The organism is Pseudomonas sp. 28 E 9, assembly GCF_900004785.1.
In the GTDB taxonomy this organism is placed as follows: Bacteria; Pseudomonadota; Gammaproteobacteria; order Pseudomonadales; family Pseudomonadaceae; genus Aquipseudomonas; species Aquipseudomonas orientalis_A.
In genome coordinates, this window is sequence record NZ_CVTK01000040.1 from 395 (window position 1) to 58,065 (window position 57,671).

Annotated in this window: 45 protein-coding genes and 1 pseudogene (1 of these 46 cut by a window edge); 31 read left to right on the forward strand and 15 right to left on the reverse strand. The window is 60.1% G+C overall.

Annotated elements, in window-relative coordinates:
• Positions 1–205: 205 nt before the first annotated feature.
• From BFQ00_RS07785 to BFQ00_RS07800, 4 genes are all read right to left on the reverse strand, one after another.
• Positions 206–2,557 carry a TonB-dependent receptor gene (locus tag BFQ00_RS07785; RefSeq protein WP_065933090.1) on the reverse strand — a complete coding sequence of 784 codons (2,352 nt, stop codon included), beginning with the start codon at positions 2,555–2,557 and terminating at the stop codon, positions 206–208.
• A gap of 1 nt (position 2,558) precedes the next feature.
• Positions 2,559–4,961, reverse strand: coding sequence for a hybrid sensor histidine kinase/response regulator (locus BFQ00_RS07790; protein ID WP_083227321.1), 2,403 nt, complete (start codon positions 4,959–4,961; stop codon positions 2,559–2,561).
• Positions 4,961–5,764, reverse strand: coding sequence for a response regulator transcription factor (locus BFQ00_RS07795; RefSeq protein WP_065933091.1), 804 nt, complete (start codon positions 5,762–5,764; stop codon positions 4,961–4,963). The genes BFQ00_RS07790 and BFQ00_RS07795 overlap by 1 nt, the downstream gene beginning before the upstream one ends.
• Positions 5,765–5,908: 144 nt before the next feature.
• Positions 5,909–6,847: a LysR family transcriptional regulator gene (locus tag BFQ00_RS07800; RefSeq protein ID WP_065933092.1), complete on the reverse strand. Its 939-nt coding sequence runs from the start codon at positions 6,845–6,847 to the stop codon at positions 5,909–5,911.
• A gap of 150 nt (positions 6,848–6,997) precedes the next feature.
• On the opposite strand from BFQ00_RS07800, the gene BFQ00_RS07805 reads away from it, so the two are divergent.
• A complete protein-coding gene (locus tag BFQ00_RS07805) occupies positions 6,998–7,843 on the forward strand; it encodes an SDR family NAD(P)-dependent oxidoreductase (protein WP_065933093.1) in 846 nt (281 codons plus the stop codon).
• A 227-nt stretch (positions 7,844–8,070) separates the two neighbouring features.
• Positions 8,071–9,693: a methyl-accepting chemotaxis protein gene (locus BFQ00_RS07810; RefSeq protein ID WP_065933094.1), complete on the forward strand. Its 1,623-nt coding sequence runs from the start codon at positions 8,071–8,073 to the stop codon at positions 9,691–9,693.
• A gap of 3 nt (positions 9,694–9,696) precedes the next feature.
• Here the strand turns inward: BFQ00_RS07810 and BFQ00_RS27820 are convergent.
• Together BFQ00_RS27820 and BFQ00_RS07820 are read right to left on the reverse strand one after the other, a co-directional pair.
• Positions 9,697–9,888, reverse strand: a pseudogene (locus BFQ00_RS27820) (LysR family transcriptional regulator); the annotation flags it as partial.
• 252 nt (positions 9,889–10,140) lie between these two features.
• Entirely contained in the window at positions 10,141–11,895 is a 1,755-nt protein-coding gene (locus BFQ00_RS07820; protein WP_065933096.1) for a sigma-54-dependent Fis family transcriptional regulator, read from the reverse strand.
• Positions 11,896–12,165: 270 nt separating this feature from the next.
• Here BFQ00_RS07820 and BFQ00_RS07825 point away from each other — a divergent pair, with 270 nt between their 5' ends.
• The 3 genes from BFQ00_RS07825 (at position 12,166) to BFQ00_RS07835 (ending at position 15,511) form a co-directional block, all read left to right on the forward strand.
• Positions 12,166–13,641 (forward strand): benzaldehyde dehydrogenase, encoded by a 1,476-nt coding sequence (locus tag BFQ00_RS07825; protein ID WP_065933097.1) that lies wholly within the window; start codon positions 12,166–12,168, stop codon positions 13,639–13,641.
• 73 nt (positions 13,642–13,714) lie between these two features.
• Entirely contained in the window at positions 13,715–14,482 is a 768-nt protein-coding gene (locus BFQ00_RS07830) for a coniferyl-alcohol dehydrogenase (RefSeq protein WP_065933098.1), read from the forward strand.
• 81 nt (positions 14,483–14,563) lie between these two features.
• Positions 14,564–15,511 (forward strand): SphA family protein, encoded by a 948-nt coding sequence (locus BFQ00_RS07835; RefSeq protein WP_065933099.1) that lies wholly within the window; start codon positions 14,564–14,566, stop codon positions 15,509–15,511.
• On the opposite strand, the gene mhpT is transcribed toward BFQ00_RS07835, so the two are convergent.
• Entirely contained in the window at positions 15,489–16,697 is a 1,209-nt protein-coding gene (mhpT, locus tag BFQ00_RS07840) for a 3-(3-hydroxy-phenyl)propionate transporter MhpT (RefSeq protein ID WP_065933100.1), read from the reverse strand. The genes BFQ00_RS07835 and mhpT overlap by 23 nt on opposite strands.
• 309 nt (positions 16,698–17,006) lie before the next feature.
• Here mhpT and BFQ00_RS07845 point away from each other — a divergent pair, with 309 nt between their 5' ends.
• Entirely contained in the window at positions 17,007–18,332 is a 1,326-nt protein-coding gene (locus BFQ00_RS07845; protein ID WP_065933101.1) for an OprD family porin, read from the forward strand.
• A gap of 5 nt (positions 18,333–18,337) precedes the next feature.
• Here the strand turns inward: BFQ00_RS07845 and BFQ00_RS07850 are convergent, their stop codons facing one another.
• A complete protein-coding gene (locus BFQ00_RS07850; protein ID WP_056858004.1) occupies positions 18,338–18,826 on the reverse strand; it encodes a MarR family winged helix-turn-helix transcriptional regulator in 489 nt (162 codons plus the stop codon).
• Positions 18,827–19,039: 213 nt separating this feature from the next.
• Between BFQ00_RS07850 and BFQ00_RS07855 the strand changes: the two genes are divergently transcribed.
• The 5 genes from BFQ00_RS07855 to BFQ00_RS07875 all read left to right on the forward strand — a co-directional run bounded on the left by BFQ00_RS07855 (position 19,040) and on the right by BFQ00_RS07875 (position 25,563).
• Positions 19,040–19,870: a p-hydroxycinnamoyl CoA hydratase/lyase gene (locus tag BFQ00_RS07855; RefSeq protein WP_010567568.1), complete on the forward strand. Its 831-nt coding sequence runs from the start codon at positions 19,040–19,042 to the stop codon at positions 19,868–19,870.
• A gap of 76 nt (positions 19,871–19,946) precedes the next feature.
• Entirely contained in the window at positions 19,947–21,395 is a 1,449-nt protein-coding gene (locus BFQ00_RS07860; protein ID WP_065933102.1) for an aldehyde dehydrogenase, read from the forward strand.
• A 62-nt stretch (positions 21,396–21,457) separates the two neighbouring features.
• Positions 21,458–23,332, forward strand: a complete 1,875-nt coding sequence (locus BFQ00_RS07865) for a feruloyl-CoA synthase (RefSeq protein WP_065933103.1) — start codon at positions 21,458–21,460, stop codon at positions 23,330–23,332.
• A complete protein-coding gene (locus tag BFQ00_RS07870; RefSeq protein ID WP_065933104.1) occupies positions 23,329–24,564 on the forward strand; it encodes a thiolase family protein in 1,236 nt (411 codons plus the stop codon). Before BFQ00_RS07865 ends, BFQ00_RS07870 begins: the two co-directional genes overlap by 4 nt.
• 285 nt (positions 24,565–24,849) lie before the next feature.
• Entirely contained in the window at positions 24,850–25,563 is a 714-nt protein-coding gene (locus BFQ00_RS07875; RefSeq protein ID WP_065888092.1) for a GntR family transcriptional regulator, read from the forward strand.
• A 6-nt stretch (positions 25,564–25,569) separates the two neighbouring features.
• On the opposite strand, the gene BFQ00_RS07880 is transcribed toward BFQ00_RS07875, so the two are convergent.
• Positions 25,570–26,520 carry a PDR/VanB family oxidoreductase gene (locus tag BFQ00_RS07880; RefSeq protein WP_065933105.1) on the reverse strand — a complete coding sequence of 317 codons (951 nt, stop codon included), beginning with the start codon at positions 26,518–26,520 and terminating at the stop codon, positions 25,570–25,572.
• 29 nt (positions 26,521–26,549) lie between these two features.
• Positions 26,550–27,611: an aromatic ring-hydroxylating oxygenase subunit alpha gene (locus BFQ00_RS07885; protein WP_065933106.1), complete on the reverse strand. Its 1,062-nt coding sequence runs from the start codon at positions 27,609–27,611 to the stop codon at positions 26,550–26,552.
• A gap of 432 nt (positions 27,612–28,043) precedes the next feature.
• Between BFQ00_RS07885 and BFQ00_RS07890 the strand changes: the two genes are divergently transcribed.
• From BFQ00_RS07890 to BFQ00_RS07915, 6 genes are all read left to right on the forward strand, one after another.
• Positions 28,044–28,712, forward strand: a complete 669-nt coding sequence (locus BFQ00_RS07890) for a GntR family transcriptional regulator (protein WP_065933107.1) — start codon at positions 28,044–28,046, stop codon at positions 28,710–28,712.
• 76 nt (positions 28,713–28,788) lie between these two features.
• Complete coding sequence (locus tag BFQ00_RS07895; protein WP_065888096.1) at positions 28,789–29,598, forward strand: ABC transporter substrate-binding protein; 810 nt, start codon at positions 28,789–28,791, stop codon at positions 29,596–29,598.
• Between the two features lie 12 nt (positions 29,599–29,610).
• Positions 29,611–30,387, forward strand: coding sequence for an amino acid ABC transporter permease (locus tag BFQ00_RS07900; RefSeq protein ID WP_003236553.1), 777 nt, complete (start codon positions 29,611–29,613; stop codon positions 30,385–30,387).
• Between the two features lie 2 nt (positions 30,388–30,389).
• The gene (locus BFQ00_RS07905; RefSeq protein WP_065888097.1) at positions 30,390–31,169 is read left to right on the forward strand and encodes an amino acid ABC transporter ATP-binding protein; all 780 of its coding nucleotides are present in this window, start codon (positions 30,390–30,392) and stop codon (positions 31,167–31,169) included.
• Between the two features lie 22 nt (positions 31,170–31,191).
• A complete protein-coding gene (locus tag BFQ00_RS07910) occupies positions 31,192–32,802 on the forward strand; it encodes a gamma-glutamyltransferase family protein (RefSeq protein ID WP_065933108.1) in 1,611 nt (536 codons plus the stop codon).
• A gap of 315 nt (positions 32,803–33,117) precedes the next feature.
• Positions 33,118–33,876, forward strand: a complete 759-nt coding sequence (locus tag BFQ00_RS07915) for an SDR family NAD(P)-dependent oxidoreductase (protein ID WP_065888099.1) — start codon at positions 33,118–33,120, stop codon at positions 33,874–33,876.
• A 130-nt stretch (positions 33,877–34,006) separates the two neighbouring features.
• Here BFQ00_RS07915 and BFQ00_RS07920 read toward each other — a convergent pair whose 3' ends face one another.
• Positions 34,007–34,912 carry a LysR family transcriptional regulator gene (locus tag BFQ00_RS07920; RefSeq protein WP_065933109.1) on the reverse strand — a complete coding sequence of 302 codons (906 nt, stop codon included), beginning with the start codon at positions 34,910–34,912 and terminating at the stop codon, positions 34,007–34,009.
• A 96-nt stretch (positions 34,913–35,008) separates the two neighbouring features.
• Between BFQ00_RS07920 and BFQ00_RS07925 the strand changes: the two genes are divergently transcribed.
• The 10 genes from BFQ00_RS07925 to BFQ00_RS07970 all read left to right on the forward strand — a co-directional run bounded on the left by BFQ00_RS07925 (position 35,009) and on the right by BFQ00_RS07970 (position 47,873).
• On the forward strand, positions 35,009–35,800 hold the full coding sequence (locus tag BFQ00_RS07925) for an SDR family NAD(P)-dependent oxidoreductase (protein WP_065933110.1): 792 nt from the start codon (positions 35,009–35,011) through the stop codon (positions 35,798–35,800).
• Between the two features lie 86 nt (positions 35,801–35,886).
• On the forward strand, positions 35,887–37,287 hold the full coding sequence (locus BFQ00_RS07930) for an aspartate aminotransferase family protein (protein ID WP_065933111.1): 1,401 nt from the start codon (positions 35,887–35,889) through the stop codon (positions 37,285–37,287).
• A 69-nt stretch (positions 37,288–37,356) separates the two neighbouring features.
• Positions 37,357–38,724: a glutamine synthetase family protein gene (locus tag BFQ00_RS07935; RefSeq protein ID WP_065933112.1), complete on the forward strand. Its 1,368-nt coding sequence runs from the start codon at positions 37,357–37,359 to the stop codon at positions 38,722–38,724.
• 433 nt (positions 38,725–39,157) lie between these two features.
• The gene (locus tag BFQ00_RS07940; protein ID WP_057008794.1) at positions 39,158–39,475 is read left to right on the forward strand and encodes a helix-turn-helix domain-containing protein; all 318 of its coding nucleotides are present in this window, start codon (positions 39,158–39,160) and stop codon (positions 39,473–39,475) included.
• On the forward strand, positions 39,468–40,754 hold the full coding sequence (locus BFQ00_RS07945) for a type II toxin-antitoxin system HipA family toxin (RefSeq protein WP_065933113.1): 1,287 nt from the start codon (positions 39,468–39,470) through the stop codon (positions 40,752–40,754). The genes BFQ00_RS07940 and BFQ00_RS07945 overlap by 8 nt, the downstream gene beginning before the upstream one ends.
• A 540-nt stretch (positions 40,755–41,294) precedes the next feature.
• Complete coding sequence (locus BFQ00_RS07950; RefSeq protein ID WP_065933114.1) at positions 41,295–42,740, forward strand: hypothetical protein; 1,446 nt, start codon at positions 41,295–41,297, stop codon at positions 42,738–42,740.
• The gene (locus tag BFQ00_RS07955) at positions 42,740–43,546 is read left to right on the forward strand and encodes a hypothetical protein (protein WP_065933115.1); all 807 of its coding nucleotides are present in this window, start codon (positions 42,740–42,742) and stop codon (positions 43,544–43,546) included. The genes BFQ00_RS07950 and BFQ00_RS07955 overlap by 1 nt, the downstream gene beginning before the upstream one ends.
• The gene (locus BFQ00_RS07960; protein WP_065933116.1) at positions 43,547–45,037 is read left to right on the forward strand and encodes a hypothetical protein; all 1,491 of its coding nucleotides are present in this window, start codon (positions 43,547–43,549) and stop codon (positions 45,035–45,037) included.
• Entirely contained in the window at positions 45,037–46,089 is a 1,053-nt protein-coding gene (locus BFQ00_RS07965) for a hypothetical protein (RefSeq protein ID WP_065933117.1), read from the forward strand. The genes BFQ00_RS07960 and BFQ00_RS07965 overlap by 1 nt, the downstream gene beginning before the upstream one ends.
• 401 nt (positions 46,090–46,490) lie before the next feature.
• Positions 46,491–47,873, forward strand: coding sequence for a hypothetical protein (locus BFQ00_RS07970; RefSeq protein ID WP_065933118.1), 1,383 nt, complete (start codon positions 46,491–46,493; stop codon positions 47,871–47,873).
• 198 nt (positions 47,874–48,071) lie between these two features.
• Here the strand turns inward: BFQ00_RS07970 and BFQ00_RS07975 are convergent, their stop codons facing one another.
• The 4 genes from BFQ00_RS07975 to BFQ00_RS07990 all read right to left on the reverse strand — a co-directional run bounded on the left by BFQ00_RS07975 (position 48,072) and on the right by BFQ00_RS07990 (position 51,358).
• A complete protein-coding gene (locus tag BFQ00_RS07975; protein ID WP_065933119.1) occupies positions 48,072–49,598 on the reverse strand; it encodes an IS66 family transposase in 1,527 nt (508 codons plus the stop codon).
• Between the two features lie 49 nt (positions 49,599–49,647).
• Complete coding sequence (gene tnpB / locus BFQ00_RS07980) at positions 49,648–49,983, reverse strand: IS66 family insertion sequence element accessory protein TnpB (RefSeq protein ID WP_065933120.1); 336 nt, start codon at positions 49,981–49,983, stop codon at positions 49,648–49,650.
• A complete protein-coding gene (locus tag BFQ00_RS07985; RefSeq protein WP_065933121.1) occupies positions 49,980–50,297 on the reverse strand; it encodes an IS66-like element accessory protein TnpA in 318 nt (105 codons plus the stop codon). Before BFQ00_RS07985 ends, tnpB begins: the two co-directional genes overlap by 4 nt.
• 146 nt (positions 50,298–50,443) lie before the next feature.
• The gene (locus BFQ00_RS07990) at positions 50,444–51,358 is read right to left on the reverse strand and encodes a LysR family transcriptional regulator (RefSeq protein WP_065888105.1); all 915 of its coding nucleotides are present in this window, start codon (positions 51,356–51,358) and stop codon (positions 50,444–50,446) included.
• A 269-nt stretch (positions 51,359–51,627) separates the two neighbouring features.
• Between BFQ00_RS07990 and BFQ00_RS07995 the strand changes: the two genes are divergently transcribed.
• The 4 genes from BFQ00_RS07995 to pgm all read left to right on the forward strand — a co-directional run.
• Positions 51,628–52,650 carry a zinc-dependent alcohol dehydrogenase family protein gene (locus tag BFQ00_RS07995; RefSeq protein WP_065888106.1) on the forward strand — a complete coding sequence of 341 codons (1,023 nt, stop codon included), beginning with the start codon at positions 51,628–51,630 and terminating at the stop codon, positions 52,648–52,650.
• Positions 52,651–53,351: 701 nt separating this feature from the next.
• Positions 53,352–54,776 carry a hypothetical protein gene (locus BFQ00_RS08000; protein ID WP_083227322.1) on the forward strand — a complete coding sequence of 475 codons (1,425 nt, stop codon included), beginning with the start codon at positions 53,352–53,354 and terminating at the stop codon, positions 54,774–54,776.
• Positions 54,777–54,810: 34 nt separating this feature from the next.
• The gene (locus BFQ00_RS08005) at positions 54,811–56,214 is read left to right on the forward strand and encodes an aminotransferase-like domain-containing protein (protein ID WP_065933122.1); all 1,404 of its coding nucleotides are present in this window, start codon (positions 54,811–54,813) and stop codon (positions 56,212–56,214) included.
• A gap of 106 nt (positions 56,215–56,320) precedes the next feature.
• A protein-coding gene (pgm, locus tag BFQ00_RS08010) for a phosphoglucomutase (alpha-D-glucose-1,6-bisphosphate-dependent) (RefSeq protein WP_065888108.1) crosses the window boundary here: on the forward strand, positions 56,321–57,671 show its 5' portion. The gene runs 293 nt beyond the window's last position; 1,351 of the gene's 1,644 nt are visible here — the first part of the coding sequence; its start codon is at positions 56,321–56,323; the stop codon falls past the right edge of the window.

Below are 57,671 nucleotides of genomic sequence, written 5' to 3' on the forward strand. Positions count from 1 at the left end.
CCGGGATTTTTTGTCGATCCCGGTGCAAATGTGGGAGGGGGCTTGCCCCCGATGGCGGCCTCTGGGCTGGCCAGGATGCCGGGGGCATATCCGCTCCTGCGTTCAGCCAGCATGGTTTGACGGGGCGCCTGAGATCAAGATCAAGAGCGCCTCGCTTCGCATCGTGGTTACGTTTGGCGCTGCAGCGTTGTGTAGATGCCTATGGTCAGTAGCGAAGCCTGACGGTGGTGCCAAGCGTGCGTTCGCTGCCGGTCATGACGCCGTAGTCACCGGCGCCGAGCAATGAGTACACGGCGCTGATGTACTGGCGGTCGAAGACGTTGCGCACCCAGCCTTCCACTTCCCAGGCACGGTCCTGGCTGCGTAACCCAAGGCGCAGGTTGGTCAGGCCGTAGCCGGGTTGATAGCTGCCTTCGCCGCCTTCGAGGGTGCCGTAGTAGCCGGTCCTGAAGCTGTAGTCGATAGCGCTGTAGGCTTGCAGTCCATACGCAAGCGGGTGGACGTGGTCGAGGCCGGCGCTGAAGCTCCATTGCGGCGCGTTGTAGAGACGATCGCCGCTGAGGTCGCAGTTCCACTGGCCCGAGGCCGGGGGGCAGGGGGCGTTGGGGAAGCTGCGGTAGCGCGCATCGCTCCAGGCCAGGCCCAGGCGGACGGTGAGCGGGGCGGCGAGTTGCCAGGAGGAATCCAGTTCGATGCCGCGCAGGCGGACTTTGCCGACGTTGATCAGGTTGTCGCGCAGCGGTGGCGCGAACGGCGAGGTCGGCGGGCTGTAGGTGAGCGCCTGGTAGTTGTCGACGTCGGTCTGGTAGACGGCAAGGTCGAGCATGGCGCGCTCTTCCCAGAAGCGCGTCTTCACGCCCAGTTCCAGTGACGTGGCGCGCTCCGGTTCGAACGTGGGGGCGGCGAATGGGCCGACCACGTCGAAGTTGATCCCGCCGGCCTTGTAGCCCCGCGACGCACTGACATAGCCCATCACCGCATCGTTGAAGCGGTAGCTGGCGCTGAGCAGGCTGGAGAGGCTGTGTTCTTCAATCGAATCTTCGCGGTAATAACCACCGCCGAGTGCGATGCCACGCAGCAATTGCCCGCCCGCCTGGAAAGCCGGAGGCAATCCATTCAGCGGAGCGAGGTGGCTGACGTCGCGCAAGATCCAGCCGTCCTTGCGTTCCTGGCTGTAGCGCAGGCCGCCGGTGAGTTCCAGCCGATCTATCGGACGCCAGGACACCTGACCGAAAACGGCGCGGCTGTCGCCTTTCTGTTCGCCATCGGAGCGTTGCCGGGCGCCCTCCAGCAGCATGGCCGGCACCTGGTCTGGCGCGGTGAAGGTGATGCCATAGTTTTTTTTCAACGACGCCAGTTGGTCGCCGACGAACCATGGCGCGGCGTCCTTGCCGAATTCGACGTCGATCCTGCGGTCGAGCTGCTGACGCAGGTAATAGAGCCCGGCCACATAATCGATGGACGGGCCCGCCGTGCCGGACACACGCCATTCCTGGCTGAACTGCCGGTGACCCAGCGCGGTTTCGGACTCGGCGACCGACAGCGCAGTGCTGTCGCCGTCGCGGGTCGCGCGGTAATCCCAGTCGCGGTAGGCGGTGATGCTGGTAAAACGCGTGGCCGCGTCCAGGTCCTGGTTCAACTCCAATGACACGCCGTTCTGCACGGTCTGCGGACGGCCCGGTGCGTCGACGCGTGTCTCGCGTTGGTAAGGGGAGGGTCCTGCCAGCGCATAGCCAAGGAACCTGGCGCGCTGGCGCGTCTGGGCGCTGTAGTGGCTGGCCAACAGCACATTGCCGGCCTCGTTTTGCTCGGCATGGTCGGCGATCAGGCGCGCGCTGAAGTCCGGGTTCGGCGTCCACAGCAATTGCCCGCGCAGGCCCTGGCTGTCGGTGTCGCCGAGGCGCGTGCCATCCTGCAGGTTGCGCACGGAGCCATCAGCCGAACGGTTGAACACGTTGAGGCGCCCGGCCAGAACGTCATCCTGCAGCGGCCCGGAAACCACGCCGCGATATTCGCGCAAACCGTGCTCGCCCTGGCTGGCTTCAAGGCTGGCTTCAGGTTCAAAGGTGGGTGGGCGGGTGATGATGCTCAGCGCGCCGGCGCTGGTGTTCTTGCCGAACAAGGTACCTTGCGGCCCGCGCAGGACTTCGATGCGTTCGATGTCCATCAACTCGGTGAAGGCCATGCCCTGGCGCGCCTGGTAAACGCCATCGACGTAGGTGCCGACGCTGCCTTCCAGGCCATCGTTGTAGGGGGTGGCGCCCAAGCCGCGCAGTCCGAACCCGGCGAAGCGGGCGTCATGACCGGACACCACCAGGCCGGGTACCCGCTGCTGGATGTCCTGAAGCCGATGCAGGCCGGCCTCGTCCAGTTGATCACCATAGAGGACGCTGATTGGCATCGGTACGTTTTGCACCGCTTCCTCGCGGCGCCTGGCGGTGACGGTTGATTCATCCAGCGTGAGCAGGCCGGGGGCTTCCGGTCCGGCATTTGCCGGCGCCCAGGGCAGTGCCACGACACAGCCGAGCCAGAGCAGCGGATAACCTGGACCCGGCATGCTAAACCTCCCTGGCCATCTCGCGACGCACCGTGTCCGGGCAGGCCAGCGCCTTGACCCTGGCCAGCAATTCTCGGCTGTCGGCGGGCTTGAGCAGTACCGCGTCGAACGCCAGGGCATCCGGATAATCCTGCGGCCTGCGTGGCGGGATCGCCGAATACAGCATCACGGGCAGAGGCCCGCAGTGATTGCGCACTTGCCGCAGCAGCTCCCAGCCGTCCATGCCGGGCATCATCTGGTCGCTGATCAGCAGATCGACCGTTTGTGCGGCCAGGCAGGCCAGGGCGGCTTCGCCGTCCGCCGCCAGGCTCACGTCAAACCCATAGCCGGCCAGCAGGTCGTACAGCCATTCGCTGTTCTGCAAGGCGTCATCCACCAGCAGAATATGTTTGCCCCGGCCGTCGAGCGGCGCGGCGTTGTTGTCGACGATGCCCAATTCCAGATCCTGTTCCCCGGCGCAGTTGAGTCGCAGGCGAAAACTGAAGTGGCTGCCGCCCTGTTCACTGGCCTGTGGTTCGAGCCGGCTGTCCATGCGCGCCAGCAACTGCGTGACAATCGACAAGCCCAGCCCGCTGCCGTCATAGCGCTGCGCATTGCGGCCGCGGCGGAACGGTTGCAGCAGGTGTTCGAACTCGTGTGGGTCGATGCCGATGCCGGTGTCGATCACGCTGAAGCGCAGCGCCACGCTCTCGGCCGTCGCGCCCGGGTCAGCGCTGACTTCGAACCGGATCTGGCCGTCGCGGGTGAACTTTGCCGCGTTCGCCAGCAGGTTCATGAGGATTTGCCGAAGACGTGTGAAGTCAGCCTCGACCAGTGGCGGCAGGTCATCGGCCAGCCGCGCTTCGAAGGTGTTGCCCTGGCGCGCGGCGAGAAAGCCGGCCTCATCAATGATCTCCTTGAGGAAACCGTACAGGTAACCTGGTGCGAGGGTCAGTTGCATGTGCTCCAGTTCGCCACGGGAAAATTCGAGCATTTCATCGATCAGTTCCAGTTGCTGGCGCGCATTGCGTTCGATCGTGGCCGGATAATCGCGTTTCGGCCCGGCGTGCAGCAGGCGCGCATAGTCGATGATGCGTACCAGCGGCGAGCGCAGGTCGTGACTGATCCGCGCCATCAGGGCGCTGCGCGCCGCCAGGGATTCGCGCAACTGCGCGGTGCGCAGCGCCACCGTGCTTTCCAGGCGTTCGTGTTCGGCCTGGCGTTGTTGTTCAAGGCTGGACAGCGCGTGCCTTTCACGGTCGCGGCTGCGCACGACTTCCATGATCAGGGTGCACACCAGCAACGCCACGCCCGCCAACGTGGACGATAAGCTGTATTTGCTGGCCGGCGACTGCCAGGGCAACTGTTCCTGCGGGAAGAACATCCGCATCAGCAATTGGCCCAGCAAGAGTCCCGGCACCAGCCAGGCCATCCAGCTGTAACCCAGGCGGTGGCGCCAGGCCATGCATAACGTGGCGAGCAGCACTGCGTAGAAGCTCATCAGCGACCATTGGACTATTTGCGCGCCCTGAACTGCATCGACGTTCAGCCACCAGAGCCGGCCCACAAGGCAGCTCGACAGGGGCACCCAATAGCTCCAGCCAATGGCTTTGGGCAGGCGCGATACCTGCAACAACACACGCATGTAGGCCAGGAACAGGACGAACGAGACTACGCTGGCGCAGGTCAGCCACTCGCGCGTCCAGCCCAGCGCAGCGGGCCAGTAGACCAGGTAGCCGTTGAGGATGCCGGTCAGCAGGATGTAGCTGAGCACCGCACCCGCATTCACGGTCAGCAACCGGGAGCGCAGGATCCAGCCGACGATCAGGCCGAATGGCACGACCAGCACGACGATGCCAAGGGTGAGTCCGTCGCTCAGGTAGGTCTGTTGCTGACTGCGCAACAGCGCCGGTTCCGACCACAGTTGCGGCTCCAGCAGCAGTTGGAAATAGCCGGTCACGCGGATGAGCACCGTGACGTGTTCCCCGGCGGCCAGCGAGATCGGGAACGCGGGCTGACGCGAGGGGGGCTGGGGCCATTCGATCAAGGGATGGGCGCTGCCGGCACGTGCATCGCTCCAGTGTCCATCGGCGCGCTGGTAGACGCGAATGTCCTCCAGGCGCGGCGCCCCGACCACCAGCAGGCGCGAACACGCCACGTCGCTCGCGTTGGTGAGCTGCACGCGCAACCAGAACGCCGAGCGGCTATAGCCTTGGGTCGGCCAACCTGGGCGTGGGGTGGCGAAACGCGCTTCGGGCAGTCGAGCAATATCGTCAACGCTCAAACGGGCCTGGGTATCCTCGAACACATGCAGCGTGGGCATCAGGTCCAGGTGCTCGGCCCGGCACATATCCACGGGGGCGGCGCGCAGCAGGCCTGCGAATAGCAATGCCATTGTCAGCAACAGGCACTGTTGAAATCGCATCAGGCCTGCTCGTTGCCCAGGGAGTGCTGGCGGAACTGGCTGGGCGTCATGCCGATGCGCTGGCGGAATGCGGTGGTGAAGTTGCACGCATTGCGAAAGCCCACCAGTTCGGCGACGTCCTGCACGCTCATGGCGCTTTCGCAGAGCAGTGCCTGGCCCCGACGCAGCCTTGCATCGCGAATGTAGGCGAACACGGTCAGCCCCAGGTGCTCACGGAAAATCGCCGAGAGGCGTTTTTCATGGGTGCCGACTTTTTGTGCCAGGCAGGGCAGGGAGGGTATGTCGTCCAATTGATGTTCAATCACGCGCATGGCCGCCCTCAACACGATTTCATCGCCTTGCGGTGCTGGCTCGGCCAGGCTGGCCTGAACGGGCGGCGGCGCTCGCCAGGTCAATTGCAGATGAATCCGGATGCGCGCCAGCACTTCCTCGGGAGCGTAGGATTTGGGGATGTAGTCCACCGCGCCCACGGCCAGCCCTTCGAGGCGTTCCAGTGAAGTATTTGCCGATGACAGGAACAGGATCGGCGTATGCCGGGTGGCCGGCGCCTCGCGTAACAGCCTGCACAGGCTGAAGCCGTCCATGTGTGGCATGTGAACATCCAGCACGATCAGGTCCGGACGCATGGCGAGTGCCCGTTGATAGCCCTGATGGGCATCGCTGGCAACCGAGACGCGCCAGGACTGGGTCTTGAGCAGAATGAGCGTGGCACGGATATCTTCAGGGGCGTCGTCGATCAGCAGAATATGCGGCACCGCGTCCTGCGCAGTCGCTGCCTGCCTTTCGTGGTGGCCATTGTTCATTCGCCAGGTTCTCTTATCTGTTTTGTTGCCGCGACATCGTCAGCGAACCCGGGGGGATTCGTCGGCAGGCCTTCGCTCGAGCGTTGTCTGCCTGCCGGATTGCCGCACTTTAGAGCGTTTTGCAACGATAAGTCACGTCACGCCTTAGCTGACCTGGGCGGCCAGCGTCCTTTCAACCCGGGAGTCGGCGTTGAAGTCGAGGAGGGAAATAAAGCTGTCCATCAGCGGTGATTGGTTGAGGGTGTTCCAGCCCATATACAGGCCGATCGATGGGTTGGGGGCGGCGGTCAGCGTAGAGATCCGGCGAAACAGGACCTTGTCGCGCGTGATTGAGTTGGCAATTGACTCAGGCACCAGCGCGACGCCAAAACCACAGGCCACCAAGCCGATCAAGGTCTGGATCTGTGCGGCCTCCTGCACCACCCTGGGATAAAAACCGGCAGCTTCGCACAAGGCGATAAGCTGACTGTGATAGCCGGGGCCCAAGGCTTCGGGGGTGAATACGAAGTCTTCCCCGGCGAAATCCCGCAAGTCGATCGGGCCCTCCTCAGCCTTGGGGTGATGAACGGGCAGCGCCAGCACGATCTCTTCATTCAGCACGAGACGTGATTCGAAGTTTTGCGCGGAAATCGGCAGCTGGCGCATGAAGGCGATATCCGCTTCTGCGCAGAGGATGGCCTTGGCCTGGCTGGCGGAGGGCATCTCCCGGATGACCAATTGGACCTTGGGAAAGGCCTCGCGAAACTGACGCAAGGTATTGAGCAGCGACTCGTAGCCGGCGATCGATACTGCGGTCACCGTCAGTGTGCCCGCGATCCCTTCGGACACTTGACGGGCACGTTCGATGCCCAGCTCCAGCTCCTTGAGCGTGCTGTAGGCAGCCTTCAGGAACGCACCGCCGGCGGGGGTCAGGTTGACCCCGCGTTTATTGCGGGTGAACAGCCTGAACCCCAGTTTATCTTCCAGCCGATTGATCGCCTGGCTCAACGGCGGCTGGGCCATGTGCAGGCGCAGGGCTGCCTTGTGGAAGTGCAACTCTTCAGCCACGGCGATGAACTGGCGCAGCAGGCGGGTTTCGATCATTTCTTCTGTTCCTTCATTGAACTGATCAGCAGGCTTACATGGACTCGACATTAACTTGATATTAATCAGGTATCAACTTTGGCCGCCGTTAGTATTAAACAGGTCCGACAGACATTGTTAGGGTAAAGGGCACTCCAGAGGAAATAGTCAATGAACTTTACCGGAAGAACTGCGATTGTAACGGGCGCGGGTCGGGGGCTCGGCTTTAGTTATGCGCGCCTGTTAGCCACTTTGGGCGCCAACGTCGTGATCAGTGATGTCGGGGCCGATAAGCTCGGCGCAGGGGGCGATGGTTCGATTGCCATGCACGCGGCACACACCCTCAAGGACAAAGGGTTGCGCGTGGTGGGGCATCACGGTGACCTGTCCACCGAACAGGGTTGCCAGCAATTGGTGGAAAAGGCCATCGAGGCATTTGGGCAACTCGATATCCTGATTCACAATGCCGGTTGGGTCGGTTATCAACCCATTGAAGAGGCTGACGCACTGTTCATGGGGCGCGCGGTGGATATCAATATTTATACGCCCGTATGGTTATGTAAGTTTGCCTGGAAATATCTGAAACACTCCACTGCTGCGCGGGTCGTGCTGACGTCTTCCGACCGTGCGATGTATCAGCACTACGCGCAACCGGGCCTGGTGGCGTACGCCGCCGGCAAGATGGCCCAACTGGGCATCATGAACGCGTTGAGCATCGAAGGCGCACCCGTGGGCATCCTGGTCAACGCGGTATCGCCGGTGGCCAAGACGCGTATGTGGGGCGTGACCGAAGCGCCGGAAAACCTCAAGCCCGAATGGGTGGCGCCTGGCGTGGCCTTTCTGGCATCGCAGCAATGCAAGGATTCGGGTTATGTGCTGCGCGCCAGCAACGGCCAGTTCACGGCGACGCGGTTTGTCGAAAACCCGGGTGTCGACTATCCCGTCGATCTGGCCCGCGTCAAAGCCGCCAGTGCCGAGCAGGTTGCGCAACGTTGGCACGAAATCAAGGAGTGTTGAGTATTTCTGCTCAGCATGCGGTGACTTTTCCGAGGTCGAGTTCTCTGTTCTTTGGTTGTGGGATCTTTCGACGTACGTTTTCGTACAACACGTGCTAAAGAAAGAAAAAGCGCGCCGATACAATCGTTGAGGTTTGAGTAAACCAGGTGTTCTGCGGGTTTGCCTTCGTAGTGTGCATTTACACGCCTCTATACGGCCAGGGAAAGGCCCATCTCGGGACTTACACAATGCTCAACAAACTCAGCATTTCGCAAAAGCTCTATGTCAGCTTCTTCATTATTGTGTTGTTGATTGGACTGTTGGTAATAAGCGCTTACCGGGGCTTCGGGCAGGTTGAAGAGGCGACCAGGAGTAACGTTCACAGCTATGAGGTTCTCAGTGGCATTCAGGTAGCGCTAGAACAATTGATCAATATTGAAACCGGCATGCGCGGTTTTGTCATATCGTCAAAAGATGCTTTTCTGGAACCGACGATAGCGGGAGAAAAACGCTTTGGCGAAGTGTTGGCCCTACTGAAAAACCTGACGGCCGATAATGCGCAGCAACAACAACGCCTCGCTGCATTGGGCGACACCCAGAAGCGTTGGATCGACGAAGATGTCCACCCGATCATTGCCCAGCGCCGAGATTTGACCCAGCGCAATGCACCTGACGAAGAGCTGGGCCAGCGCATTGCATCGGGCGCTGACAAGACCAAGATGGACAGCATGCGCGCTGTGTTATCGCAGATTGCTGACGCCGAGAACAAACTCCTGGATACCAGAACTCAGCAAATGACCGACGCCAAGCATTTTGCGTTGGTGGTCCTGTTTTGCGGCGGCGTTGCAGCGGCGATTCTGTCCGTGATTCTGGCCACGTCTTTGGGTCGAAGCACCACCGCGCGCCTGCAACTGGCGATTGACGCCGCCACGGCGATTGCCAACGGCAGACTCGACACCGTGATCGACACAAGCAGCCATGACGAGTTGCCCAAAGCCTTTGACCGTATGCAGAACCGCCTGCGTGAAATGATTCAACAGATCAGTCAGGCCGCCAGTCAACTGGTCGTGGCTGTGCAGCAAATCTCAGGTGCATCCGAGCAGCTTTCCGGCGCCATTCAAGAACAATCAACGTCGGCGTCGATGATGGCGGCCACCGTCGAAGAACTGACGGTCAGTATTCATCACGTCTCCGAAAACGCGGATGAAGCCCACAAGTTGGCGACCCGTTCAGGCCAGCAGTCGAACGACGGTGCGCAGGTCATTGAAAATACCCTGTCCAGCATGATGGGGATTGCCAAGACGGTGCAGCTTTCCTCCACCCAGGTCGCGGGGTTGGGTCAACACTCGGAGCAAATTTCCTCGATCGTCAGTGTCATCCAGGGCATCGCTGATCAGACCAATCTACTGGCACTCAACGCCGCGATTGAGGCGGCTCGCGCGGGTGAGCAAGGTCGTGGGTTCGCGGTGGTAGCCGATGAGGTGCGGCTGCTGGCGCAGAACACCGGCAAGTCGACCAAGGAAATCGCGAGCATGATCGAGAAAATTCAGCTTGGCGTACGCGACACCGTTGAAAGCATGCGCAGCGGCGTTCAGGAAGTGGATCATGGCGTGGAAATGGCGGGTACTGCCGGTCACGCCATTGTCGAGATCCGCGACAGCTCGGACAAAGTCCTGAAAGTGGTCGATCAAATCTCGTTTGCCTTGCGTGAACAAACGGCTGCAAGCCAGGATGTTGCGCGTAATGTCGAGCGCTCAGCGCAGATGGCTGAGCAAAATAATATGTCCGTCCAGGAGTTGCTTAAAACCAGCGGCGGATTAAAAAGCCTCGCCACCAGCCTGCAACTTGAAGTGAGCAAGTTTCAGCTCTAGCATTAAGCGTTTGCCGTCATGCAGGATGTGCAGCAGTGGAAACTGCCGCAGATCCGGCGGCTGGCCATTGACGAACAACTCCGGGCTGGCCACTGCCATATGTCGTTCCATCACCAGCAACTGACTGCTGCAATGGTTGGCCGCTTCGAGGCCGAAGCGGATGTGCCAGTCGATTTCCGCGAGGTTGTCGTTACCGTGTGCTGCCTGGATAAATGCGGCGCCTGTGAGTTCTTCGCGAGCAAGCTCGCTCCTACAAGGGATTGCGTGCTCCTTGCAGGAACGAGGTTTGCGCGCGAAAGCGTGCTCAAGAACACCAATGTCAGGCGCCCCGTTAAACCACGCTGGCACACCGAGCCCAGGCGAGGTGCCGAGTGGTGGGGCAAGAGACGGATATGGACTCGATCTGAATACTTAATTGGGTAAAGCTTTTAAAGCACTAATTGCCATTCAAGGGGTTTGCCGCTGGTGCTTCTTCATACGGTAGGCAAATTGAGCACGGCTGAGCCCTACGAGTCTGGCGGCCGCGGCCAGGTTGCCGGCGCTTTGTTGCAACGCTTCAGTGATCAGGCGCGATTCAAGGCCTTCGATGGAAACCCCCTGGTCCAACGGGTCGAGGGTACCCAGCAGCGTCGCGCGCGGCGCCTGCGCGGTATTTGACAGGCCACCCTGGTCGTCGAGGCCATAGGGCTCGGCGGGCATCGGTTCGTTGCGAAACAGATGCACCAGGTCAATGGCCTGGCCTTCATCGCTTGCAATCAGGCCGCGTTCGATGAGGTTTTGCAGCTCGCGCACATTGCCCGCGAAGTCGTAGCGCAGCAACGTCTTCAGGGCGCGCATCGTCAGGCCTGCCGGGGTCCGGGCGTAGTCCTGGCAGAAGCGCGTCAGGAACGCATTGATCAGCAGCGGGATGTCGTCCCGGCGTTCACGCAGCGGGGGCAGGGCGATGGGGTATACATTCAGCCGGTAGAACAGGTCTTCGCGAAAGCTTCCGTCTGCCACCGCTTTACGCAGGTCGATATTGGTGGCGGCCACCACGCGCACATCCACCTTGATCCCGCGCACCCCGCCGACCCGTTCGATTTCCCGTTCCTGCAAGGCTCGCAGCAACTTGCTTTGCCCGGGCAGGCTGAGGCTGGTGATTTCATCCAGGAACAGGGTGCCACCCTGGGCCCGTTCGAACCGCCCGGGGCGCGAGTGCGTAGCGCCGGTGTAGGCGCCGCGTTCGACACCGAAGAGTTCGGCCTCCACCAGGTTATCCGGGATGGCGGCGCAATTGAGTGCCACAAACGGGCTGTCATGGCGACGACTGAGCTGGTGCAACTGGCGCGCAAACATCTCCTTGCCCACGCCGGACTCACCGCTGATCAGCACCGTCGCGGGCGTCAGTGCAACCCTTTGCAGCGCTTGCATCGCCGCGTTGAACGCGGCACTGGCGCCCACCAACGGTTGCGGCTGGCGGGTTCCGCCACTGCTGGCGACGAGGCCTGCGAGCGTGGGGATAGCAGGGCCAGTGACGGCCTGGGACACATTCAGGTAGCGCAGGTCCTGCTCGACATCACCCCATTGCTCGGCGGTCTTGCCAATCACGCGGCAACGGCGATGGCCCATGCCGCGGCATTCCACTTCGCGGAAAATCACCATTTGCCCGAAGAGACCACTGACGAAGCCGATGGCATAGCCGGTTTCGGTCCAGCACACCGGGTCCTGGCCGATGCCGTAGGCCCCCACATGTTCATCGGCTTCGCACGAGTGGTGCCAGAGAAATTCCCCTTCATAGAACCCCGAATCGGCATCGAACTTGAAGTGCAGCGGTTCGACCTTGGTCATGCCTTCCAGGGTGTGCAGGTGAGTCCCGGCGCGAAACACCGCGGCGGCATCGGCCTGTGGCCAGCGCTCGCGGATCAAGCGCGCATCCCGTGCGCCGGAGGCATAACCGGTGCGGGTGAACAGGCCCCGGGCCTGGTCCAGTCCCAGGCGCTCGATGACCTCGGCGCGCAGGGCGCCGAACGACGAACTGTGCAGCAACAACATACGTTGATCGTTGAGCCAGATGCGCCCGTCTTCGGGGGAAAAAAACAGGCAGTCGGCCAGTTCCGCCGTGGTGGGCGAGCTGCTGTCACTGAGTTGGCGACTGTCGCCGCGCGGAGGGTAGGGCGCGGTGGCCACCCGGTCGTCGGGCAGCGCGCTGTGGGGATTAGTCATTGTTATGCCCCTGCAAAGCGAGTGATCGATATGAGCAACTGCTCAGATAGTTATAAAACATAACCTTATCAATTGAACAAGTGGCAGAGCCCGGGTTTTTTGCCGGTGAACGCCCCAGGCGTGTGAGCGCTGCGTGGCAGGCCCCGACCCAGAGCCCTCGCCGGTTTATGTACGCGCCTTTGCGTGCAAGCGGCACAGCCTTTGCTCAAGACCGGATGCGGCGTGTGCACCCTGTGCAGACGATGACAATTACAAGAACCGGAGCTGCCAATGCCAGTGTCTGAGACCACCCCCTTTCTACAGCGGGCCATCGCGTCCGAATGCCTGTTCAACGGCGACTGGATTCCTGTTTCGGGATCTGTGATTGACGTGATTGAACCCGCCACCGGCGAACCCCTGATGCGTTGCGCCATGGCCAATGCGGCCGACATCGCCATCGCCTGCCGCAGCGCGGCTCTGGCGCAGCCTGCCTGGGCTGCGTTGGGCCCACGGGAGCGCGCCGAGGTATTTCGCAGAGCGGCGGACCTGGCCCAGCGGTCCTTCGCCGAGCTGGCGCTGTACGTCGCCCGGGAAACCGGCGGCGCGTTGTTCAAGGGCGAGCACGAAGTGCGTGAAGCGATTGTGCTGCTGCATCAGGCGGCGGGGCTGTTGTCCCAACCTCACGGGGTGGTACTGCCCAGTGCTGCCGGCCGACTGTCCTATGCACGGCGCCAGCCCCACGGCGTGGTCGGGGTGATTTCACCGTTCAACTTCCCGCTGGTGCTGTCACTGCGTTCAGTGGCTCCGGCGCTGGCGGCGGGCAATGCCGTGGTGCTCAAACCCGACCCACAGACTCCGGTCAGCGGGGGGTTTCTCATTGCCCGGCTGTTCGAAGAGGCGGGCTTGCCCAAGGGCCTGCTGCAGGTGTTGCCCGGCGCGGCGCCGGCGGGGGAAGCGCTGTGCCGCGATCCGAATGTGCGGATGATTGCATTCACCGGGTCCACGGCGGCGGGGCGCAAAGTCGCTGAAGTGGCCGGTCGACACCTGAAAAAGGTTGCACTGGAGCTGGGCGGGAAAAACCCGCTGATCATTCTCAAAGACGCCGACCTCGACCTGGCCGCGAGCAATGCAGCCTGGGGCGCCTGGCTGCATCAGGGGCAAATCTGCATGGCGACCGGGCTGATTCTCGTGCATCAATCCATCGCCGAAAGCCTCACCCGCAAGTTGGTGGACAAGGCGCGGGCGCTCACTGTGGGCAATGCCGCCCAGGGTGAAGCGGCGCTCGGCCCGTTGATCAACCAACGGCAACTGCAGCGCGTGCACGAGATCGTCAGTGACAGCGTACAGGCCGGCGCACGGCTGGAGGCGGGCGGCGACTATGACCGGTTGTTCTACCAGCCCACCGTGCTCAGTGGCGTACGTCCGGGCATGCGCGCCTTTGAGGAAGAGCTGTTCGGCCCGGTGGCCACGGTGGTCAGTTTCTCCACCGACGAGGAAGCGATCGAACTGGCCAACCGCACGGAGTACGGCCTTTCGGCCGCCATCATCTCGCCGTCGGTCGGGCGCGCCATGGCCATCGGTGAGCGGCTGGACTGCGGCCTGCTGCACATCAACGACCAGACCGTGGCCGACGAATGCATCAACCCGTTCGGCGGGCGCGGTGCCTCCGGCAATGGCGGCAGCGTCGGCGGGCCGGCCGACTGGGACGAGTACAGCCAGTGGCAGTGGGTCACGGTGAAAAATACGCCGCCTGTCTATCCATTCTGAGCCGTGGCCGTTCCGGGCCCTGGCGCATCGCTTTGATACACCCATGCCTATACAAAAATAAGAGGGCTTGAACATGAACCTGCACAACAAAACCCTGATTGTCACCGGTGTCGCTTCCGGCATTGGCGCCGAACTGGCGCGGCTCGCGCGTTTCCAGGGTGCCACGGTGATCGGCGTTGATCGCCATGAACCGCAACTGACCCTGGATGACTTCTTCCAGGCTGACCTGGGCGACCCGGCCAGCATTGATGCGCTGGTGGCGCGCCTGCCCGCGCGGGTCGACGGGCTGTGCAACATCGCCGGGGTGCCCGGTACGGCGCCTGCGCAAGCGGTGGCCACGGTCAATTACCTGGGGCTGCGGCACCTGACTCAAGCGCTGCTGCCACGCATGCCGGCGGGCGGCAGCATCGTCAATGTCGCCTCGGTGCTTGGCGCGCAATGGCCGCAACGGCTGGAGCTGCACAAGGCCCTGGCCGCGACGTCCAGCTTCGAGGCGGGGCAGCAGTGGCTGGCGGCCAATCCGGTGGAGCAGGCCAGCTGTTATCAATACTTCAAGGAAGCGCTGATCGTGTGGAGCTTCCAGCAATCCCAGGGCTGGTTTCGCGATCACTCGGTGCGTATCAACTGCGTGGCGCCGGGGCCGGTGTTTACCCCGATTCTCGGCGATTTCGTCAGCATGCTCGGGCCGCAGCGGGTGGCCGAGGACAGCCGGCGCATGACCCGTCCAGCCCTGGCCGATGAGGTGGCGGCGGTGATTGCCTTCCTCTGCTCGGACGCTTCGCGCTGGGTCAACGGGGTCAACCTGCCGGTGGATGGCGGGTTGGCCGCCACCTACGTGTAGGGCCTGCCACAGCGTTAAATCCCGGTGCGGCCCCTCCGTGCCGGGAGTCTTGAACAACAACAAAAATACAGGACATACAAGATGCTCAAGCCTATCTTGCGGACGGTTGCGGCCACCACGTTTGTCGCACTGTCACCGATTGCACATGCTTATGACCTGCCCGGACTCAACCTGGGCACCACCAGTTTCTACGACGGCTCACCGGCCCCGGCGGGGCCTGGCTGGTACCTGGAGGAATACCTGACGTACTCCCGAGCGAGCCGTTTCAACGATGCCCACGGCAACAAGCTGGCGTTGCCCAGGCAGGACGTGGAAGTGGTGGCGCCCACCACGCAGATCATCTACGTCGGCCAGCCCCTGGCCAATGGCGCGATGCCGGGATTCACCCTGATCAACACCTCCCTGGCCCATGTGAATGTCGACGATGGGTTGAACAATGCGGCGCTGAGTTCCCGTGCCGGCTTTGGTGATCTGACGGTCGGTCCCTTCCTGCAACTGCCGACCCTGAGCCGCGCCGATGGCAGCCCGCTGTTGACCCAGCGTGTGGAGGCTGATGTGTCGATCCCGGTGGGAGCCTATGACCGCAATCGTTCGATCAACCCCGGCAGCAACTTCTGGTCATTCAACCCGTATTACGCGGCGACGTACTGGTTCAGCCCGAAATGGTCGGCGAGCGGGCGTTTCATGTACCTGTGGAATGGCAAGAATGACGATCCGCAGGCAGGCTTCGGGGATGTTTCCGATACCCAGGCCGGCCAGGCATTGCATGCCAATCTGACGCTGCAATATGCCCTGAACCAGCAACTGAGCGTGGGGGTCAACGGCTACTGGTTGAAGCAGATCACTGATACCCGGGTCGACGGACACGCCGTGAGCGGGCGCCGGGAGAAGGTCTGGGCCATCGGCCCAGGCCTGGTTTATGCGTTCAGCAAGGAAGAGGTGCTATCGGTCAACGCCTACTTCGAACAGCAGGCTGAGAACCGCACCGAGGGCAACAAGCTGGTGCTCAATTGGCTGCATAAGTTCTAGTGGGCGCCGTACGCACCATCACGCTGATGATGGTCAGTGCGGCAATCACCACTCCGGGGGACGTCGCCAGCAGTACCCCGGCGGTGCCGGCGCCGGCGGCAAGGAGTTGCCCGGCCGCCAGGGGCCCGGCCACCGAACCCAGGCGGCCGACGGCCACGGCGGCACCGACGCCGGTGGCACGCACCGAGGTGGGATACGAGGACGGTGCCGAGGCGTACAGCACCAACTGCGCAGCCATCACGAACAAGCCGGCGGCAAAACCAGCGATGGCCATGGGCACGATGCCCACCGACAACCCGACCCCGGCCAACGCCGCCAGCAACCCGGCATACACCGACAACACCACTTTGACGGCATTGCAGCGGTCCAGCAGCACGCCGCCGAGCAGCGAACCCAGGGCGCCGCCGATATTGAAGAGCATCTGCACCATGCCCGCCTGGGGTTTGCTGAATCCCTGTTCCAGCAACAGCGACGGCAGCCAGTTCAGCAGCATGTACATCACGGTCAGGGTGAAGAAGTAGCTGAGCCACAAGGCCAGGGTGGTACGGGCGCGACCCTCGCCGAACAGTGCCTGGCCGGTGGACGGGCGGGCGCCGTGGGGGGTGTCGAGCTGTTGGCGAAAGGCGCTGGACTCAGGCAGCAGCAGGATCATCAACGGTACGGCCAGCAAGGGCGCCAGGCCGCCAATGATAAACGTGGTCTGCCAGTGCTCACTGGAAAACATCGCCACCACCGCGGCCAATGCACCCCCCAGCGGCACCCCGCAGTACATCACGCTGATGGCCGTGCCACGGTTGCGTTCGCTCACTGCTTCGGCGCACAGCGCGATCAGGTTGGGCAGCGCGGCGCCCAGGCCCAGGCCGGTGAGGAAACGCACCAGCAACAGGGTTGAGTAGCTGTCGACAAACGCGGTGCTCAGGGAAAACAGCCCGAACAGCAGCACGGCGCTGACCAGGATTTTCTTGCGCCCGATCCGGTCGGCAACCCAGCCGCCGAAGAACGCCCCCGGCAGCAAGCCGATGATGCCGACGCTGAACACCCAGCCGAGCATCTTCGGGTCCAGGGCGAAGGTTTGACGCAACCCGGCGGCGGCGGTGCCGGCGGCTTGCAGATCGAACCCTTCGATCAGCGCAACGATAAAGCACAACGCAATAGTCAGCGTCGAACGACGCGATGAACTGTCCATGGCAAACCTCATTGTTGTTGTTTTTGTTGGGGTGGCGAGCTTGAGTGGCTGCTGAGGATTAAGATAACAAATATAACTAAAAAATGAATGGTGGAATAAATCACTCAAAAAACAAGAATAAAACCATAAAATTCAACGTATTGAGATATCGACTCATGGGTGGCTAAAAAATAGATAGCTTTATTAATGTTCGATTATCGGTCGGTTACGGTTGACGAGTCACCTCGGCTGTTTCCATTCTTGGCTCGCGAGGCTGACAGGGCCGAGCGTGTGCCAACCCAAAAACAACAACAAAAATGGACATCGAACATGCCAGAACTCCCTATGGAGGACGCCGTTGCAGCGGCGTCCGTCTCCTGTGCGTCGAACACCACTCCACGCCGGCTGCTGGCCTTGCTGGCCTTGAGCGTGCTGCCCGGTTCGCTGTGGGCTGCAGGCTTTATCGACGACAGCCACGGCACCCTGACCTTGCGCAATTACTACCTGGACCGTGACTACAAGGACGACGGTGCGAAGACCGCCGCGCGGGAATGGGCCCAGGCGTTCATCCTCAACCTGGAGTCGGGTTACACCCCGGGCCCGGTAGGCTTTGGCCTGGATGTACGCGGGTTGATGGGGGTCAAGCTCGACTCTTCGCCGGACCGCAGCGGTACCGAGTTGTTGCCGGTGTCGGCCAGCGACAAGCGCGCCGCCGACGAGTACTCGCGCCTGGCCCCAACCGCCAAGCTGCGGTTCGCCCAAACCACGGTCAAGGCCGGCGATGTGTCGATCTTCCTGCCGTTTGCCTTTGCCAGTCCGTCGCGGCTGCTGCCGCAAACCTTTCGCGGCACCACCTTGAGCTCCAGGGACATCGATGGCCTGACCCTCAACACGGGCTATATCGACCGCATCAACAAACGCGACTCCACCGACTACCAGGCCATGACGATCGCCTCGCCCAACCGGCGCTTCAACGCCACCGCCACCACCTCGCACCTGGCTTACGTCGGCGGTGATTACCAGGTCAACAAAGACCTCAGCCTGCGCGCCTATCACGCGCAGATCGCGGACCTCTACCAGCAGGACACCCTGGCGCTGCTGCACAACCTGCCGGTGGGCGATGGTGTGCTCACCAGCGACCTGCGCAGTTTTTTCAGCCGTGAGGATGGCAGTGCCAAGGCGGGCAAGGTGGATAACCGCAACCTTTCGGCGCTGTTCGGCTACCGCCTGGGCGGCCATCGCGTCAGCCTTGGCTACATGCACTCAAGCGGGGAGACGGCCACGCCCTATATCTCGGGAACGGAGTTGATGGGCATGAGCGAACTGACCATGAGTTCGGACTTTCTCAACGCCAAGGAGCGCACCTGGCAAGCCATCTACGACTATGACTTCGCGGCGGCGGGGGTGCCGGGGCTGAAGACGCGCCTGCGCTATGTGCGTGGCGACCACATCGAACTGGGCGCTTTCAACGCCGAGGATCGCAAGGAGCGCGAGTTCCAGATGGAGCTGGGGTATGTGATCCAGAGCGGCCCGCTGAAGAACGTCGGGTTCATGGCGCGCAAGTCGATCTACCGCAATGACTTCCCCAGCGGCGCGGCCTTTCGCGATGAAAACCAGACCCGTTTTCTGGTGCTCTACACCGTGGCGCTCTGGTAGGCCGATCAGTCCTGGTAGACCTTCTTCAGCAAGCGCAGCAGCTCTTCACGTTCCTGGCCGTCGAGGGCGGCGGTGGCGTCCAGGTCACTTTGTGCGGCGATTGCCTTGAGTTCCTTGAGCAGGGTTTCGCCGCTCTTACTGAGGAAGATCCCGTAGGAGCGCTTGTCCGGCTTGCAGCGTACCCGCACGGCGAGGGCGCGGCTTTCCAGCTTGTTCAGCAACGGCACCACCTGGGGCGGCTCAATGGCCAGGGCGCGAGCCAGGTCGGCCTGCATCAGCCCGGGGTTCTGCTCGATGATCGCCAGGGCCGAGAACTGCGCCGGGCGCAGGTCGTGGTCCGACAACCGGCCGATCAGGTTCTGGAACAGCTTGAGCTGGGCGCGGCGCATGGCGTAGCCGATCAGATCGTCCAGGGCTGAATCCAGCGGCGGCCGTACCTCGTCGTTGTCGGGCAGGGCCTGGCTGGCGGTGGCGATGTTGGAAGGCTTGGCCATTGGCAGTGCAATCCTCATAAGGTGCAGGTTAATAAGACTATCTAGTTTGCCGGTGTTGGCGCGCTATGGCTATGCCGGGTTTTCACAGCGCCAGCTACGCGTGGGTTTTAAGCAGGAAAAATATTGGTTATCTAGATTAATAGTTAATTGACATAACTATATTTGCGGTTTAATTTCGAATCATCTTCACCCCCAGAACAAGAGCGTACCGCCATGAGCAATTACGAAGGCCGTTGGACCACAGTCAAGGTTGAGATCGAAGAAGGCATCGCCTGGGTCATTCTCAATCGTCCGGAAAAACGCAACGCCATGAGCCCCACCCTGAACCGGGAAATGATCGACGTCCTGGAAACCCTCGAGCAGGACCCTGCCGCCGGCGTGCTGGTCCTCACCGGTGCGGGCGAAGCCTGGACGGCGGGCATGGACCTCAAGGAATACTTTCGCGAGGTGGATGCCGGCCCGGAAATCCTCCAGGAAAAAATCCGCCGCGAAGCCTCGCAATGGCAATGGAAACTGCTGCGCATGTACGCCAAGCCGACCATCGCCATGGTCAATGGCTGGTGCTTCGGCGGTGGCTTCAGCCCCCTGGTGGCGTGCGACCTGGCGATCTGCGCCGACGAAGCGACCTTCGGCCTCTCGGAAATCAACTGGGGCATCCCGCCAGGCAACCTGGTGAGCAAGGCCATGGCCGACACCGTGGGTCATCGCCAATCGCTGTACTACATCATGACCGGCAAGACCTTCGGCGGGCAGAAAGCCGCCGAAATGGGCCTGGTCAACGAAAGCGTGCCCCTGGCTCAACTGCGCGAAGTGACCATCGAACTGGCGCGTAACCTGCTGGAGAAAAACCCGGTGGTGCTGCGTGCCGCCAAGCATGGCTTCAAGCGCTGCCGCGAACTGACCTGGGAGCAGAACGAGGATTACCTCTACGCCAAGCTCGACCAGTCGCGCCTGCTCGACACCGAAGGCGGTCGTGAGCAGGGCATGAAACAGTTCCTCGACGACAAGAGCATCAAGCCTGGCCTGCAGGCGTATAAACGCTGAAGGGCGCGGCCGCCTGGCCGCGCCGTTGTACCCTGCTTGAACGTATTCCCGATAAAGACAATAAAGAGGAATCACCATGCTGGACGTGCCCCTGTTGATCGGCGGCCAGTCGTGCCCCGCCCGTGACGGTCGAACCTTCGAGCGTCGCAACCCGGTGACCGGTGAAGTGGTCTCCCGAGTGGCCGCCGCGACCCTGGAAGATGCCGACGCCGCGGTCGCCGCCGCCCACGCCGCGTTCCCCGCATGGGCGGCGCTGGCGCCCAACGAGCGCCGCACCCGCTTGCTCAACGCTGCCGAGCAATTGCAGGCGCGCAGCAGCGAATTCATCGCCGCCGCCGGCGAGACCGGCGCCATGGCCAACTGGTATGGCTTCAATGTGCGCCTGGCGGCCAATATGCTGCGCGAAGCAGCGTCGATGACCACCCAGATCACGGGGGAGGTGATCCCCTCCGACGTCCCCGGCAGTTTCGCCATGGCCTTGCGTCAACCGTGTGGTGTGGTGCTGGGCATCGCGCCGTGGAACGCGCCGGTCATCCTCGCCACGCGCGCCATCGCCATGCCGCTGGCCTGCGGTAATACCGTGGTGCTCAAGGCCTCGGAATTAAGCCCGGCCGTGCACCGCCTGATCGGCCAGGTGTTGCAGGACGCCGGCCTGGGCGATGGCGTGGTCAACGTCATCAGCAATGCTCCGGCCGATGCCGCCGCGATTGTCGAGCGGCTGATCGCCAACCCGGCCGTGCGGCGGGTCAACTTCACCGGTTCGACCCACGTGGGGCGGATTGTCGGCGAACTCTCGGCCCGTCACCTCAAGCCGGCATTGCTGGAACTGGGCGGCAAGGCACCGTTGCTGGTGCTCGACGATGCCGATCTTGACGCCGCTGTGGCTGCGGCGGCCTTTGGCGCCTATTTCAACCAGGGCCAGATTTGCATGTCCACCGAACGCCTGATCGTCGATGCCAGGGTCGCCGATGCGTTCACCGCCAAGCTGGCGGCCAAGGTCGCGACCCTGCGAGCGGGTGATCCCTCGGCGGCGGATTCGGTGCTGGGCTCCCTGGTGGATGCCAGCGCCGGCACACGCATCAAGGCCCTGATCGACGATGCCCTGGCCAAGGGCGCGCGGCTGGTGATCGGCGGCCAGCTGGAGGGCAGCATCCTGCAGCCGACCCTGATCGATGGCGTCACCGAACACATGCGCCTGTACCGCGAAGAGTCCTTTGGCCCGGTGGCCGTCCTGCTGCGTGGTGAGGGGGATGAAGCCTTGCTGCGCCTGGCCAACGATTCCGAGTTCGGCCTGTCGGCGGCGATCTTCAGCCGCGACACCGGGCGTGCACTGGCGCTGGCGCAGCGGGTCGAGTCGGGTATTTGCCATATCAACGGGCCGACCGTGCATGACGAGGCGCAGATGCCGTTTGGTGGGGTCAAGTCCAGTGGGTACGGCAGCTTTGGTGGCAAGGCGTCCATTGAGCACTTCACGCAATTGCGCTGGGTGACCTTGCAGAACGGGCCACGGCATTACCCGATCTGAGCAGGCGTCGCGACATAACAATAACAAGGCGGCTGTGATCCGCCTTGCTGGAGGACATCCTTGTGAGTTCCGAATCCCGACCGCAACCCCAGCCCGCACCGCGATACCGCGAGGTCTCCATCGGCCACCCGCCGGTGGCGGTCACTGAAGAACACGGCGTGTTGCACATGCGCTCCCTGGAGCCCCTGGCCGAGTTGCCGGCGCGCCTGCTCGATCGCCTGGTGCATTGGGCTCGGGTACGGCCCGAGCAGACGTTTATCGCGGCACGCCAGGCCGGTGGGGATTGGCGCCGTGTCAGCTACCGCGAGATGCTCGACAGCGTGCGCGCGATTGCCCAGGGCCTGCTCAGCTACGGGCTGTCGGCGGACAAGCCGCTGGCATTGCTGTCCGGCAACGACATCGAACATTTGCAGGTCGCCCTCGGCGCCATGTACGCCGGTATTCCGTACTGCCCGGTCTCGCCGGCGTACGCGTTGTTGTCCCAGGATTTCGCCAAGCTGCGGCATGTCTGTGACCTGCTGCAACCCGGGCTGGTGTTCGTCAGCGATGCGGCGGCCTACCAGCGTGCGATCGAGGCGGTATTGCCGGCCGAGACCCCGTTGATCTGCGTGCGCGGCCAAGTGCCCGGGCGCAGCCAGATAAGCTTCGCCAGCCTGCTGCACACGCCGGGGGGCGCTGAGGCCGAGCAGGCCTTCAATGCCACCGGTCCTGACAGCATCGCCAAGTTTCTCTTCACCTCGGGCTCGACCAAATTGCCCAAGGCCGTGATCACCACCCAGCGCATGCTCTGCGCCAACCAGCAGATGCTGTTGCAGACGTTTCCGGTGTTCGGTGAGGAGCCTCCGGTGCTGGTGGACTGGCTGCCGTGGAATCACACCTTTGGCGGCAGCCACAACGTCGGCATCGTGCTCTACAACGGCGGCACCTTTTATCTGGACGACGGCAAGCCCACGGTCCAGGGTTTTGCCCAGACCTTGCGCAACCTCAAGGAGATTTCGCCCACGGCTTACCTGACGGTGCCCAAGGGCTGGGAAGAACTGGTCAACGCCCTGGAACAGGACGCCGCGTTGCGCGAATGTTTTTTTGCGCGGATGAAACTGTTCTTCTTCGCCGCCGCCGGCCTGTCCCAAAGTATCTGGGATCGCCTCGATCGCGTAGCCGAACAGCACTGCGGTGAACGCATCCGCATGATGGCCGGGCTGGGCATGACCGAAGCCGCACCGTCCTGCACCTTCACCACCGGGCCGTTGTCCATGGCCGGCTATATCGGCTTGCCCGCGCCGGGCTGCGAGGTGCGCCTGGTGCCGGTGGACGGCAAGTTCGAAGGGCGCTTTCGCGGGCCGCATATCATGCCGGGATACTGGCGAGCCCCCCAGCAAACCGCCGAGGTGTTCGATGAACAAGGGTTCTACTGTTCAGGAGACGCGATCAAGCTCGCCGACCCTCAGCAGCCGCAACTGGGCCTGATGTTCGATGGGCGAATTGCCGAGGATTTCAAGCTCTCTTCCGGGGTGTTTGTCAGCGTTGGTCCGTTGCGCAATCGCGCGGTGCTCGACGGCTCGCCCTATGTGCAGGACCTGGTGATTACCGCCCCCGATCGCGAGTGCCTCGGAGCACTGGTGTTCCCCAGGCTCTACGAATGCCGTCGGCTGGCGGGCCTGGACGCCGACGCCAGCGACGCCGACGTGCTCGGCAGCGCGCCGGTGCGCCAGTGGTTCGGCGATTGGTTGCAACGCCTCAATCGCGGGGTGACCGGCAATGCCAGTCGCCTGGAATGGATTGCCCTGCTCGACGAGCCGGCGTCCATCGATCGTGGGGAAATCACCGACAAAGGTTCGATCAACCAGCGCGCCGTGCTGCAATGGCGCGCGGCCAAGGTCGAGGCGTTGTATCGCGGCGAAGAGGCCACGATCCTGCGTGCCGAGCCGAAACCTTGAACGGGCAGTATTCGGCATTTGCCGATGTGGCGATTCTCGAGGCCGTGCGCACCCCCTGGATTGACTTGGGTGGCGCACTGTCTCAGGTCTCACCCATCGACCTGGGGATCAAGGTGGGCCGTGAGGTACTGGCCCGTGCGGGTATTGAACCGCAGGCAGTGGACAGCGTTCTGGCCGGCTCCATGGCCCAGGCCAGTTTCGATGCCTACTTGCTGCCTCGGCATATCGGCTTGTACAGCGGGGTGGCGCAAGCGGTCCCGGCACTGGGGGTGCAGCGCATCTGCGCCACCGGTTTCGAACTGTTGCGCCAGGCTGCCGGGCAACTGCGCGACGGCGGGCAACTGGCCTTGTGTGTGGCCAGTGAATCCATGTCGCGCAACCCCATCGCGGCTTACACCCACAGGGGCGGTTTTCGTCTTGGCGGTGAGGTCCAGTTCAAGGATTTTCTGTGGGAAGCCTTGTATGACCCGGCCCCGGGCCTGGACATGATCGCCACGGCCGACAACCTGGCGCGCCGTTATGGCCTGGGCCGCGAGGCGGTGGACCGCTACGCCTGCGCCAGCCACCAGCGAGCGTTGCAGGCGCAGCATGACGGCGCTTGGGTTGACGAGGTGGTGGCGGTCGATAACCAGGTATTCGAGCTTGAGGGATACCAGCCCAGAGGCATCAGCCTGGCGCGTCGGACCGGTGCCGTCAGCGCGGACAGCCACCCTCGGCCCACCGACCTTGCGAGCTTGAAACGCTTGCGCGCCGTGCATCCCGGCGGCGTGCAAACCGCCGGCAACAGTTGCGCCGTGGTGGATGGCGCGGCAGCGGCCTTGGTGGGCCGCGCCTCGGCCTGCACGCGGCCGGCCCTGGCGCGGTTGCTGGCCAGCGCGGTGGTCGGCGTGGCCCCCGAGTTCATGGGCATTGGCCCGGCGCCGGCGATTCGTCTGCTGCTGCAACGCAGCGGGTTGAATCTGGATGACATCGGCCGCTTCGAGATCAACGAAGCCCAGGCCGCCCAAGTGCTGGCGGTGGCCCATGAACTTGAGCTGGACAGCACCCGCCTCAACGTCCAGGGCGGCTCGCTGGCACTCGGGCATCCACTGGCTGCCACTGGCCTGCGCCTGGTCATGTCCCTGGCCCGACAACTGCGTCTGCACAACCTGCGCTACGGGATTGCCGCGGCGTGTGTGGGCGGCGGGCAGGGCATGGCGCTGCTGATCGAGAACCCTGCTTTTCGCGCTTGAGTGCGTGATTCTTTTTTGTCGATGAGGTGTCCCGATGTGGAGCTATGAGGCGCCCCTGCGCGATATGCAATCGAGCGTGTGCAGATGCGTGCACCGTCAAGGCCCGAAGAGGTGGCGGCCCGGTTGGCGCCTTTGCTGACGCCCATCATCAAGGTCTTGTTCACCGAGCAGGGCTGGCGAAACACCTGGGTGCCATAGAGGGGGCGCGCGCCGCACTGGCGTTCGTCTGACGGGATCGGATGCTTGCGGTACTATGGCAGGCCACGTTTTCTGGAAGTTGCCTGGATGAGTAAGCCCGGTCAATTGGTGCTGGTTGCACTGCGCAAAATGATTGCCAGCGGGGAGCTGGTGGCGGGGGAGCGCCTGATGGAAATCCCTACGGCGCAACGCTTTGGTGTGTCGCGCATGCCGGTGCGCATGGCGTTCCGTACCCTTGAGCAGGAAGGGCTGCTGGTGCCGTTTGGCGGGCGCGGCTATCAGGTGCGGTCGGTCAGCCCCAGTGACATTGCCGGCGCCGTCGAAGTGCGCGGTGTGCTGGAAGGCCTGGCTGCGCGGCAAGCCGCCGAGCATGGTCTTTCCGATGCGGCGCGTGCGGCGCTGGAGCGCTGCCTGGTGGAAGGCGACCAACTGTTCGATAAAGGCTACGTGACCGAAGATGACCTTGAGGTTTACCACGACCTGAACATGCGCTTTCACCAGGTCATTGTGGAGGGCAGCCACAACCCGGCGATCACGGATGCGCTGGCCCGCAATGATCACCTGCCATTCGCATCGGTGACCGCGCTGGCGGTGGATCGTGAGGACATGGCCCGTGAATACCGGCGCTTCAACTATGCCCACATGCAGCATCACTCGGTGTTCGATGCCCTGGTCAATCGCCAGGGCGCGCGAGCCGAAGCCATCATGCGCGAACACGCCAATGCGACGTTGCGTTATGCCGAGATCTTCAGTTCAGCCACCGCCGACGCGCGCATGAAGGTGATTTTGCCCGCGTCGTGACACGGTTCAGATGTCGAGCACCAACAGTGGGGTTTTCGAGCGTGAGCAGCAGGGCGTGAACTGGTCGTTCAGCGCCTGTTCCTGCTCGGTGAGGAACAGGTCGCGGTGCTCCGGGATGCCGTCCAGCACACGGGTCAGGCAGGTGCCACAGATCCCTTGTTCGCAGGACACGGCAATCTCGATGCCCTGGCTTTCCAGGACCTGGACCACGGTCTTGTCGGCGGGGATCGTGAAGACCTGGCCGCTGCTGCCGAGCTTCACCGCAAAGCTCCCGTCGAGGCTGTTGTCCACTGGCGCCGCCGAGAAGTACTCGCGATGCAGGCAGTTCTCCTGCCAGCCCTGCGCCCGCGCGCTGTCGAGCACGTGTTGCATGAAACCGCCGGGGCCGCAGACATACAGGTGCACATCGTCCGCGGGCGCAGCCAACACCTCGGCTGTCTTGAGGGCCGTGTGGGGCTGCTCATCGAAATGCAGGAACACTCGCTCGGCAAACGGTGACGCCTTGAGCCGCTGTACAAACGCCGCACGCTCACTGGTGCGGGCACAGTAATGCAGGTCGAAGTCGGCACCTGCATGGGCCAGGCGCTCGGCCATGCACAGGATCGGGGTGATGCCGATGCCGCCGGCGAACAGCAGGCTGCGTCGTGCTTCATGGGCCAGGGGGAATAGATTGCGTGGTTCGCTGATCGTCAGGTGGGCGCCCTCGTGTACCTGCTCGTGCAAGCTGCGCGAGCCGCCGCGAGAGGCCGGGTCGTTGAGTACGCCGATCAGATAGCGATGACGCTCCTCGGGGTGATTGCACAGCGAATACTGGCGTACCAGCCCGTCCGGCAGATGCACGTCAATGTGCGCGCCGGCACTGAAGGCGGGCAGCGGCTGGCCATCGACCCTGGCCAGTTCATAGCTGCAAATGTCCTGGGCCTCGTTATTACGGGATACCACCATCACATCGATCATGTTCGGTCCTCGCAGAGTTGTCGCGCCGTTCAGGCGGTGGTGGTCGTGATCAGCTGTGGTTCGAGGGTGCGTTCCCGGGCAATCAGTCGCTCCAGGATTTTGCGCGACTGCACGCCGCCGGCATCGATATTCAACTTGAGCAGGTTGCGTTGCGGGTGGGCCAGCAGGTTCTGCTGCTGACGTTCGAGCATCTCCAGGTCTTCGCTGAAAATCTTCCCCTGGCCTTCGCGAATGCTGGCGGTCAGCGCCTCATCGTGAGGGTTGAAGTTGCGCGCCATGCCCCAGAAATACCAGATCGACGTCTCGGTCTGCGGGGTGATGAAGTCGACCACGATGCTTGCCGCCTTGTGTTCGGGCGCTGCGTGATAGCCACCCTTGCCGGCGTGGGCCACGCCGACTTCGATCAGCACGTGGCTGGGCGGGGTGAAGCGACAGATCTGCCAGCGGTCCACCGGCACATCGTCGGCGAGGTTGTTGCCGCGCAGGGCCATGCGCCAGAACGGCGGAGCCATGATGTTTTCCATGTGCCGGGCGGTGATGACCTGGTCGCCTTCAACCGTGGTGACGGGAGGCGCTTCATCAATTTCCTTTTGGCCGATGCTGGAAGCGTGGACGTAGGTTTCGTGGGTCAGGTCCATCAGGTTGTCGATCATCAGGCGGTAATCGCACTGGATATCAAACAGCCCGCCGCCGTACGCCCACTGGTCACTCACTGCCCATTCCAGGTGATGAATCAGCGTCGGGTCGGCAACCGCCTGATCGCCGGGCCATACCCAGATAAAACCATAGCGTTCAACTGCGGCGAAGGTCTTGTTGCACGGAAAACCACGCACCCGCTGCCCGGGCATTTCGACGGTCCTACCGTCGGCCCCCATGACCAGGCCGTGATAGCCGCACACCAGGTTGCCATTTTCGACATAACCCAGTGAAAGCGGTGCGCCGCGATGGGGGCAGAAGTCCTCGACGGCTACGACGCTGCCTTCCGGGCCACGATAAAACACCATTTTTTCACCGCAGATCTGCCGACCCAAGGGTTTTTGGGCGATTTCATCGGGTGTGCAGGCGACGTACCAAGTGTTTTTGGGGTACATGGCAATTCTCTGGCTGGTTAATTATTTTTTTTTAATGGATCCATTAAATTTCCATAGCTGCCGTGAGTCAATTTATTAATCAGTGGTTTTAAGGATATTTTGGGCGATTATCGATCAGTGAGATTTTACTGGATCCATTGAGAGGGAGGCGTCTGGTGCGCTGATGGCAAAAAAGGTCTGCCAAAAAATACCCTGTGCAGATCATCAGGCGTCACCAGGGCCTCAACGGACATCCGCTACTTTTTTGCGCAGAAATGGAAAGTTGCTGCGTCATTTAGTAGCAAAGCGCTTTACCCGATTTGCGCAATGTTCCCCACCCGAACAGAAGACTTCATTTAAATCAATGAGTAACGTGGTGCGCGAGCTGTTGGCGCGCGTTATGCATTATTGTATTCGTGGATAATTGGATACAAAAATACAAAGAGGCCGCCAATGCAATTTGCCCCCGCTTACGTTGACCGCCAGCCCCTCACTGCCGAGGAGGAGGCCTACAACTTCCTCCTCGACGCCATCTGCGGCGGTCGTTTCCGCAAGGGCGATCGCCTGATCGCCGAGGATATCGCCGGCGAGATTGGCATGAGCCGCATGCCGGTGCGTGAGGCATTCCGCCGCCTGGATGCCCAGGGCCTGGTGACGCTGCGGCCCAATCGCGGTGCCATCGTCAGCGGTCTGGATATTGATGAGCTGCATGAGGTGTTCGAGATGCGCAGCGCACTGGAAGGCCTGGCGGTGCGCGTTGCGGTCAACCGTATCGGTGAGCGCCAGATGGCGGCTCTGGAGCGGCTGCTGGACGAGATGGATGACTACCGCGACGAGAGCGCCGCGTGGGTCCGTCGCCACCGTGCCTTTCACGAATACTTGTGCGGGCTCAGCGGCCGGCCACGCTTGCTGAAGCAGATTTCGGCGTTGTATTCGCTGGTGGAAGCGCCCATGCGCTTGTGGCTGCATCACAGCGAAAAGCCCCTCAGCGCGCGCCAGGAACACGCCGTAATCCTTGACGCGATTCGCACCGGTGACGCCGCCGGTGCCGAAGCTGTGGTACGCGAACACATCGAAAGCACCGTGCCGCTGCTGATTCAATTTCTGCAATTGGAAAAATAAAAGAGGCGGGTCCCAACCCGTCCTTGGTTAGACGTTGATTCCTGCCCCGTTATTTAACGAAGTGGAGTGTCTGGTCATGCATAAACAACACCGCGCCTTGCTGGTGGCTGTAACCCTGGGTCTCTGTACACAATGGGCGAGCGCCGCAGTCCAGGTGCCTGAGCGCCTGAAGGGCGTCGACAAACTCACCTATTGCTCGGGGATGGATTCACCGCCCCTGGTGTCCTTCGACGAATCCCAGAAACCGCGTGGGCTGACCGTCGACCTGGGCCTGGAAATCGCCAAGCGCCTGGGCAATAAAACCGTGCAATGGCGGGTCATTCCGTTTTCCGGCTTGGTGCCGGCGCTGCTTGCCCAGCAGTGCGACATGATCGTCGACCAGTTGTTCGACAAGCCCGAGCGCCGCCAGGTGATCGACATCGTCAACTATATGTACTCCAGCCAGGCGGTGGTGGTGCCCAAGGGCAATCCCAAAGGCATCAAGACCCTGGATGACCTGTCTGCGCACAAGGTGGCGGTGCTCAACGGCTCTACCATCAAGACCCTGCTCGACACCCAGAACGAGAGCCTCGCCAAGGCCGGCAAGCCACCGATGAAACTGGTGGTCTACAACACCGACACCGATGCGTTCCAGGCGCTGCGCATCAGCCAGGTCGACGCCTACGGCACCACCGTGGAAACCGCCGGTTACTACGCGGCGATGGCCCCGGAGCTGTTTCAGGAAGGGGTGCCTGCGTTCAGCCGCATCCTCACCGGCCTGGGCATGCGCAAGGACGACCCGCAACTGACCGCCGCCGTGCAGCAGATCATCAGCGACATGCGCAGCGACGGCAGCTATGTGCAATTGCTCAACAAATGGCATGTCAGCAGCGACACACTCGACTGAGGTTCTACCACGATGAATTTCAATTGGGATGTGTTCTGGCAATACCTGCTGCAGCCCAGTGGGGTCTACCTCACCGGGCTGTGGCTGACGTGCCTGATCAGCGTGCTGGCGATGCTGCTCGGCTGTGCGCTGGGCCTGGCGGCGGCGCTGTTGCGCCTGTCGAAGAACCCGCTGCTGCACCTGCCGGTACGCCTTTATGTGTGGCTGATGCGCGGCACGCCGCTGCTGGTGCAGATCGTGTTTTTGTACACCGCACTGGCAGCGGGCGGGATCTTCCGCTTCGAGGACATCGAGCTGTTCGGGTTGATCATCCCCGGCAATATCCAGGCGGCGATCATCGCCCTGGGCCTGAATGAAGGCGCGTACATGGCCGAAATCATCCGCGCCGGTATCGGCGCGGTGGACAAGGGCCAATACGAAGCCGGGCGTTCCCTGGGCATGGGGTTCGGCAAGCTGATGCGGCGCATTGTGCTGCCCCAGGCGTTTCGGGTGATCGTGCCGCCGCTGGGCAATGAGTTCAATGTGATGCTCAAGAACACCACGCTGGTGAGCGTGATCGGCGTGCAGGAGTTGTTGCTCAGCACGCAGATGGTGACCTCGGCGACGTTTCGCGTGTTCGAGTTGTACCTGGTCGTCGCGATTTACTTCCTGACGTTGACCACGCTGTGGGGCTTTTTCCAACGCTGGCTCGAAAACCGTTTCGGCCAGTCCGATCGACCTTCGGCGCCACCTCCTGCCGCCAGCCGCATGTTCGGTCGCAGCACCCTGAAACTGCTGAGGGGACGTTAACCATGGCGCACCAAAGTGAAGAGCTGATCATTGACGCACAGGATATCCAGAAGTCGTTCGGCGAGTTGCAGATCCTCAAGGGCATCTCCCTGCAAGTGCGGCGCGGCGAAGTGGTAGTGCTGATCGGCGCCTCCGGCTCCGGCAAGACCACCTTTATCCGCTGCATCAACCTGCTGGAAGACATCCAGGGCGGGCGCATTCGCGTCAACGGCCGCGCCATGGGCTATCGCGAACGCGCCGATGGCAGCCTGGTGCGCGATTCAGAGCGCAACATCGCCCGTCAGCGCCGCGACATCGGCATGGTGTTCCAGCGCTTCAACCTGTTCCCGCACATGACTGCATTGGAAAACATCATCGAAGCACCGATCCAGGTGCTTGGTGTGCCGCGTGCCCAGGCGCTGGAACAGGCGCGGGGCTTGCTGGCGCGGGTCGGCCTGGCGGACAAGGCCAGCCACTATCCGTCGATGCTCTCCGGGGGCCAGCAGCAACGGGTGGCGATTGCCCGTGCACTGGCGATGAAACCCCAGGCGATGCTGTTCGACGAACCCACCAGCGCCCTCGACCCGGAAACCGTCGGCGAAGTGCTGCAGGTAATGAAGGAGTTGGCCGAGGAGGGCATGACCATGGTGGTGGTCACCCACGAAATGGGCTTTGCCCGTGAAGTGGCCGACCGCGTGGTGGTGCTCGATCAGGGTGAATTGATCGAACAAGGGCCGCCGGAGCAGATTTTCAGCCGTCCCAGCCATCCGCGTACCCGAGCGTTTCTCAGCCGCGTGTTATGACCTTTTTTGAAGAGCCTTTGCCATGTTGAAATTTTCCGCTCACGAATACCCCTATTCCTCGCAACGCCAGAGCGTGTTCGCGCGTCGAGGCATGGTCGCCGCCTCGCAACCGCTGGCATCTCAGGCCGGCATCGAAATCATGCAGAAGGGCGGTAACGCCATTGATGCCGCCATCGCCACTGCCGCCGCGCTGACGGTGGTCGAGCCCACCGGTTGTGGCCTCGGCGGCGATGCCTTTGCACTGGTGTGGTGCAAGGGGCAGTTGCATGGCCTGAACGGCAACGGCCATGCGCCGGCCGCCTTGAGTATCGAGGCGGTCAAGGCGGCGGGGCATCAACAGATGCCGCTGTACGGCTGGACCTCGGTGACGGTGCCCGGTTGCCCGTCGGCGTGGGCCGAGTTGTCCAAGCGCTTCGGTAAATTGCCGTTTGCCGATTTGCTGCAGCCGGCCATCAGCCTGGCGCGCGACGGTTTCCCGTTGTCGCCGGTGGTTGCCCATCAATGGCAGATCTCCTTGAACGAATTCAGCCCGCACCGCGATGACGTGCTGCAAGCCTGGTTCGACACCTTCCTGATCGACGGGCGCGCGCCCAAGGCGGGGGAGATTTTCCGCAACCCGGCCCAGGCCCGTACCCTGGAAGAACTCGCCGCCACCGGCTGCGAAAGCCTGTATCGCGGCGCTCTGGCCGAGCGCCTGGATGCGCATTCGCGCGCCGGCGGTGGTTACCTGCGCGCCAGCGACCTCAAGGATTACCGCGCGCAGTGGGTGGAGCCGATCCACATCAATTACCGGGGCGTGGATGTTTGGGAAATCCCGCCGAGCGGCCAGGGCCTGGTTGCACTGATGGCGCTGAAGATCCTTGAAGGCTTCAACTTCGATCACCGCGACAGCCAGCAGACCTGGCATCGCCAGTTGGAAGCCATGAAGCTGGCCTACAGCGACGGCCTGCATCACATCACCGACCCTGAGCACATGCGCGTGGCAGTGGCCGACCTGCTCAGCGACGACTACAGCAGCCGTCGCCGTGGCCAGATCGGCGAGCAGGCCCAGCCACCCAAGCCCGGCGATCCCCATGCCAGCGGCACGGTGTACCTGGCGACCGCCGACGCCGAAGGCAATATGGTTTCGTTCATCCAGAGCAACTACCACGGCTTCGGCTCCGGCGTGGTGCTGCCCGACAGCGGCATCGCCCTGCAGAACCGCGGGCAGGAATTCAGCCTTGATGAGTCCCACTCCAATTGCCTGGCACCCGGCAAGAAAACCTTCCACACCATCATCCCGGGTTTTCTCAGCAAGGACGGCGAGGCCCTTGGCCCGTTCGGCGTGATGGGCGGCTACATGCAGCCCCAGGGTCATGTGCAGATGGTGATGAACCTGGTGGACTTCGGCCTCAACCCCCAGGCGGCCCTCGACGCACCGCGCTGGCAATGGCTGGGCGATATGAAGGTCGGCATCGAACACGGTGCGTCCCGCGACCTGGTCAATGCGCTGGCGCGGCGCGGGCACAAGGTGCAGACCGACAGCGACCTGACCGACTACGGGCGTGGGCAGATCATCCTGCGTGACCCGGCCACCGGCGTATTGTGCGGTGGCACGGAGCCACGAGCGGATTCGCATATCGCGGTTTGGTGAGCGGCATCCTTGCTCGTACAACGCGTCCTGAAGAGCCAGCGTCCATGACCAGAGGAGGGTCTTTATCACCTCGACGGTAAATACCCTGCGATTGTCAATTTTTCTGATATTAATCGTCTTTTTTTCTCAGATAAAAGCGCCTAAATTCCAGCTCCACAACGACCAAACCTGGCGAATATGATGCAAACCAGCTATCGGCTGGATTACGTGGCGATTGTCAGTCGGGGCGGGTGGAAGTTACTTGGTCGAGAACAAGGCTCCTTGAGTCCGGATGCACCCCACATGTTCTTGAACTCTACCTTGGCAGGAGGTTACATGGCCCCTCGAACTGTACTGATCACTGGCGCAGCAGGTGGTGTTGGTCGTGCGCTGGTTGAGCGTTTTTTAAATGAAGACTTCAAGGTTTTCGCGACAGATCTGGACGCGAAAAAGCTTGCAGACTTACAGATTGAATATCAGGTGTCAGGCATTTTTTGCGGTGATATCCGCCAACCCGCTGTGTGTGCTGCGGCCGTTAATGCAGCCCTTATGGCGATGGGCCGGCTGGATGTATTGATCAACGCTGCGGGAGTATGGCGCGAAGGTCCGGTTGAAGAGTTTACCGAAGAGGATTTCGATCTTGTTCTGGACGTGAACCTGAAGGCTACGTTCTTCATGTGCTCAGCCGCTATTCCCCATCTGAAATTATCAGAGGGTTCGATCCTGAATATTTCAAGCGATGCCGGCCGGCAAGGCAATCGAAACGCCGCAGCTTATTGCGCAAGCAAGGGCGGCGTGACCCTGCTGACAAAAACCCTGGCATTGGACCTGGCACCCTTTGGCGTGCGCTGCAACGCTATTTCTCCAGGTGATATCGAAACCCCAATGCTCAAATTTCAAGCCACTCAATATGGGCAGGGAAACCCTCAGGCCTACTATCAGGATCTGTTGGACAAGTACCCCCAAGGTGCCCGTGCCCGATTTATCCAGCCGGAAGAAGTTGCCGGGCTGGCGTTTTTCCTGTCCCAACCCGGTGCGCGATCCATCACTGGTGCGGACATGGCGATTGATTGCGGCGTCTCCGCTGGAAACTGACAGTTGCTCATTGATGCCGATCTTTAACAAGAGGTTATGAACATAGCGGACAGTGGAATTGATGAGTCGGCGGTGGCTGTTTTTACTGCGAATGGGCACCGCCGCCAGCCTCAATGTGCACTTTTACTCATCAAACACGGCGAGGCTCGCCCTGTGCAATTTCGCGTATCAGGCTCAGGTAACGAAGCGCGCCCAGTCCCAGGGGCCGGTTTTTTACCCAGATGATATCGACCCAAAGCCGCATCTGACTCGGCATGTAGTCAAACACCACCTCCGTCAATGCGCCTGACGTGATGAGAGGGTGTACCAGCGATTTTGGAAGATAAGCCCAACCCAATCCCTGCTGCACCAGGTCCAGCGTGGCCAGATAATTGTCGCTGTGCCAAATCCGCCGCGACAGCACAACACGTGGGTCAGAATCTGCAGGTCCTCCTGTAGCGACGATGATCTGCCGAACGTTGACCAGTTGCTCCTCACTCAAGGGGCTTTTCTTGCCGGCGGCCGCAGGGTGATCTGGAGCAGCAACCGCGATTAACAGCTGGCTCCCCGCCTCAAGAAATGTCTCGCGCTCGTCAAGCCCTGGTCGTTCGAACCCAAGCGCCAATTGCACACGCCCTTCATGGAGCATGCGCATAGCCTCCGGATGGGACGCGGAGCGAATCTCGATTTCAAGCGTGGGGAACTCCCTGGCGATAATGGAGAGCGGACGATTCCAGATGCCTGTTTGCAACTCCGGCGCCATCGCAAGGACCAAGCGCTCTTCCAACCCCTGATGAAGCTGCAGCGCATGGGCGTCCAGCAGGTTCAGCTGGCTGGCGACCTGTCGTGCCTGGGGCTCAAGTGCTTTGGCGGCGGCCGTAGGAATGGCTTTGCGGGTTGATCGGTCAAAAAGCAACAAGTCCAGCTCGGCTTCAAGCTGCGACACCGCCATGTTGATGGCCGAGGGCACCCGGCCTAACTTTCGCGCCGCCGCCGAAAAGGATCCGCTGTCGATGACCGAGAGGAAAATTTTAAGTGACTCACTGGTAAACGCCATAGGGGTTGTCAGATTTTCTGATGATGATCGTCTTTATGTATCAGGTTTATTCGCCTAGTTTCTAGTCTCTTTCAAATTAAATACGTGGGGCACACCATGTTGGGTCAAGAATTGAGGGGGCATGTGGCACTTGTCAGCGGTGCCGGGAGTGAATCCGGGATCGGTATGGCTATTGCTCGCAGACTCGGTGCATCCGGGGCGAAGTTGATCATCACTGCCAGTAGCAACCGCATTGCGGACCGGGTTGAAGAGCTGCGCCTTGAAGGCTTTGAAGTTGAAGGTCGGCCAACTGATCTTACCGATGAAAGTCAGGTGCGTGACTTCAGCCTATGGGCAGAGTCGGTTTGGGGGCGGGTCGATATTCTGGTGAACAATGCCGGTATGTCCATGCACGGCAGCCCCGAGATTTTCTCGGAATTGGCGACGATGGAACTGCATGACTGGAACCTTTCGCTGGCCCGAAACCTGACCACTGCCTTTCTGCTGACCCGAGCCGTGTTACCCGGTATGAAGGCGAGAAGTTACGGGCGCATTGTCAATATCAGTTCCACCACGGGCACCCTGGGGAGCAATCCGGGGGAAGCCGCTTATAGCGCCGCCAAGGCAGCGATGGTGGGCATGAACATGGGGCTTGCGCTTGAAGTCGCCAGGCAGGGGATTACCGTCAACAGCGTGGCCCCCGGTTGGATCACCACGGGCTCAACCACGCCCGTTGAGGCCGAGGCAGGGCGCTTCACCCCGATAGGGCGCGCAGGCAGCCCCCGCGAAGTGGCGGCGGCGGTTGCCTTCCTGGCATCGCCTGACGCCAGTTACATCACAGGGGAAGTCCTTGTGGTGGATGGCGGTAACTGTCTGGTCGAGAACAAAGCCCCTCACGGCGATTATTAAGTTTGAATGAGTTCTTTGAGCCGTATCCGGCTGTCATTCAGCAACGGACTTTTAATTAATTTGATAATTAACATGGGGTATTGATCATGTCGAAAAGTGGAATTAGTGAATCAGCAATTGCTGCTTTTACCGCCTCCGAGCGTGCCCGTTTTATAGAAAGGAACCCAACTTCACTGGCGCTGGCCGAGCGCGCCAAAGCGAATCTGTTCAACGGTGTGCCCATGCACTGGATGAGCGATTGGTCGATGCCTTCGCCGCTTTTCGTCCAGCGCGCCAAAGGGGCACGCTTCACCGATGTTGACGGTCATGAATACATCGACTTTTGCCTGGGCGACACCGGCACCATGTTTGGCCATTCACCTGATCCTGTCGCTCGCGCCATCGCCGAGCAGGCCAATAATGGCTTGACCACGATGCTGCCTGGCGAAGACGCGGTGGTCTGCGGCGAGTTGCTGGCTGAGCGATTCGGGCTGCCTTACTGGCAGGTGACCGCCACTGCGACGGACGCCAACCGTTATGTGTTGCGCTGGGCGCGCGCGATGACCAAACGCAACGTCTTGCTGGTGTTCGACGGCTGCTATCACGGTACCGTGGATGACGTCATGGTGCGCTGCCGCGACGGCAAAACAGTGCCCCGTGCAGGTCTTGTAGGCCAGGCCTACGACTTGACTCAATACAGTCGATCCATCCCCTTCAACGATGTCGACGCACTGGAGGCTGCTTTAGGCCAGGGCGATGTGTGCGCGCTGATGTGCGAGCCGGCGATGACGAACATAGGCATGGTGCTGCCCGATCCGGGGTTCATGCAGAAGTGCCGAGAGTTGACCCTCAAATACGGCAGCCTGTTGGTCATTGATGAGACCCACACTATTTCCACAGGCCTGGGTGGATGCACCCGCCAATGGGAGTTGAAACCCGACTTTTTCGTGGTGGGTAAACCCATCGCGGGGGGCATACCTTGCGCGGTGTTTGGCGTGACCGAGCAGGTTGCCCTGGCCATGCGCGACGTGCAGAAAACGGTCAGTGAAGAGAGTAGCGGGCATGGCCACAGCGGTATGGGAACCACGCTGTCCGCCAACTCGCTGGCGATGCGTTGCATGCGCGTCAGCCTCGAAGAGGTCATGACAGAGTCCGCCTACCAACATATGTTGCCTCTTGCCTCGGGATTGGCTCAGGGACTTCGGTACTTGTTCAAGCAGCACCTACTGAACTGGTCGGTCACAGAATTGGGGGCCCGTTGTGAGTTTCAATTCTGTGCCACCTCGCCCAGGACCGGTGCGCAAGCCGAGGCGGCTTTTCATGACAGCCTTCAAATGGCGCTGCACCTGTACCTGATCAATCGCGGCATCCTGATCACGCCTTTTCACAACATGACCCTGTGCTGTCCGCAAACAAGCCATGCGGATGTCGACAGGCTGATCGAGGCGCTGGATAACGCGTTGACGACGTTGCTTGCTCTCCCTGGCGCGCGGGTTATCGCTTCATAACGGCACGTCTGAAAACGCCATTGTTCTTAAATACTGCCAGTCGCTTGAATGAGCGCCAAGAGGTTTGACATGCAATTTGCGGATAAAAAAGAGGCCTTGGATTATCTGGCCGCCCACCCTGAAGTGCTGAGCATCGAGTTGTTCCTGATCGACGCGAATGGCGTTCCACGGGGCAAACTGTTGCATCGTAATGAGCTGCTGGCGATCTACGACACTGGGCGGCCGCTGCCAAGTTCCATTCTTGCCCTGACCGTGCAGGGTGAGGACGTGGACGACACTGGCCTGGTCTGGGATGTCGCTGACGCTGATTGCTGGAGCTACCCCTTGCCGGGAAGCCTGACCGTGCAACCCTGGCGCACCCATCCCACCGGTCAAGTGCAGGTCAGCATGCACCCAACCCAAGGTATTCCCGCCGCACCGGCGGACCCGCGTCATGTGCTGGTGAACACCATCGAGCGGCTCAAAGCCGATGGCTTCCATCCGGTCATGGCCGTGGAATTGGAGTTCTACCTGCTGGACCAACAGCGCGACGTCAACGGGCGACCGCAGCCGGCGCAGCAAACCAATGGCGTACGTCCGGTGGCTCCGCAGGTGTATGGCGTATACGAACTCGAGCAGGTTCAACCGTTTCTTGATGACCTCTACGCAGCGTGCGCGCTGCAAGGGTTACCGGTGCGCACGGCGATCTCCGAGTATGCGCCGGGCCAGCTCGAGTTGACGCTGGAGCATCGTTTCGACGCACTCCAGGCCATTGATGAAGGCGTACGTTACAAACGCCTGGTCAAGGGTGTGGCCAACAAACACGGGCTGCAAGCGTGTTTCATGGCCAAGCCATTCAGCGACCAGGCCGGCAGCGGTCTGCACCTGCACGTCAGCCTGGCCGACGAGCAGGGCAACAACCTGTATGCGAGCGAAGACCCACAGGGTACGCCGCTGTTGCGTCACTCCATTGGCGGGATGATGGCAACCTTGTTCGACTCTCTGGCGATATTTTGCCCCCATGCCAACTCCTACCGCAGGTTCCAGACCGGCAGTTACGCGCCGCTGGCCAAAAGCTGGGGCGTCAACAACCGTACGGTGTCGTTCCGCGTGCCCGGTGGCCCCGCGATCAGTCGGCACATCGAACACCGCATTTGCGGTGCCGATGCCAACCCCTATCTCGCCGCTGCCGCGTTACTGGCGGGCATTCACCACGGCATCACGCATCAGAGCGATCCTGGCGAGGCGATTGTGGGCAATGGCTATGAACAGGCGACCGATTTTCTACCCACCGACTGGCTGACAGCGTTGCAGGCACTGCAACGTTCAACCTGGGCACGCGAGGCGCTGGGCGCTGAGTTCCTGAAGGTGTTCCTGGCGATCAAGTGGCGCGAGTTCCGTCAATTCAATGCTGAAGTCGGAGAACAGGACTGGCGCTGGTACCTCACTCACGCATAAAGGTTGGCCCGTCAGCGTGTCTTGAAATGGATGGCTGGAGAGTCGCTGACGACTGAGATGCGTACAGCACATCACTAGCCGCATAGCCTTTCAGACGAACCCTAAAGACTCTCAGGGTCCCCAAAGAACCTTTTGACTTGGCTCTGGGACGGCGGTTTCAGGTCGAGAAATTTTTAGCTTGCCCCCATTTTTGCCCCCAACGCTCACCGGGCTCAGGCGGAAGGCAAGCCTTCATCCAAAATACGGTTCTGAGCAGGCCCCAATAGTTCTCCCGGCCCTTTGGCTTTATGGTAGATAAGTCCAGTAAATTGTGGCTAAAGCTGGAAATTAGGCGATAAGGCACAGATTTAGTGAATTAAGTCGCTTGATGGGGCTATGCGTTAATTCTATAATTTTGGGAACTAACTGGCACAGAATGGGCTAGGTACACACTATGTTGGATTTAAGCTTCAGCAAGCCGAGCGAAGTCGTCAAGCGCCTCTGCGATCGCTTGCGCACAGAGCGCTTGGCGCTGGACATGACACAAGCCGACTTGGCCGGACGTGCCGGCATCGGCACAAACACGGTGTCCAACCTTGAAGCAGGGCGCAATGTCGGATTCGAGAACGTCGTTCGTGTGGCGATGGCTCTTGGTCGAACCAAGGAACTTGAAGGCCTGTTCCTGCCAAAGCTGGACAGCATCGAGGATATTCGGCGCTACGAAAACAGCGCCAATCGTCTCCGTTCAAAGAGGAAGTCCGGCAATGCTTGAGCAGGTGAACGTCTTCTACGAGGGCTGGGGTGAGCGATGGCAATGGGGGACGCTGGTCTCCACCACCGCCTTGACCGGTCGCCCGCTGATCGTGTTCGAGTACAGCAATGAAGCCAGGCAAAGGGGCTTGGAACTGTCCTCCTACACGCTCCCGTTGGTGGGGGCTCGGTTGCGCCAGGATTTTCCAGACCACCAACTGTACTTGCCAGGGCCTGTTTACGACTCCTTGCCCGATGGGTGGGGCATGTTACTGATGGACCGTATGTTCAGGCGCCGCGGACTCACCACGGCGCGCATCGGCTCACTGGAACGGCTAGCCTACATCGGTAGCAATGCAATGGGGGCCATAACGTTTGAGCCCGTGGCACCAGAAGGGCAGGAGTCTGAAGTCCATATCCCGCTGGAGCAGCTTGCCGCCCAAGTGCAGGAAGTGCTCCATGGAGACGGTGGCGAGTTCCTGCAGACGTTGCTGCTGGTGGGTGGCTCGCCTCAAGGTGCAAGGCCTAAGGCCCTCGTCTATCGCGATCCGGAAACTGGCCGTTTTACCACTGCCGTTACGGCGGGCTTCGAAGCTTGGTTGGTCAAGTTCCCGGCGAAAGAAGAGCATGCCGAGGTGTGCGCTATCGAAATGGTCTACGCCGAGTGCCTGCGCATGTGCGGCATCGAGACCCCTGACACGCAGTACTTCAGTCTGCCTAATGGGTTGGCAGCGTTTGCCAGTAAGCGATTTGACCGTCGGGATGGTCTGCGCGTACCCATGCAAAGCCTGGCGGCCTTTACGGGGGCAAATTACCGGTCTCCGGGGGTGTTGGACTACGTCAACTTCTTGCGGGCAACACAGATGTGTACCAACGACGTGCGAGAGATGGCGGTGGCCTTCGAACGTGCCGTCTTCAATGTCGCGTTCAACAACAGAGACGATCATCCCAAGAACTTTGCCTACATCATGTCGCAAGACGGTCAGTGGAGACTGTCGCCGGCTTACGACGTGACCTTCTGCGAGGGGCCAAGTGGATATCACCAGATGGATGTGATGGGGGAAGCCCTGTCGATTTCCCGCACGCAAATGCTTCGGCTTGCCGAGGAAGCCGAGGTGCCCCTGGACGTTGCCGGCAGAATGATTGACGGCATTTGCGATGTGGCGAGCCGGTTTGCAAGCATCGCCGAGAACCTATGCCCACAGGTTATTACTCAAGACACCTTGCGCACGATCCAAGGCCGCATCGATCAGAACGTAGCTCTGTTACACAGCGGTCATGCGGGGAGCGGTCGCCGCTGAAGATCGGGATGAGCGGGCGACTCTCATAATCAATGCAGCCGTGTGCCTCAAGCACGTAGGGCCCTGTGCCGCCGAACACGTGGGTGTTGCCGGATGACCAAGGCTTGGTATTGATTTGAGCCTTAAACTCACCTGATTGAGTTGGGATATCGCCTGGTACACAGTGAGCGTCGCCGCTACCGTTGACGCTTCATTCCTTGGCAAACACCAGCTCTGATCCGAAGTCACGAATGTTGAATCGGGAGCGAACCTCAAACACGCCTTTGCGACATAGTATGTTCCTGCATCTTTGGGTAGCCACGCTAGGGTGGGTATCCCAATGTGCCAATCAGCGGCGCTGACCATTTGTCCAAAATAATACAATTCTGTACTGACTTGTTGCCCTTATCTGTGCGCATTGGCATTATTTAGCCATCACTCGATGCCGGCGCAGGGATGGCCGCGACACGCTGCCTATTTCTGTGCGCTTAATTTGGCGCCAGCCTAGTGCTCATCTATCTCTGCATACCCCCCAATGTCTAACCTTTTGCGGTTCTATAAATGAGTTTCTTTCGAAAGCTCTTGGCTTTCATTGTCCAACTATTCAGTCGGAAGGATGAGCCTGATAGCGATGTGTTACCGATAATTGATCCTGAGAAAATCCAGAAAGAGCTGCGCGTCGTTGAGCTGGCGCGGCTTCGCGGAGCTGCCGGAGTCCCCTCCAGTACTGCGACGCAGCTTTCAGATGTCGAGCACAGCATTCGGGGAAAGTTGGGCGGAATGCGTGAACAGATACTCAAGTACGGTGAGCGATCCCTAAAAAGCGCCGACAATCGCTTGGACTCCATTGACGTGACCCGCGACATCAAACGCACTATCGCACTTGGCGAGGAGTTTGAGCGAAACGCCGATCAGGACATTTCCAAAATGGATGGCGAGTTGACGGAGCTTCAGCAAGCCGCCGAAGACAAGGCCCATGCGCTCGAAACTTTTCGTGAGCAAAACAAGTTGCAGCACAGGACTGCTGATGCTGCTGATGGGGATGCCAAATGGAAGAGCGGTGGCTTGCTGTTTGCGATGACGGTGGCCGAAGGCTTTGGAAACGCCTTTTTGTTTTCTGAGGGTATGGCCAGCGGATATGTGGGTGGGTTTGTCACCGCATTAATGCTGTCAGCGTTCAACGTGTTCGTATGCTTCTTTCTGGGCAGAGCCAGCGCCTATAAAAACCATGTCAAACCGTCCCGGATGTTCGCAGGCTATTTTGCGTTCAGTGCGGCTGTTCTCAGCATGGTCACTGTTGGCTTAGGAACTGCCTATTTCCGTTTTGTCCTGCCTCAACTTGAAGATGAATCGCAATCAGCTGTCGAGTTGATTCGTGCTTATTTACATGATTCGATCCTTCCATTTCAGGACATCAGCTCATGCGGCTTATTTGCGCTGACGGTCATTTTTGGAGTGGCAGCAGTCTATAAGGGCTACACCTGGACTGATCGTTATCCAGGGTACGCGAGAGTTTACCTGGCTTACGAAGACGCTCAACGCCGCTATGTCTTTGCTATTGAGGCGCTGCGGCATGTGCTGGAACAGCGCAAGCTTGAATCCCTGCTCCTGATCGATCAGAACGTTGATCGTGCAGCGGCAGCCATCCAGAATTTCAAGCGCAGCATGAGCCAGAAAACGGTCATCAAGAAAGTCGTGGATGAGCGGATGGTACTGGCCGACGAAACGCTCACTAACCTGGTCCGTAAGTATCGGATTGAAAACGAAATGGCCCGCCCTCGCGATAATCCGCCGCCGGCCTATTTCGACGAGCCGGTGACATTTGTTGAGGTCACCATGCCTGACTTCGGCACCGAGAAGGATGAGATCAAGCTCGCTGAGCAGGAACGCTTAATGAGCGAAATGATCGCCAACCTGGAGACGATAAGGGCGAGAATTCAATCGTCGTTTAATCAGAAATACGATCAAGTACAGCCGCTGCAGCAAATCGTCTTAGGGAGAGCATGATGGCAATTTATGCCCAGAAAAAAGGGCTTTCCGGTAAAACTCTCGGGTTGCTGGTTGGTGGTGTCGCTGCAGCTGCGGCTGCCTTGATGTTTTATTTCAATGCCACGCGTGAAACCCTCGATAAGGAGACGCTTTGCCCGTCCACAGGTCCCAAAGGGCAATACGTGGTGCTTATTGATAACACCTCACCTTTCCCGTTTACTCAGAAAATCGCTTTAGGCCAACGGCTTAAAACGATGGTCAATGAGGAACTCCCCGAAGGCTACCTGCTCTCCGTTTTTCTTCTCGGTGAAGATTTTAAGAGCAATGAGAAGCCGTTATTTGAGCGCTGCAATCCTGGTCAGTGGAAGGACAGGAATCAGCAGATGAGCAACAAGAAATTTGTCGAGCGCGACTTCAACCAGAAATTCGTAAAGCCGTTTGACGACATCGTGCACAAAATCTCGCTCGAAGAACGCAGCAAAAACTCCCCCATTTTCCAGATGCTGCAGCTAGTTGGCATCAATGGGTTTGAGCGCGCGCATGTGTCGGGTGAGCGAAGGCTGGTGATTTACTCTGACATGCTGGCGAACATGCCGGAGTTCAGCATGTATAAGGCCAACCTGCCGCCGTACGCGGATTTTCGTAAGACCGCTTATGGGCAAAATGCAGTGGCACCGGGGCTGCAAGGTAGCAGTGTAGCCATCAACCTGCTGGCAGCTGATCAGAAAGCCCTACAGAACACCAAGCTCTCCATGTTCTGGGAGCAATACTTTCAAGATAACGGCGTATCTGTGGAAGGTTTTTCCCGGGTCGAGGGGCTATAAGTGGACGTCAATAAATCGATCAAGCGCGTCAGCACCTACTTTGCGCTCGCGGTGCTGCTGAAAATCAGTTTGTCCGTCGCCAGCCTGAAGTTAAATGACCCCTTTTGGCTAGGGTTGGTCTTTCCTCTGGCGGTAATGATTGCATATTGGATTGTCGGCTATCTCGTTCGAGAAAAATGGGACAAGCAACTCACCGTAGCTAAGTTTGCCGATTCGGTTTACTACTTGGGCTTCTTGTTCACTGTCGCCAGCATCATTATCTGCTTGCTCGACATTGAGAGCATGGGTGACAACCTTAATGGTATGGCAACGCGATTCGGTGCCGCGATGGTTAGTACCGCGTTGGGTATGCTGGCGCGGATTATTCACACAGGGTTTCGTATCGACGCTAATGATGCGGTCCGAAGTGTCGAAGAACGTGCGATTCACGCGGCCGAAAACCTGGCTATCTCCTTTGACAACACGTTTCAACAGCTTGAAGTCTTCCGGGACAAGGTAGACGTCGCTTCTCGCGAAGCAGTGCAGAGTGTGAAGGAGCAGGTCAAGGCACTTTACGAACACAACATCAGTGCCACCGACGCTTACTTTGCCAATGCTACGCAGCAGAGCAATAAAGCCTTTGCTCTGATACTTGAAAACACCCGGCAATCCAGCGACAACTTGTTGAGCACGATCAATGAGCTGACCGAAAAGAGCGCGATTACGCTACGGCAGATGGAAGATAACGCATTGGATTTTGGCACGATTGCACGTGATCGTGTGGAGCAAATGATCTTTCCTGATGACCTGTTCACCCGCAAACTGGGTGGTTCAATCGAAACATTGGCAGGCACAACGGACAGCGTGAATGAAGGCGTTGCCTCCTTGGCAGAAGATGTTAAAACCGCCACGCGCCAAGTCACCACCGCCATTCGTAGCTTGAATGCTAAGACTCAAACACTCGATGAGAACCTGATAGCCGTCGGTGCCATTGTGACGAGCCAGGAGCGCCTGGTGGATTCGATGAGACTACAGAGCAAAGAGGTGATGGAAAGTGTTGAGCGCGTACAGAAAGAGTACCTGGACTCGCTGGACGACCAGCAAGTGGATTACCTCAACGAAATCAAGGCTCGTCAGCAATCGGTGGAACGCATTGCAGATAAACTGGATGCTTTGAATATCCGTATTGAAAGCGCCGATACTGTAGAGCGCCTGGGCAGGGACATCGCCGATGCTCTGAAAGGTGTGCGCGAAGTCAGTCAAACCAATCGGGAGATTTTGGCGGAGAGTCTTGAGCAGAGTTTGGCGCCGCTGGTTCGGGCTCTGGTTGAAAGTAACGAGAAACACCAGGGGGTTGCAGCGAGAATGGAGGAGAGCAATCGTTCAGTCCAAGCCGCCCACAGCCAGTTGGATGCGCTGATTAACAAGATTGATGATCTCACTGCGGTAGAGCAGGGCTCATCCACTCACTACGTTGAGCCAGAGAGCCTGGCTGAAGCGAGATCCGCCTGATGAGCGGAAAGAATGATCAAGTGTTTCAGCTCTCGCTTACCGAGATATTTATCATCGTCTGCTTCATATTGCTGCTGCTGATGGGGTACCAGATTTTTAAGTTAACCCATAAAAATCAGGCGTTGAATGAAAAAATGTCGGCCTTCCAGGATCTGGATGTACGTGAGAATGCAGTCAAAAAGGCGGCCGAGGCACTGAAAGCGCGGATGACTGCGTTAGGCGTGCGTAAGCCCGATGAGATCATCAGCAAGCTGGTGGACGCATCGAAAGCAACTGCAGAGCTGGATCGCTTGAAAGTACTCATGACCCAAAAAGATAAGGAGCTGACTGCACTCGCGGCAATCGAAAAAGCCTTGATAGAGGTTGCTGGGCAGAAAAAAGGCGCCGACGCCAAACAGCTCATTTTAGAAACGATGATGTCGTTTGAGCAGCTAAAAAAGCTGGTCGTCGATCCTGCTGATGAAAGCGGCGTACAGCCTACGGATGTGGTGAAACGCGTCGCGGCGCTCAAGGCTCAGGACGACATGCTAGCGGCTGCATTCGGGACAAGCGCCGACCAAACGAAGGACCAGCTCCAAGAGGCGATCGAGCACGCCGTTGCCATCGCACAGGCGGAAAAAAGCGGTACAAGTCCAATTGAATTACAGAAAGCCAATAAAGACTTACGAGGCCAGGTTCAGTTCTTGCAGAACCGCTTGAATAAGGGCCGGGGTGGTGACCTTCCGCCGTGTTGGGTGAATGAAGTCACCGGTAAAGCGGAGATGTTTCTCACAGTAAAACTGAGTGAAAACAATCTCTCATTCGAACCCGCATGGCCGCCAGCGCGTCAGCAGGATGCGATGGCGTTGCCAGGTATTACAGAACTGATGGCCAATACCACGCGTACGTACGAAAGCTTTACTCAAGCGGCCAAGCCGGTGTCCGATTTGGGCACACAAAAAGAGTGCAAGTACTACGTGCGATTGGTGAGCCAGATTCAAGATGCGGTTACCTCTGATCGGCGCCGACTTATGGTTGAGAATTTGTTTTACAAGGTTGAAGTCAGGCGATAGGGGCGTGTTGGCGAAGTAAGGGGGGGGCGTCCGCGCAGGTATCTACGTAGACGTTACCTGAGCAAACGGTAAATACGCCTACTGAACGCCAGAATTAAGGTCGATGGTGTCCGCCTGTTTTAGACCTGGGGGCATCCTTTTCAAACCATCCATAGCATGCCCTCAGATATGCCCCCAAATGTAGCAATTCTCTGGCGGTGGATGGTTCTCCATGGTCTATGAAAAGTAAGCGTCCGCCGAAGTCACCTTGCACGACTCAGGTAGCGGCGTAGCCAGGCACCCCACATCCGACATACTCTTGAAAAGTGGCAGGGCTATGTAAGGGCTGGCCGGAAGTAACTCCGGAGGGTGATGCACAGACGCAGCCTGATGATCGTTAATTGCGGAGCATAAAATAATAAATGCGCGTTGAGTTCAACATGAAGACAAAGAAGCTGTTGGCGCAGCGCGCGGGGTATCTGTGTTCGCATTATGACTGCTTACGGCCGACGATCGCTCCAGCGAAAAACCAAAAGGGGGAGGATGGTGCCGTTGGCACCGGTGTAGCAGCTCATATCTATGCTGCGTCTGAGTTGGGGCCACGCCCACCAGTGGGCATGACAGAGGCTCAGATCAAAGCTTTGTCCAACGGGACTTGGATGTGTAAACAGTGCAGTACACAAATTGACGATTTCCGCTGGAACTACCCTCCAGAGCGGGTCTTGGAAATGAAGCGCGTGCGTGAGTTCGCGCAGGTCACGTCAGCCACTCAAAGTGACGCCGCATACCTTGTTGGTTGGATGGGCGTGAAGCGACTTGATCTTATCATCCGAGCTCATTTACCGGATTTAGACCCAGAGAAAATCAGGCTGGCCATCCTAAAAATGGGAAAGAAATTTGTTGGCGATAATCTAGTGACTGATGGGGCGCTGCTGCTGGCGCCATCAAGCGAATTCACGAAGTCAGCGCTGCTAGAAATGATCAAGGAAGCAGAGCATGAGATATGGCGTGGGCCTTCAATTCCAAATATTGGGATTGAGCATCGCTGGGCGATCGAAATTGCACGTGAGTTCAACAAAGATTTTTATGATGCAGGGAATTACGACGCTTTCAATTGGAGCGATGGCCAGGTTTGCCTTCGTGCACGCTGCCCGAAAACGGGACAGCTTTCAGATGCGATCTATCATGCCCAAGCGGACATTCGTTGTAAGCACAATCCGTTTCTTCGTGAGGGAGACGAGATTTTTCTGCACGTAGCTTCTCGCTGCGGCGCCGAATGGAAGTTCGGATTGATCACCAAACCGGGGGACGCTCATGTCAGCAGCCAGCTGACATTGGAGAGGTTCACGCTGCCGACGATTACGGACGGTCTTAACCAGTCTCGGCAGGAATTTGAAGGCTACGCTGGCTGGATTGATGCACTGGTGGTAGGGTTCACGCCAGTGGGCCAAATTGGCTTGCGGCCGACTGACTACCCGAGGGAAAACAATCTGCACTCAGGCATTTTTCATATTGAAATGAGGGCTCAACCTCACAGATTGCAAGCTGCTGCTGAACTCTGTGCGAGGGTAAGATTTGCCTATGATTTGGCCGACAAATTCGACACTTCTGTAGCTTTGAACACGCATCTATTTGAATCCGGCCTTACCCTTGATTCGCTGCGCGAGGCTACAAAGCATCTGATGGTTGAAAATCCAGGAAGAGATTTTATAAGTGATCCGTTGTTCGCTTTCCCAGACGGGGTTTGGGGCTTATATCTGCGCAAAACTAGGGCTGGTCTAGCGGTGGTCAAGCAGCGACTCTAAACCGCGAATTAGCAATCGTGTTCTCAGCCTCTCCTGCCGAGCAGGATGCCCACAGCAAAGAAAACACGCATCTTCCCGGCACTCAAACTCACCTAAATCGATGCGCCTATCAGGGTAGCCAACGCTACTGATAATCAGGGGGTAGACGACGTCAGCGCATAAAGTACGTAAGCGTATGGGGAATACGCCTTGCGTAGATCAGCCAGGCATCCACTGATGCGGCAGTAGATGCTCGATCTCACTATCTTTCTGCGTCGGCAATCGCGTCAGTACATCCTTGAGATACGCGTACGGATCATGCCCGTTCATGCGTGCCGACTGGATCAAACTCATGATCGCTGCCGCTCGTTTGCCACTGCGCAGAGACCCGGCGAACAACCAATTGGAGCGCCCAAGTGCCCATGGCCTGATCGTGTTCTCCACCGGGTTGTTGTCGATGGGTACGGCACCATCATCCAGGTAGCGCGTCAGCGCTACCCAGCGTTTCAAGCTGTAATCCAGAGCCTTGGACGTGGCCGAGCCCTCGGGCACGAGGTCGCGCTGAGCCAGCATCCACTCATGTAACTTCTGTGCAATGGGCGCCGCTATTTCTTGGCGTAATCGCCATCGTTCTTCATCGCTCATGTCTTTGGCCTGCCGTTCGACTTCGTACAGCCCGCCGATTGAGTGCAGCGCTTGTTCGGCCAACTGGCTTTTGTTCGCTACATGCAGGTCGAAGAACTTACGGCGGGCATGCGCCATGCAGCCGATTTCGGTGATGCCCAGGTCGAAGCTGGCCTTGTAACCCGCGAAGTCATCACAGACCAGCTTGCCGTTCCAGGTGCCCAGGAAGTTGCGCGCATGTTCGCCGGCGCGGCTGGGGCTGAAGTCGTAGACCACCGCCTTGAGGGCCGAGTACGGCGTCGTGCAATAAGCCCAGACATAAGCTCGATGCGTTTTCTTCTCTCCGGGCGCCAGCATCTGCACCGGCGTTTCATGGGCATGCACGACTCGCTGAGCCAGCACCGCTTCGCGCAGTGCATCCACCAGCGGTTGTAGTTGTACGCCAGTTTGGCCCACCCACTGAGCCAGCGTTGAACGCGGGATCGCCAGGCCTGCACGGCCAAAGATCTTTTCCTGCCGGTACAGCGGCAGATGATCAGCGAATTTGGCTACCATCACATGCGCCAGTAGGCCCGCGGTCGGGATGCCCTTGTCGATCACTTGGGCCGGCACCGGTGCTTGGATCAGTGTTTCGCACTGGCGGCAGGCCCACTTTCCACGTACATGCTGCTCAACGGTAAACACGCCAGGTGTGTAATCCAGCTTCTCGCTGACGTCTTCGCCGATGCGCTGAAGCTGGCACCCGCAGACACACTGGGTGTTCTCTGGCTCATGACGAATGACGGTGCGTGGGAACTGCGGCGGCAGCGGCGCGCGCTTGGGCTTTTGGCGGGTTTCGTCCGACGTTGGGGCGGGACGAAGCGCGTTCAGTTCTGCCTCGATAGCCTCAAGGTCGGTGTTGAGCAAGTCATCCAGCAAGCTGCCTTGCGCTGGGCTGATCTGCTCGCTGCGCTTGACGAACTTGTGGCGCTTGAGGATGGCAATCTCGTGAGAGAGCTGCTCGATGATCGTCTCGTCACGATGGATTTTTCGGCCCATGGTGTCGACCTTCGACAGCAACTGCGCAGCGAGTGCGCGCAGTTGTTCGGGTGTCATTTGGTCGAGATTGGGCGAGGAAGTCATGCCGTGGATTTTACCAAAGCGATCCACCTGCCACAGCTGAAAAGCAAGGCTAAATCACTGTGATTGCGCCGTTAGCGCCAACTCGCTGCCATGGCGAACCGAGCACCAGCGCTTGAAGTTGTTCAGCGTCGAGCCCGACTTCCAAGCCGCGATGAGTGCCAGGCCAGTGAAACTTGCCTTGGTTCAAACGCCTCGCGGCAAGCCAGATGCCCACGCCATCGTGCACCAGCACCTTCATCCGGTTGGCCCGGCGGTTGGCGAACAGATAAGCGCAGTGCGGCTTCGCCGCACCTAACACAGCGACCACGCGGTCCAACGCAGTTTCGGTGCCGGCGCGCATGTCCATGGGCTCGGTGGCTAGCCAGATGGCGTCGATGCGTATCATTGCGAGAGGCTGCGGATAAAACGTGCGCACCCGTCCGGGTCGGAGATGGGCCATTTGACCGTGATGGATTTGTCGCCCAGCGGCAGTGCGATGACCACGGCTTCATCAGCGTGCCGTTTAGGCATCGGTTGCAGCGGTACAAACGCGGGAAGTGGCGCGACGGGTTTATCACGGTAAATCGGCAGCCACTTGCGAATCACGTTGGCATTGATGCCGTGGCTGATCGCGACGCTGGAAACTGAGGCACCGGGTTTCAGGCATTTCTGCACGACCTGGGCCTTGAAGGGTTTGGGATAGGAGCTTCGTTGGCGCATGGAAATCCTGGCGATAAGAGTGATCGCGTCCGCTTAAAAATAGGCGGACACTATCGCCCTTAATTCCGGATTTCTGAAGGTGTGTTCGCTGGCCGCTTACTATGAAAAGGCAGAAATGATCAGATAAACAGCCCGCCAGACGGCCTCTATAGACTCTCAGGGTCGCCAAAAAACATCTGAATCCGCGACCTCAACCACCGCTCCCCCGGATCATTATCCTGCGACCCGCGCCAGGCCATGTGCAGTTCGAACGAGCGCACCGGCAGCGGCGGGTCTTCGGCGCGCAGGCCGCCGGCCGAGGTCAGTGCCTCGGCGGCGTAATCCGGTACGGTGGCGAGGATATCGGTGCCTGCCAGTAACGTCCCCAGGCCGTTGAATTGCGGAACGGCCAGCACTACGTGGCGTTTGCGCCCGAGTTTTTCCAGTTCTTCATCGATAAACCCGCTCAGGTCACCGGCGAACGACACCAGGGCATGGGGTCTTGCGCAGAAGTCGTCCAGGCTCAATGAGCCGGGCACGCTGTCGGCGCGCAGCAGTTTCGGCAGGCTGCGGCGCAGGACCTTGCGCTTGGCGTTGGCCGGCAGGTCGGCGGTGTAGCTGACGCCGATGGAGATTTCGCCTGAAGCGAGCAAGCCGGGCATGAGGATGTAGTTGACGCGACGCACCACCAGCACGATGCCGGGCGCTTCGGCGCGCAGGCGTTTGAGCAGTTGTGGCAGCAGGGCGAATTCCACGTCGTCGGACAGGCCAATGCGGAAGACCGCAGTGCTGGTGGCCGGGTCGAACTCGGCGGCGCGGCTGACGGCGGTGGAGATCGAGTCCAGCGCCGGGGAGAGCAGGGCGAAGATTTCCACCGCGCGGGCGGTCGGCTCCATGCTGCGCCCGGTGCGTACGAACAGCGGGTCGTCAAACAGCCCGCGCAGGCGTGACAAGGCGGCGCTGATGGCCGGCTGGCCGAGAAACAGTTTCTCGGCGGCGCGGGTCACACTGCGCTCATGCATCAAGGTTTCGAATACGATCAAGAGGTTAAGGTCGACACGACGCAGGTCGTTACGGTTCATCTTGTGTCCTGGAAGGGTCAGCGAACTTGACGAGAGCGGCCATATCAAGAACCTCCAAGGTTCCACTCTGAAGCATGACCGGCATGAATCTTACGGGGAAAGGCTGGTACTCTGCACCGGATAATTGAGTTTTCCTACGTTAGCTGAGGTCTATTCCTCACATGCGGAATCAATGACAAGCATGTCGACTATTAATGGCGACCTGTGGTCTTACCCGTAAAGCCCAGATAGAGTTCATGGCATTAGAGGTTACTTTGACGAGGTTTGCGATGTCCCGCACGATTCGTTTTCACAAGTTTGGTCCGGCCGAGGTGCTCAAATGCGAAGAGCATGCAGCCGCGCAGCCCGCACCGGGCGAAGTGCAGGTGCGTGTCGACGCGATTGGTATCAGCTGGTACGACATTCTTTGGCGCCAGAACCTGGCGTCGTCCCATGCACGTCTGCCGTCTGGCCTGGGTCATGAAATGGCCGGTGTGGTGGTCGCCCTGGGCGAGGGCGTGGACGATTTGGCAGTGGGCGACAAGGTCGCCAGTTTCCCCGCCGAAAGCCCTAACGATTACCCGGTGTATGGCGAGCAGATTGTCCTGCCGCGTTCGGCCCTGACCCGTTACCCGGATGTCCTGAGCCCCATTGAAGCCAGCGTGCATTACACGCCGCTGTTGATTGCGTATTTCGCCTACATGGACCTGGCACGGGTCAAACCCGGGCAATTTGCCCTGGTGACCGATGCCAGCCACTGCGCCGGGCCTTCGTTTGTGCAACTGGGCAAAGCCCTGGGTGTACGCGTGATTGCCGCGACCAAAGACAGCGACGAGCGCGAGTACCTGCTGTCCCTTGGGGCGGAAAAAGTGATCGTCACCGAAGAGCAGGACCTGCTCATGCAAATCAACAAAATCACCGGCGATCGTGGTGTCGATGTGGTGTTCGACGGCCTCGGCGGGCCACAGATGTCGTTGCTTGGTGATGTGTTGGCGCCACGGGGCAGCCTGGTGTTGTATGGTCTGCAGGGCGGCAACCAGACGCCGTTCCCCGCCTGTGCGGCGTTCCAGAAGAATATTCAGTTCTTCGTGCATTGCATCGGCAACTTCACCGGTAAGCCGGAGCTGGGCATCATTCAGGACCACGTGGCGTTGCAGCGGGCCTTGCGTGATATCAACCAACTGACCGCCGACCGGGTACTGGTACCGCTGAAAACCACCGTGTTTCCGTTCAGCCAGTTCGTTGAAGCTCATCGCTACATGGACGAATGCCCGTGCCGCGAACGGGTTGCGTTGCAGGTTGAAGCTGTTTGAGCTGTAGGAGTATTCGCAAATGAATGCTCCAGCGTCTGCTCGGATACGGCAGATGCGCCATTTGTCAGGGCTTAACCCGCGCCAGGGTTGAGCCGCTCCGAGGGCGTTGCGCCCCGTAAACAATACCTTTTGCCCTCACGCCGCCCTGAAATCCAGCGCGGCGCTGTCGTGCGGGCGTTACTGAAGTTCGCGCTGCAGATCATCTGAGCTGCTTTCCTGCGTTGTTCTGTATCTATTAATCATTGTTTGAGCGCCGATAATTGTGGCTTCACCATCATCTCAAGGATTGAGCAATGATTAGCTATTGCACACTACTGTCTCGCGTCAGCGAACTAATCAAGCGATACCCTGGCTGCAGAAATGCGCTCAGAACATCCGACCTTGTTGTCAGGAGCAGGATTAAATGGGTGATTTAATATTTGTCGGAAGTTTCGCTAGTTTGTTAGTTAGGGCGCTGTAGGAAGCTGTCGGAATATTCCTAGGGTGTGCGACGTGACCACACGGGGCCCTGGATTTTCGCGTCTGCGCGTAGGTTCGGTCGTGCGCGGCTAAGGTGCCTGCGCCGGTGATCTTGTTTCCAGGTGCTAGTGTTTAATCATCTTTGTGCCCTCCAGCGGAAGACAAGCCGACAGATGTAATGGGTCAAGCAGCGGTATCAAAAGTTGCTTTGAAACTGATATTTCAACTCAGGTAGTAGAACGATGAGCGCAATTCACGAACAAGCCATGAACTATGTTTATCAGCAAGTTCTGCAACGTTTGATGGGGCACTTCACGCGCGCCGAAAGGACTGCACTCCAATTGTTGATCCAGCGCATAGTGGTGGCGGCAGGCGGCATGGAACAAGTGGCCAACTACAAAGTGTTGATCGCCCACGGCGGTGGCGAGGTAAGCAGTTATACCCTGGCGCTGCTGCGAGCGGCGCAGTTGAGCATCGCTGGCCGTGCGCCCAAGACTTTTCACCTGCGGGTCGCAACGTTGCGGCATGCCGGGATGACCCAGGCGACGCTCGACAGTCTGAACGAGGGCTACGGCGCGCTGTTTTTCCACGATGATCCTCGCGTGGAGTTGTTGATGGTGGAAAACCAGGAGGTGCAGCCTTTCCATCATCAGCGGCCGGCATCCATCGTTGGCCGTGAGGTCAGCCAACGCAATAGGCTGATGATCGGGCACCTGACGTCCGGGGATGTCCGCGCAACGCTGTGCAACGATACTTACCTGGCCATGGGGGATTTCTACCAGCGCATCAGCACGTGGAACGGCGGCGTGCACGCCCTGGTCAGCGGCGACGCGCCACGCAAACAGAGCCAATACCTGGCCTGGCTCAAGCGCGCGGCACTGGGCGCGGGCGTCACTGTGCCGCCGCGCAGGCCCGCCTCGCTCAATATCCTGTTTGCGCGCATGCAGGAGTGGAGCACCGGTTGCTACCGCGACCTCTATGGCGAGCAGTTCGTGGAGGCCGAGGGCACTGGCCGTGGCGGGCACCGCCATTTGGCCTATATCGGGGTGGCCGATCTGCTCGACGAGGTCGATATTGCCTCGGCGCCGCTGCTGACCGAGTTCCTGGCCCACAAGCCGGACCCGTTCGACTTTCACTTCAGCCATCCTGACTATCCCAACCCGCTGCTCATGGCGCATCTGCATGGGCTGCAGGCCCGCTGCCTGCGGGAGTTGTCGTACGAGGAGGGCGTCGAAGCGTTCGTGCACCAGGCGAGGGGGGCGATGGGCCGTCGACAAATCCCGCAGAGTCTGATCGACGAGATGAGCAGTCACGAGGGACGCGTGTTGTCGACGACCTACGCCAGCGGATTCTTTGGCCTGGACGAGGGCCAACTGACTTGCCTGTTGTTCTCTCCGTTCATTCATCACGGCGAGCGCCTGGAGGGTTACCTGCGTCAGTGCCATCCCGGCATGCTGGTGGGGCTTCCTGAATTGCATAAGGCGTTGCAGGGCAAGCCCGCTGCCGACATGTTGCAGCAATGGCTGATTGACACCAGTGGCCTGCCATTGCCTCTCCTGCAGCACTTGTACCGCAAGCGGCCTCTGCACGCGGGCCGTGGCGTCCAGGCACGCAAGCGGCACGGAGCGCGGGTGCAGGCGCAGATTGCGCAGTTGTCGGGACGTTAAGCGTGCCGGTACGTGCAAGCCCGAGTGGACGCTCATGAAGCTGCGAGGAGAGCGGCAAGCCGATTTTGCCTATCAGGCGGTGTACCGCTACATGATCAACCTGATCAATGAAGTCAGCCTTGAGACACCGGTAAAGCTGCCTTCCCTGCGGCAACTGTCGACCCGGTTGAAGGTGTCGATCTCGACGATTCAGTACGCTTACTCGATATTGGAGAAAGAAGGGCGGATCTACTCCGTGGCCAAGTCAGGCTACTTTGCCTGGCCGGTGGCCGCCAACGCGCAAATGACTACCGGTACCGACTTGCTTGAGCGCCTGTATGCGGCAACGCGGCGCCCGGCCATGGTGGTGCTCAGCGGCGATGAACCGGCGCTGCTGGGCTCACTCGATGGCGCATTGCTGACGCTGGAGCGCCAGTTGATCCGCCGTTATCCCCACCACCTGCAAACTCGCTTGCAACCCTCTGGCGTCTGGGAGCTGCGCGCGGCGCTGGCGGCGCGGTATACCTCCTCGCCCACGCGTTGCTGGCAGGCGGATGAGGTGTATATCGGCGCCGACTTGCGCGGTGTCCTGGAGATCCTGATCGACGCCCTGGGTCTCAAGGGCACGGTAGTGGTCGTCGAGTCACCTTGTGATTATCGGGTCTTGCGCCTGTTGCAGGGCGCTGGCGTGCGGGTTATCGAACTGCCGTGGCAGGCCGATGGCCACTTCGATTTGACGACCTTTGAACACCTGCTGCGCCACGAGCCGGTGCATCTGGTGCTGCTGTCGTCGGTGGTGAGCATGCCGTCAGGCAGCGTGTTGTCGCTACAAGAGCGGTTGCAGGTAGCGCACCTGCTGGAACGCTACGGTTGCTGGCTGCTGGAGAATGACACCTTTGGCGAACTGAGCTTCGTACCGTCCCCAACGGCCTTGCGAGACCTGGTCAACCCCGAGCGACTGATGGTGTTTTCGTCACTGGAAAAGACCCTCGGTCCGGAAGCACCGTTTGGTTTTGTACTGTCGCGGCAACTGAGCAGCCAATTGCAGCGCCAGTTTTTGTTGCGCGCATTCCGTTTGTCGTCGATCCGCCAGCGGGCCATTGCGCGCTTGTACGAAAGCGGGCGGTTTGACCAGCACTTGCAGACGCTGCGCCAACGGCTTGGCGAACAAGCGCAGGCCATGAGTCATCGTCTGGATGTGCGGCTGGAGGGCCGGGTGAGCTACCGAATGCCTGGCGCCGGTGCCAGCTTCTGGCTGCAGTCGACGGCGGCGGTGGACATGCATCAGGTGTTCCAGCGTTTGGTGACGCAACAGGTGGTGGTCGCCCCGGGTGAGCTGTTCAGCCTCAGCGGCCTGCATCACCAGCATATGCGCCTGAGTCATGCATTCAGCGGTCATCCGAACCTGGATATCGTGCTGGATACGTTGGCTGCGGCACTGCAGCAGGCACAGGTCTGATGGGTATGAAATTTCTGTTTGAGTTGTGGGATCGATACCGTCGCGCGGTAGTCCAAGTCCCCGTAAACTGTCATTTTTCCGAATACTCATTTTCCGAGGTTTATGCATGACTATCAGTCCTTTTGCGGGCAAGCCGGCACCAGCCCAGTTGCTGGTGGATATCCCGCGACTGGTCACGGCCTATTACACCGGCCAGCCTGATGCAGCGATCTCCACCCAGCGCGTGGCGTTTGGTACCTCCGGGCACCGTGGCAGCTCGTTCGAGCTGAGCTTCAACGAATGGCATGTGCTGGCGATCAGCCAGGCTATCTGCCTGTACCGCGAGGCCCAGGGCATCGACGGCCCGCTGTTTGTCGGCCTGGACACCCACGCCCTGTCGACGCCGGCCGGCGCCAGTGCGTTGGAAGTGCTCGCCGCCAATGGCGTGCACGTCATGCTCGCCGAAGGCGACGAATACACGCCGACGCCGGCGATTTCCCACGCCATTATCTGCTACAACCGTGGCCGCACCCGGGGCCTGGCCGACGGTATCGTGATCACGCCGTCCCACAACCCGCCGCAAAGTGGCGGCTACAAGTACAACCCGCCTAACGGTGGTCCGGCCGACACCCATGTCACCAAGTGGATCGAAGCCAAGGCCAATGAACTGCTGGCCAACCAGCTCGCCGGGGTCAAGCGCATCACCCACGCCCAGGCGCTCAAGGCCGATACCACCCACCGCCATGATTACCTCAACAGCTACGTGGCCGACCTGGTCAATGTGATCGACATGGATGCCATCCGCAGCGCCGACTTGCGCCTGGGCGTCGATCCGCTGGGTGGAGCAGGGGTGCGTTACTGGTCGGCGATTGCCGAACACTACCGTCTGAACCTGGACGTGGTGAACACCGAAGTCGACGCGACCTTCCGCTTCATGAGTGTCGACTGGGACGGCCAGATCCGCATGGACCCGTCTTCCAGCTACGCCATGCAAGGGCTGATCGGCCTCAAGGAGCGCTTCGATGTGGCGTTCGCCTGCGACCCTGACCACGACCGTCACGGCATCGTGACCCCGTCGGGCGGGTTATTGGCGCCGAACAACTACCTGGCGGTGTCCATCGACTACCTGTTCCAGAATCGCCCCGACTGGCGCGCCGACGCGGCCGTGGGTAAAACCGTGGTCAGCAGCGGCCTGATCGATCGTGTTGCGGCGCGTATGGGCCGTCGTTTGTACGAAGTGCCGGTGGGCTTCAAGTGGTTTGCCGATGGCTTGTTTGAAGGTTCGCTGGGGTTCGGTGGCGAAGAAAGCGCCGGGGCTTCGTTCCTGCGCAAGGACGGTAGCGTCTGGAGTACCGACAAGGACGGCCTGATCCCGGCGCTGCTCGCTGCGGAAATGACCTCGCGCAAGGGCCTGGACCCGAGCCAGCTCTATCGCGGCCTGACTGACGCACTCGGTGAGCCGTTCGCTATCCGCGTCG

Excerpts from the sequence above, each read along its gene's own strand:
- BFQ00_RS07785 (WP_065933090.1), bottom strand. The coding sequence starts at position 2,557 with ATGCCGGGTCCAGGTTATCCGCTGCTCTGGCTCGGCTGTGTCGTGGCA.
- BFQ00_RS07790 (WP_083227321.1), bottom strand. The coding sequence starts at position 4,961 with ATGCGATTTCAACAGTGCCTGTTGCTGACAATGGCATTGCTATTCGCA.
- BFQ00_RS07795 (WP_065933091.1), bottom strand. The coding sequence starts at position 5,764 with ATGAACAATGGCCACCACGAAAGGCAGGCAGCGACTGCGCAGGACGCG.
- BFQ00_RS07800 (WP_065933092.1), bottom strand. The coding sequence starts at position 6,847 with ATGATCGAAACCCGCCTGCTGCGCCAGTTCATCGCCGTGGCTGAAGAG.
- BFQ00_RS07805 (WP_065933093.1), top strand. The coding sequence starts at position 6,998 with ATGAACTTTACCGGAAGAACTGCGATTGTAACGGGCGCGGGTCGGGGG.
- BFQ00_RS07810 (WP_065933094.1), top strand. The coding sequence starts at position 8,071 with ATGCTCAACAAACTCAGCATTTCGCAAAAGCTCTATGTCAGCTTCTTC.
- BFQ00_RS07820 (WP_065933096.1), bottom strand. The coding sequence starts at position 11,895 with ATGACTAATCCCCACAGCGCGCTGCCCGACGACCGGGTGGCCACCGCG.
- BFQ00_RS07825 (WP_065933097.1), top strand. The coding sequence starts at position 12,166 with ATGCCAGTGTCTGAGACCACCCCCTTTCTACAGCGGGCCATCGCGTCC.
- BFQ00_RS07830 (WP_065933098.1), top strand. The coding sequence starts at position 13,715 with ATGAACCTGCACAACAAAACCCTGATTGTCACCGGTGTCGCTTCCGGC.
- BFQ00_RS07835 (WP_065933099.1), top strand. The coding sequence starts at position 14,564 with ATGCTCAAGCCTATCTTGCGGACGGTTGCGGCCACCACGTTTGTCGCA.
- mhpT (WP_065933100.1), bottom strand. The coding sequence starts at position 16,697 with ATGGACAGTTCATCGCGTCGTTCGACGCTGACTATTGCGTTGTGCTTT.
- BFQ00_RS07845 (WP_065933101.1), top strand. The coding sequence starts at position 17,007 with ATGCCAGAACTCCCTATGGAGGACGCCGTTGCAGCGGCGTCCGTCTCC.
- BFQ00_RS07850 (WP_056858004.1), bottom strand. The coding sequence starts at position 18,826 with ATGGCCAAGCCTTCCAACATCGCCACCGCCAGCCAGGCCCTGCCCGAC.
- BFQ00_RS07855 (WP_010567568.1), top strand. The coding sequence starts at position 19,040 with ATGAGCAATTACGAAGGCCGTTGGACCACAGTCAAGGTTGAGATCGAA.
- BFQ00_RS07860 (WP_065933102.1), top strand. The coding sequence starts at position 19,947 with ATGCTGGACGTGCCCCTGTTGATCGGCGGCCAGTCGTGCCCCGCCCGT.
- BFQ00_RS07875 (WP_065888092.1), top strand. The coding sequence starts at position 24,850 with ATGAGTAAGCCCGGTCAATTGGTGCTGGTTGCACTGCGCAAAATGATT.
- BFQ00_RS07880 (WP_065933105.1), bottom strand. The coding sequence starts at position 26,520 with ATGATCGATGTGATGGTGGTATCCCGTAATAACGAGGCCCAGGACATT.
- BFQ00_RS07885 (WP_065933106.1), bottom strand. The coding sequence starts at position 27,611 with ATGTACCCCAAAAACACTTGGTACGTCGCCTGCACACCCGATGAAATC.
- BFQ00_RS07890 (WP_065933107.1), top strand. The coding sequence starts at position 28,044 with ATGCAATTTGCCCCCGCTTACGTTGACCGCCAGCCCCTCACTGCCGAG.
- BFQ00_RS07895 (WP_065888096.1), top strand. The coding sequence starts at position 28,789 with ATGCATAAACAACACCGCGCCTTGCTGGTGGCTGTAACCCTGGGTCTC.
- BFQ00_RS07900 (WP_003236553.1), top strand. The coding sequence starts at position 29,611 with ATGAATTTCAATTGGGATGTGTTCTGGCAATACCTGCTGCAGCCCAGT.
- BFQ00_RS07905 (WP_065888097.1), top strand. The coding sequence starts at position 30,390 with ATGGCGCACCAAAGTGAAGAGCTGATCATTGACGCACAGGATATCCAG.
- BFQ00_RS07910 (WP_065933108.1), top strand. The coding sequence starts at position 31,192 with ATGTTGAAATTTTCCGCTCACGAATACCCCTATTCCTCGCAACGCCAG.
- BFQ00_RS07915 (WP_065888099.1), top strand. The coding sequence starts at position 33,118 with ATGGCCCCTCGAACTGTACTGATCACTGGCGCAGCAGGTGGTGTTGGT.
- BFQ00_RS07920 (WP_065933109.1), bottom strand. The coding sequence starts at position 34,912 with ATGGCGTTTACCAGTGAGTCACTTAAAATTTTCCTCTCGGTCATCGAC.
- BFQ00_RS07925 (WP_065933110.1), top strand. The coding sequence starts at position 35,009 with ATGTTGGGTCAAGAATTGAGGGGGCATGTGGCACTTGTCAGCGGTGCC.
- BFQ00_RS07930 (WP_065933111.1), top strand. The coding sequence starts at position 35,887 with ATGTCGAAAAGTGGAATTAGTGAATCAGCAATTGCTGCTTTTACCGCC.
- BFQ00_RS07935 (WP_065933112.1), top strand. The coding sequence starts at position 37,357 with ATGCAATTTGCGGATAAAAAAGAGGCCTTGGATTATCTGGCCGCCCAC.
- BFQ00_RS07940 (WP_057008794.1), top strand. The coding sequence starts at position 39,158 with ATGTTGGATTTAAGCTTCAGCAAGCCGAGCGAAGTCGTCAAGCGCCTC.
- BFQ00_RS07945 (WP_065933113.1), top strand. The coding sequence starts at position 39,468 with ATGCTTGAGCAGGTGAACGTCTTCTACGAGGGCTGGGGTGAGCGATGG.
- BFQ00_RS07950 (WP_065933114.1), top strand. The coding sequence starts at position 41,295 with ATGAGTTTCTTTCGAAAGCTCTTGGCTTTCATTGTCCAACTATTCAGT.
- BFQ00_RS07955 (WP_065933115.1), top strand. The coding sequence starts at position 42,740 with ATGGCAATTTATGCCCAGAAAAAAGGGCTTTCCGGTAAAACTCTCGGG.
- BFQ00_RS07965 (WP_065933117.1), top strand. The coding sequence starts at position 45,037 with ATGAGCGGAAAGAATGATCAAGTGTTTCAGCTCTCGCTTACCGAGATA.
- BFQ00_RS07970 (WP_065933118.1), top strand. The coding sequence starts at position 46,491 with ATGCGCGTTGAGTTCAACATGAAGACAAAGAAGCTGTTGGCGCAGCGC.
- BFQ00_RS07975 (WP_065933119.1), bottom strand. The coding sequence starts at position 49,598 with ATGACTTCCTCGCCCAATCTCGACCAAATGACACCCGAACAACTGCGC.
- tnpB (WP_065933120.1), bottom strand. The coding sequence starts at position 49,983 with ATGATACGCATCGACGCCATCTGGCTAGCCACCGAGCCCATGGACATG.
- BFQ00_RS07985 (WP_065933121.1), bottom strand. The coding sequence starts at position 50,297 with ATGCGCCAACGAAGCTCCTATCCCAAACCCTTCAAGGCCCAGGTCGTG.
- BFQ00_RS07990 (WP_065888105.1), bottom strand. The coding sequence starts at position 51,358 with ATGAACCGTAACGACCTGCGTCGTGTCGACCTTAACCTCTTGATCGTA.
- BFQ00_RS07995 (WP_065888106.1), top strand. The coding sequence starts at position 51,628 with ATGTCCCGCACGATTCGTTTTCACAAGTTTGGTCCGGCCGAGGTGCTC.
- BFQ00_RS08000 (WP_083227322.1), top strand. The coding sequence starts at position 53,352 with ATGAGCGCAATTCACGAACAAGCCATGAACTATGTTTATCAGCAAGTT.
- BFQ00_RS08005 (WP_065933122.1), top strand. The coding sequence starts at position 54,811 with ATGAAGCTGCGAGGAGAGCGGCAAGCCGATTTTGCCTATCAGGCGGTG.